Here is a 57,454-nt window from a genome sequence, read left to right as displayed (position 1 = left end):
TGAATTTCAGTTGGAATACCACGGCCGTCATCGCGTACCGATACTGAATTGTCTTCATGGATAGTAACAATGATGTCATTACAGTGACCAGCAAGCGCTTCATCAATAGAGTTATCTACTACCTCGAAGACCATGTGGTGCAGACCGGTACCATCATCCGTGTCGCCAATGTACATTCCAGGACGCTTACGAACCGCATCCAGACCCTTCAGTACCTTAATACTCGATGAATCGTAATTATCTGACATAGTTACTCTCTGACTAATTATCCTTGCTCTATTTTGCCATGTTCCACATGAAACATCCTGCTATTTTCATCATGCATATCTGCAATCTGATCAGCGGTAATAGAGCTTACAAAAACTTGAGCCTCGGTCGCCTTTAAACACTCAGCAAGACGTGCGCGGCGTTGGCTATCTAATTCGGAAGCGAAATCATCTATTAAATAGATGCACTGCTTACCTGTCATTTGAGTGAGGTGTTGCCCTTGTGCTACTCGCAACGCACACACCATCAACTTCAATTGACCTCGTGACAAGACATCTTCCACTGGAGTGCCGTTCACTTTTATCTTCAGGTCCGCTTTGTTTGGTCCACTAAAGGTGTAACCAAGCTGCTGATCCCTTTCAAAATTCTTCTCTAATATCTCAGCGTATGGGGTGTCTTTGTCCCAGCCGCGATAATAGTTAATCTTTATCTCAAACTCTGGTAGGAAGGTCGCGCAGATCTCTTCGGCGACTTCTTTGAGCTGATTGACGTAGGTGGCACGCCACTCACTGATGCTTTCCGCTAAACGGGCCAGTTCTTGGTCCCAGTAGCTCAGCTCTCGATAATGCGTTGCCGTTTTCAATAAGGCGTTTCGCTGCTTATTGAGGCGCTTTACCCTGCCCCATGCATCATAGAAACCCGACTCACTGTGGAAGACTCCCCAATCAATGAATGCGCGGCGATGCTTAGGTCCATCTGTCAGTAAATCAAACCCTTCCGGGTGAATCAACTGCAAAGGTAAGACTTGCGCTAACTGAGCGAGTTTTTGCCCTGTTTGACCGCTTATTTTAACCTCTGTTGTGCCATCGCGCTGCTTATTAATGCCAACTGGCAGCTCAAATTGATCCGAGGTCATAAAACGGCCGTGCACAAACAGTTCGCTACACTCATTTTGTATGATGCGTCCCGTTAGGGAACTCTTAAATGAGCGACCGTGGCCGAGCAGATATACCGCTTCAAGGACACTGGTTTTACCGCTTCCGTTAGGCCCTATAAGAAAGTTAAAGCCTGATGACGGTTGAATGTCACAGGCTTCAATATTTCTAAACTGCTTAACGATTAGACGAGAGAGTGGCATAGCATCATCATATTAATCATTAACGATGGCACCAACTCTATAGACGGATTGGCATAACAACGTACATTGCGCTGTCATCTTGTGCATTTTCAATCAAGGCACTCGCGTTCGCGTCTGACATTGAGATACGAACCTGTTCACAACGCAGTGTATTCAATACATCAAGTACATAGCTTACGTTGAAGCCGATCTCTAGCGCGTCACCATCATAAGTCACGTCTAGCATCTCTTCGGCTTCTTCTTGTTCTGGGTTGTTAGCAGTAATGCGCATCTCGCTATCTGCAAGGTTCACGCGAACACCACGGAATTTTTCATTCGATAAAATCGCTGCACGAGAGAACGCTGAACGCAATTCATCACAGCCCGCTTCTAGTGTCTTGGTGGTGTTTTGCGGCATTACGCGGCGATAATCAGGGAAACGACCATCAACTAGCTTCGAAGTAAAGACATAGTTGTTCACTTCAGCACGCACGTTTGAGTTACCAATTTGCAGCGTTACTGGTTGTTCAGGTGCATCCAATAGCTTCACTAGCTCTTGCACACCTTTACGAGGAACAATGATCTGCTTTTGAGCAAAATCAGCACCAAGCTGCGCTTGAGATACCGCCATACGGTGACCATCGGTCGCCACACTGCGTAGAATCGAGCCTTCAATCTCAAACAACATACCGTTGAGGTAGTAACGAACGTCTTGGTTTGCCATTGAGAATTGAGTTTTTTCGATAAGACCACGCAGTTCAGCTTGTGTCACAGACACTTCAACTTCACTGCTCCAGTCTTCAATATTAGGGAAATCGGCCGCTGGCAAGGTTGCCAATGAGAAGCGGCTACGCCCAGAGCGTACTTGAACGCGGTCGCCATCCAACACCACAGTGATCACTGAGCTGTCTGGTAAACCACGGCAGATATCTAGGAATTTACGAGAAGGCACTGTGATGCTGCCCGCTTCGAAATCACCTTCAAGCGTTACACGGCTGATCAGTTCAACTTCTAGGTCCGTTGCTGTCATCGACAACACGTTATCTTCTACCCTAATCAGTAGGTTTCCTAGAATTGGAAGTGTTGGCCTGCCACCTAGCGCACCAGACACTTGTTGTAACGGCTTAATCAGATGACTACGTTCAATGGTAAATTTCATATCTTGCTCTTACGGTCTAAATGGCACGCAACATAGGTGCGTGACCAAGATTCTGCTTATTAAGGTTAAGAATACTGTGTATTAAGAAGAAAGGGTACGAATCAAGTTAGAATAATCTTCTTTAATGTCGTGGCTCTCTTCACGCAGCTGAGCAATCTTACGGCAAGCGTGCAATACCGTTGTGTGGTCACGACCACCAAATGCGTCGCCAATCTCAGGTAAGCTGTGGTTAGTCAGCTCTTTCGCCAGTGCCATCGCCAGTTGACGTGGGCGAGCAACAGAACGAGAACGACGCTTAGACAGCAGATCAGCTACTTTGATTTTGTAGTACTCCGCCACAGTCTTCTGAATATTATCGATAGTAACCAGCTTCTCTTGCAGTGCCAGAAGATCACGTAGCGCTTCGCGTACGAAATCGATAGTGATTGGACGACCAGTGAAGTTCGCATTCGCGATAACACGGTTCAGTGCGCCTTCGAGCTCACGAACGTTAGAACGCAGACGCTTAGCAATAAAGAATGCCACTTCATCTGCAAGGTGGATTTGATGGTCTTCAGCTTTCTTCATTAAGATCGCAACACGCGTCTCAAGCTCTGGTGGCTCGATCGCAACCGTCAAACCCCAACCGAAACGAGATTTAAGACGATCTTCTACACCGTTGATCTCTTTTGGATAACGGTCAGAAGTTAGGATGATCTGTTGGTTGCCTTCAAGCAGCGCATTAAAGGTATGGAAGAACTCTTCTTGAGAGCGCTCTTTATTAGCGAAGAATTGGATATCATCGATAAGCAATGCATCAACACTACGATAGTAACGTTTGAATTCTTCAATCGCGTTGTTTTGTAGCGCTTTAACCATATCCTGAACAAAACGCTCAGAGTGCATGTACACCACTTTTGCATTCGGCTTACCATCAACAATAGCATTACCTACCGCATGCAATAAGTGAGTTTTACCTAGGCCGGTGCCACCGTAAAGAAATAGTGGGTTGTACGCCGCACCTGGATTATCCGCCACCTGGCGTGCTGCTGCCAAGCCAAGTTGGTTCGACTTACCCTCAACAAAATTATTGAACTTGTGCTTAGGGTTGACGTTTGAACGGTGGTTAATGTCCACATCAACAGGCTCTTCATCGCGCCATGTGTTATGAACAGGCTTACGAGCTTGCAGCTGTGCAGGCGCCGACGACTCTGCCGCTACATCTGCAGCAGTACGAGCTGGCGCAGGAGCCGATGCCGGCGCTGCTGGCTTTGGTGCCGACACACGCTTGCTGCCTACTTCAAAATGCAGATGCGGGATATCGTTGCCGCAATACTCTTGCAGCAGACGGTTAATGCTATTTAAGTACTTATCACGAACCCAATCGAGTACGAAACGGTTCGGTGCAAATAGAGTTAGAGTATTGTCATTGAGCTCCGCTTGTAACGGACGAACCCACATACTGAATTCTGTAGCTGGTAACTCTTCTTGAAGCTGTTGCAAACACTGCAACCAAAGCGAAGATGACACGGTGCCCCCACTCTATTTAAGTAATATGAAATGACTGCTAATTTTACCTGTTGATAAGTCAGATCACCAGCAATTGATCACAGATCCAGTGAATAAGATCCAAGTTATTCACAATAAATTTGTAATTAACCGGCAGATCCGCACATCTTGCCCCTAATTTACTCACACAACGATCCACTTATGCCCGGATCCTTGCTAGTTATCCCCAAAACGAGAATGCGATATAGTTATGGTTAATAACATCTGGTTATTTATTCTATCGAGCAATTTACCAGTAACATCCAATCCCATAAATATGAGGAGTTACCAAATGAATAACTGGATTAAGGCTGCAATTGCGGCTATCGCACTCTCTGCAGCTACTGTTCAAGCTGCGACTGAAGTTAAAGTCGGCATGTCTGGTCGCTACTTCCCATTTACTTTTGTTAAACAAGACCAGCTACAAGGTTTTGAAGTGGATTTATGGGATGAGATCGGTAAACGTAACGACTACAAAGTTGAGTACGTGACAGCGAACTTCTCTGGTCTGTTTGGTCTTCTTGAAACGGGTCGAATCGATACCATTTCTAACCAAATTACAATGACGGATGCACGTAAAGCGAAGTATCTATTCGCAGACCCATACGTAGTAGACGGCGCACAAATTACCGTTCGTAAGAATAATGACAGCATTAAAGGTATCGAAGACCTTGCAGGCAAAACTGTTGCGGTAAACCTAGGCTCAAACTTCGAACAACTGCTACGCAGCTACGATAAAGGTGGCAAGATCAACGTAAAAACCTACGACACAGGTATTGAACACGATGTCGCTCTTGGCCGTGCCGATGCATTTGTTATGGATCGCTTATCTGCGCTGGAGCTTATCAAGAAGACTGGTCTACCATTACAGCTAGCAGGTCAGCCATTCGAAACGATTGAAAATGCTTGGCCTTTCGTAGACAACGATAACGGTAAGAAACTACAAGCCGAAGTAAACGAAGCATTAGCAGCAATGCGCGCAGATGGTACGCTAGAAAGTATCTCTCAGAAATGGTTTGGTGCGGACATTACTCAGAAGTAATCACTCACTCTCCATTCAAGGCCCACTGCTTTATACAGCGGTGGGCTTTTACTTTTATATCACTGATAAAAACGCTTGATATCACGCGGCTTCCAATAAAAATACGAGATAGGTTATGGGATTTGATTTTAACTACATGCTAGAGCTGCTACCGATACTGTTGAAGTATCTCGGCACCACCATGGAGATGGCGATTTGGGGCTTGTTCTTTGCTCTGATCCTGTCTGTGATACTGGCAAACATTCGTGTGTTCAAAATCCCAGTACTTGACCAACTCAGCCAGCTTTATATTAGCTTCTTCCGTGGCACCCCACTTCTGGTTCAGCTGTTCCTCCTTTATTACGGCTTACCTCAGGTGTTCCCGTGGATGGTTGGTTTAGATGCATTCAGTGCTGCAGTCATTGGTTTAACCCTGCACTTTGCCGCTTACATGGCAGAGAGTATTCGCGCCGCGATTATCGGCATTGATCGCAGCCAGATGGAAGCGAGCCTTTCGGTAGGCATGACGACGAGCCAAGCGATGCGTCGAGTGATCTTGCCGCAAGCGACCCGTGTCGCTCTGCCTTCTTTGATGAACTACTTCATCGATATGATCAAATCGACCTCACTTGCCTTTACGCTAGGTGTAGCTGAGATTATGGCTAAGGCTCAAATGGAGGCATCTTCAAGCTTCCGCTTCTTCGAGGCTTTCTTGGCAGTAGCACTGATTTACTGGGGCGTGGTGGTTATCCTAACTCGTATTCAAATCTGGGCCGAAGTGAAACTGAATAAGGCGTACGTACGATGATCAAATTACAAAATATCCACAAGCACTTTGGTGACACCGAAGTTCTCAAAGGGATCGACCTAGAAATCAAGCAAGGTGAGATCATTGTTATCATAGGTTCGAGTGGTACAGGTAAGTCGACGCTACTGCGTTGTGTGAACTTTCTTGAGCAAGCCGACCAAGGCACGATCTCGATTGATGACATCAAAGTCGATGCCCAAAAGCACACCAAAGCAGAGATATTAGCACTGCGACGTAAGACTGGCTTTGTTTTCCAAAACTATGCCCTATTTGCTCACCAAACCGCCAAGCAGAACATTGCTGAAGGTTTGATTACAGTGCGTGGTTGGAAGAAGCAGCAAGCCTATGAAAAAGCAAAACAAATACTTGATGATATCGGCCTAGGTGACAAAGCAGACAGCTACCCAGCTGCGCTTTCTGGTGGTCAGCAGCAACGTGTCGGTATTGGCCGTGCTATGGCAATCCAACCAGAGCTTTTACTGTTTGATGAGCCAACTTCTGCGCTGGATCCTGAGTGGGTTGGCGAAGTACTTAACCTAATGAAAAAATTGGCAAACCAACATCAAACTATGCTGGTGATTACCCATGAAATGCAGTTCGCTAGAGAGGTCGCAGACCGAGTGATCTTCATGGCTGACGGTCATATTGTCGAGCAGGGATCTCCACAGGATATTTTTGGTAATCCACAAGATCCTAAATTAAAAAAATTCCTAAATAAGGTTGGGATCGACTAAGGATCCTTGTGATTTTAGTTATTCTACGTATAATCCCCCGACCGGAATTTTAGTTAACCCAATCATTGACACTTTTTGTGACAGTGATTACAATTCCGCCTCTTTGTTGAGAGGCGTCGGTTTTCCTTTCTTATATAAAGAAGAGAAAAAATGCCCACGCCGGGTTTAACAAAAACCTAAAACTACTGATCAGTAAGGTAATTACAATGAAACGCACTTTTCAACCTACAGTTCTAAAGCGTAAGCGTACTCACGGTTTCCGTGCTCGCATGGCTACTAAGAACGGTCGCGCAACAATCAATGCACGTCGTGCAAAAGGCCGTAAGCGTCTTTCTAAGTAATCTTTGATTATTTTGAATAAGCTAGCCTTCGGTCGGGAGTTACGCTTGTTAACTCCCGAACATTATCAAAATGTCTTCAAGCAAGCTCATCGAGCTGGCTCTCCTCATTTCACCATCATTGCTCGAAATAACTCTCTTTCAAATCCTCGTCTTGGATTAGCTGTTCCGAAAAAACAGATTAAAACCGCCGTGGGTCGTAATCGATTCAAGCGTCTTACTCGTGAAAGCTTTCGTAACACTCAGCACAAACTTCCTAACAAAGATTTTGTTGTAATCGCTAAGAAGAGCGCGCAAGATTTAAGCAATGAAGAAATGTTCAAGCTACTCGATAAATTATGGCTTCGCCTGTCTCGCCCTTCGCGTGGATAGCGCTAATACCCATCTATTTTTATAGATGGTTTATTAGTCCACTCATCGGCCCACGCTGCCGATTTACTCCAACCTGCTCTTTATATGCGATAGAAGCGTTGAAAGCTCACGGTTTTGTAAAAGGGTGTTGGTTATCAGGCAAACGTCTATTAAAATGCCATCCTTTGAACGATGGGGGCTTTGACCCCGTTCCACCAGTCCAAAAACAAGACAGAGATAAATAACGATGGATTCTCAACGTAATATCCTGTTGATCGCATTGGCTTTGGTTTCTTTCCTACTTTTCCAACAATGGAATGTAGCTAAGAACCCAGCTCCACAAGCGGTTGAGCAGGCACAATCTGGCAGCACCCTACCAGCGCCATCTTATGCAGATGATCTAGACCCGGCTCCTGGTCAAGTTGCTTCTTCTGCAAAAACTATCACAGTGACCACTGATGTACTGACTCTGTCAATTGATACGGTTGGTGGTGATGTTGTGAAAGCAGACCTAAATGATTATTCAGCTGAGTACGATTCTAAAGAGAGCTTTGTTCTTCTTAAGAATGAAGCAGGCCACCAATTTATCGCTCAAAGCGGTCTAGTTGGTCCTCAAGGTATCGACCTTAGCAGCACAAACCGCCCTAGCTACACGGTTTCAGCAGACAGCTTTACGCTGGCTGACGGTCAGGATGAACTACGCATCCCAATGACTTACCAAGCGAACGGTCTAGATTACACAAAAACATTCATCCTTAAGCGCGGCAGCTACGCGATTGACGTTGAATACGATGTAGTCAACAACTCTGGCAACAACGCGACATTCGGTATGTACGCTCACCTACGTCAAAACGTTATGGATGACGGCGGTAGCCTAACAATGCCAACTTACCGTGGTGGTGCTTACTCTACGGAAGATACGCGTTACAAGAAATACAGCTTCGACGACATGCAAGATCGCAACCTGTCTCTTAACCTAGCAGACGGTCAAGGTTGGGCAGCAATGATTCAACACTACTTTGCAAGTGCTTGGATCCCACGCGACGAAGCAGGCAGCAACCTTTACACTCGTGTAATCGGTAACCTAGGCGATATCGGTGTTCGTATGCCGAACAAAACCATCGCTAACGGTGACGAAGCAAGCTTTAAAGCAACGCTTTGGGTTGGCCCTAAACTTCAAGACCAAATGGCAGCAACTGCACCAAACCTAGACTTAGTAGTTGATTACGGCTGGCTATGGTTCATTGCTAAACCACTTCATACTCTGCTTTCGTTCATTCAAGGCTTCGTATCGAACTGGGGTGTGGCAATCATCATCCTAACTTTCATCGTTCGTGGTGCTATGTACCCACTAACGAAAGCTCAGTACACGTCTATGGCGAAAATGCGTATGCTTCAGCCTAAGCTGACTGCAATGCGTGAGCGTATCGGCGACGACCGTCAACGCATGAGCCAAGAAATGATGGAGCTTTACAAGAAAGAGAAAGTAAACCCACTAGGTGGCTGTTTACCTATCCTTCTGCAAATGCCTATCTTCATTTCGCTATACTGGGCACTAATGGAGTCTGTTGAACTGCGTCACTCACCATTCTTCGGTTGGATTACTGACCTTTCAGCGCAAGACCCATACTACATCTTGCCACTTCTGATGGGTGCTTCAATGTTCCTAATCCAGAAGATGAGCCCGACAACTGTAACGGATCCAATGCAGCAGAAGATCATGACCTTTATGCCGGTTATGTTCACATTCTTCTTCCTATTCTTCCCTTCGGGTCTGGTTCTTTACTGGCTAGTATCGAACATCGTAACTCTGATTCAGCAAACGCTTATCTACCGCGCGCTGGAGAAGAAAGGCTTACATTCTAAATAAGTTCGATAATAGAAAGAGCTAAAGAAAGGCGACCAAAAGGTCGCCTTTTTGTTTTTAGCTGATTACAATTCAGCTAATTGATTAATCGTGAATGCCCTTTTTGGCGTTCACATGCTAGCAGGCACAACTATGACTACAGATACGATTGTTGCTCAAGCGACCGCGCCCGGCCGTGGTGGCGTCGGTATTATCCGCGTTTCCGGCCCATTAGCGACTCAGGTTGCCCTAGAAGTAACGGGAAAAACACTTAAGCCTCGCTACGCTGAGTACCTACCTTTTAAATCTGCCGATGGCATCGAGCTCGATCAAGGTATCGCGCTCTACTTTCCTAACCCGCACTCTTTTACCGGTGAAGATGTCCTAGAGCTGCAAGGTCACGGTGGCCCAGTGGTTATGGATATGCTCATCAAACGCATCCTGGGGATCTCTGGTGTGCGTGCAGCTCGTCCTGGTGAGTTCTCTGAGCGTGCGTTCTTGAACGACAAGATGGACTTGACCCAAGCTGAGGCGATTGCTGATTTGATTGATGCAAGCTCAGAAGAAGCGGCTAAATCCGCACTGCAATCTCTTCAAGGTGAGTTCTCAAAACGCATTAACACCCTAGTCGATTCACTGATTCACCTGCGTATCTATGTTGAAGCAGCTATCGACTTCCCAGAAGAAGAAATCGACTTTCTGGCAGACGGTAAAGTAAGTGCTGACTTACAGGCTATCATCGACAACCTAGAGGCAGTACGCCAAGAAGCCAATCAAGGTGCCATCATGCGTGAAGGCATGAAAGTGGTGATCGCTGGTCGACCAAATGCCGGTAAATCTAGCCTACTAAACGCGCTGTCAGGCAAAGAGTCGGCAATCGTGACTGATATTGCTGGTACCACACGTGATGTACTGCGAGAACACATCCATATTGATGGTATGCCACTGCATATTATCGATACCGCGGGCCTGCGTGATGCGTCTGATGAAGTCGAAAAAATCGGTATTGAGCGCGCTTGGGAAGAAATAGCTCAAGCAGACCGAGTCCTGTTTATGGTGGATGGCACCACAACCGATGCCACTGACCCGAAAGATATCTGGCCAGATTTCGTTGATCGTTTACCAGATAACATTGGTATGACCGTCATTCGTAACAAAGCGGATCAAACCAATGAAGAGCTCGGGATTTGTCACGTAAACGATCCAACTCTGATTCGCTTGTCCGCAAAAACAGGTCAAGGCGTGGATGCCCTGCGCAGTCATCTAAAAGAGTGTATGGGCTTTGCTGGTGGTCATGAGGGTGGCTTTATGGCCCGCCGTCGTCACTTAGATGCGCTTGAACGTGCCTCTGAGCACCTCGATATTGGCCAGCAGCAACTTGAAGGCTACATGGCGGGGGAAATCTTAGCGGAAGAGCTTCGTATCACTCAGCAACACCTTAATGAGATCACAGGCGAGTTCAGCTCAGACGATCTCTTGGGCCGTATCTTCTCTTCATTCTGTATTGGTAAATAACCCAAGAAGGCTGGCTGATGCCGGTCTTTTTCTTAGTAAGGACAGCTTAATGATCCACATTATTACAGGTAGCACCTTAGGTGGCGCTGAATACGTTGGCGATCACCTTAATGATCTTCTAGAAGAACAAGGCCATGAGATAACGCTACACAACCAGCCTGAATACAATGATATTCCTCAGCAAGGCTTCTGGTTAGTGGTGACCTCGACCCATGGCGCTGGTGAATTCCCGGACAATATCAAGCCATTCGTTACCGAGCTGACAGAACACGCACCTCAACTCGATAAGGTTCGTTTTGCAGTCATTGCCATTGGTGATTCAAGCTACGACACCTTCTGCGCAGCAGGCCAAACCGCTCATGAGTTATTAACAAAATTTGGCGGACAGGCGATTTCTGACTGTTTTACCATCGATGTTTTGGAGACTCCGGTCCCTGAAGACGCCGCTGAAGAGTGGTTTAACGATCATCGTGGCCAATTTTAACGCTCTCTTCTCTTAAAAAAGCGGCTTTTGCCGCTTTTTTTGTGCCTGAATATCGAGATTGTGAATAACTTTTTTGGGTAAAAGCCAAAAATTAGCCATTTATTTTCAAGATCTGTTGTGGATAAGATCATACATATTCGGTGATTAACCTATAGTTATCCAAATAACAAGTTTTACACCTATTTCCCCCTGTGAATAAGTAGCCATTTTGATCCCAGCTAATCCTCATCCTGATCAAAGTTAGATCACACCATTTGATCCAAAAAAGATCCATGATCTCATTGATCATTTTCGACTTATCCACAGACTGCTTCGATCCTAATAATAGATCCAATAAAAGATCTCTTTAAAGATCTTATCTATATTAATTAAAAACAGCTTAATCGAAAAATTCCAAAAACGTTTTCTCAAGCTATGAAAACAGGTAGAATATCGCTCCTTTTTATCAGTCTAGAAAACGTTTGAATACCTGAGGTCGGTTCATGCTTTATCACGAAAAATTTGACGTCATCGTTGTTGGTGGCGGCCATGCAGGAACGGAAGCCGCACTCGCATCTGCACGTACTGGTCAAAGTACGTTATTACTTACTCATAATATCGATACCTTGGGACAAATGTCTTGTAACCCAGCTATCGGTGGTATCGGTAAGGGCCACTTGGTGAAAGAGGTCGATGCAATGGGTGGTTTGATGGCACAAGCCATTGATCATGCAGGTATTCAGTTCAGAACACTAAACGCGTCAAAAGGTCCTGCGGTTCGTGCAACTCGCGCTCAAGCAGACCGAGCGCTTTACAAAGCCTTTGTCCGTAATGTTCTTGAAAACACACCAAACCTAACCTTGTTCCAACAATCGGTTGATGACCTGATCGTTGAACAGGATCAAGTAGTCGGTGTGGTAACCCAAATGGGCCTTAAGTTCCGTGCTGATGCTGTGGTTTTGACGGTGGGTACATTCCTGGGCGGTAAGATCCATATTGGTATGGAAAGTTCTTCTGGTGGTCGTGCTGGTGATCCACCATCGATCGCTTTAGCTGACCGTCTTCGTGATCTTCCATTTAGAGTTGATCGCCTGAAAACCGGCACGCCTCCTCGTATCGATGCGCGTAGTGTTGATTTTTCTGAGCTTGAGGTTCAACACGGTGACAACCCAACACCGGTTTTCTCATTCATGGGCAGTCGAGCACAACAGCCACGCCAAATCCCATGTTACATCACGCACACCAATGAAAATACGCACGATGTGATTCGTGCCAACCTTGACCGTAGCCCGATGTACGCTGGCGTGATTGAGGGGATTGGTCCTCGCTACTGTCCTTCGATTGAAGACAAAGTGATGCGTTTTGCTGATAAAAACAGCCACCAAATTTTTATTGAGCCTGAAGGCCTTACGACACATGAGTTATACCCGAATGGTATCTCTACTAGTCTACCGTTTGACGTACAGGTTCAAATTGTTCGCTCAATGAAGGGCTTCGAAAATGCTCACATCGTGCGCCCTGGCTACGCGATTGAGTATGATTTCTTCGATCCACGCGACCTAAAACTGACTTACGAAACGAAGTTTATTAAAGGTCTGTTCTTTGCTGGTCAAATTAACGGTACAACCGGTTATGAAGAAGCAGCTGCGCAAGGCCTGATGGCTGGTTTGAACGCAAGCTTGTTTACTCAAGGCAAAGAAGGCTGGAGCCCACGTCGTGACCAAGCTTACATGGGCGTTCTTATCGATGACCTATCAACCATGGGCACCAAAGAACCGTACCGTATGTTTACGTCTCGTGCGGAATACCGTCTGTTGCTTCGTGAAGACAACGCCGATATCCGTCTGACAGAAAAATCTCGTGAACTTGGTTTGGTTGATGATGCACGTTGGGCTCGATTCAACGAGAAGATGGACAACATGGAGAAAGAACGTCAACGTCTAAAAGAGACTTGGATTAATCCAAAATCTGAAGATATTGGCGCGCTGAACCAGATCCTAAAAACACCAATGTCTCGTGAAGCGAGCGGTGAAGATCTTCTGCGTCGTCCTGAAATGACTTATTCACAGTTGACGGCTCTGGATCGTTTTTCTCCTGCGCTGGAAGATCAACAAGCGGCTGAACAAGTTGAGATCCAAGTGAAGTACGAAGGCTACATTCAGCGTCAACAAGACGAAATTGAAAAATCACTGCGTCATGAAAACACCAAACTGCCTGCTGATATTGATTACAGCCAGGTAAAAGGACTTTCTAACGAAGTGGTTCTAAAACTAACTAACGCTAAACCGGATTCAATTGGTATTGCCTCTCGTATTTCGGGTATTACACCTGCGGCAATTTCAATTCTACTGGTTTACTTGAAAAAACACGGCCTGTTGAAAAAGGGTGAGGAAGCATAATGAGCGTATTACGCGAAAAACTGGATCACCTGATTGGCCAGACAGACCTAGAAGTCTCTGAAAAACAACGTAGCCAGTTGGTTGGCTACGTTGAGTTACTCAACAAATGGAACAAGGCTTACAACCTGACTTCGGTTCGTGACCCATTAGAAATGATGGTGAAACATATCTTAGATAGCATCATTGTTAGCACTCACTTACAGGGTAAGCGCTTTATCGATGTGGGTACTGGACCTGGCTTACCTGGGATACCGCTCTCAATCATGAACCCAGACTGCGAGTTTTACTTGCTAGATAGTTTAGGTAAGCGTATTCGTTTCATTAAGCAGGTGGTTCATGAGTTGGGTATCGACAACGTTGTGCCAGTTCAAAGCCGTGTTGAAGAGTTTCAACCTGAAGAAAAGTTTGATGCAGTGCTCAGTCGCGCATTTGCGTCAATGACAGACATGGTAGAGTGGTGTCACCATTTACCTAAAGAGCAATCCGGTGTATTTTTGGCTCTTAAGGGACAACACCCTAGAGACGAAATTGACCTGTTACCTGAATGGTGTTCAGTGACAGACATTAAAGCTTTGCGAGTGCCAGAGCTTGACGGAGAGCGTCATCTAGTAACTTTATCGCGTCAGGGATAATCAGCGAGGCCATAGTGGGTAGAATCGTAGCAATTGCCAACCAGAAGGGCGGTGTAGGAAAAACAACAACTTGCATTAACTTAGCAGCATCAATGGCGGCAACTAAACGCAAGATATTGGTTGTTGACCTCGATCCTCAAGGTAATGCTACTATGGCGAGCGGTGTCGACAAATATCAGGTTGAAGCAACTGCTTACGATTTGTTGGTTGAAGATACCCCATTTGATGAGGTAGTTTGCCGGAGTACATCTGGCAATTATGACCTCATCGCCGCAAACGGTGATGTTACTGCGGCAGAAATCAAGCTAATGGAAGTGTTTGCGCGCGAAGTTCGTCTTAAAAATGCACTCGCACCCATTCGAGATGATTATGATTTCATCTTTATTGATTGCCCACCCTCATTAAACCTTCTTACAATTAATGCCATGGCAGCTGCCGATTCCGTATTAGTTCCAATGCAATGTGAATACTTTGCTCTTGAAGGTTTGACTGCGTTGATGGATACCATAAGCAAGCTTGCGGCGGTGGTTAACGAGAACCTGAAGATAGAAGGTCTTCTGCGTACTATGTATGATCCTCGCAACCGCTTATCAAACGAAGTATCAGATCAACTCAAAAAACACTTCGGTAGCAAAGTCTACCGAACCGTGATCCCTAGAAATGTACGTCTTGCTGAAGCGCCGAGTCACGGCAAACCAGCAATGTACTACGACAAATATTCCGCAGGTGCTAAGGCATATCTTGCTCTTGCAGGCGAAATGTTGCGTCGTGAAGAAGTCCCAGTATAGGTCTAACCAAAGGAATTCGCTCAATGTCTAAGCGTGGTTTAGGAAAAGGGCTAGATGCATTACTTGCAACTAGCTCATTGGCTCGTGAAAAACAGCAGGTAGCTTCTCATAGTCAGGCGTTATCGGCTGATGGAGAGCTAACAGAATTAGCTGTTGGTAGCTTGAAGTCAGGTGTTTATCAACCGCGTAAAGATATCGCGTCTGAAGCGCTAGAAGAGCTAGCGGCTTCCATTCAATCTCAAGGCATCATCCAGCCAATCGTTGTACGTCCATTAGCACAAGATCAGTATGAGATTATTGCGGGTGAGCGTCGTTGGAGAGCGGCTCGTCAAGCGGGCCTCAAGCAAGTCCCGTGTCTGGTAAAGCGAGTGGAAGATAAAGCCGCGATTGCGATGGCATTAATCGAGAATATTCAACGTGAAGACCTGAATGTTATTGAAGAAGCACAAGCGCTAGAGCGCTTACAGAATGAATTTGAACTGACACATCAGCAAGTCGCTGATGTGATTGGCAAATCGAGAGCAACGGTTAGTAACTTATTACGTCTAAATCAGCTTGAAAATAAAGTAAAAGGTTTAGTTTCCAATAAACAACTGGAAATGGGACATGCTCGAGCACTGCTTGCGCTCGAGGGGGATACCCAGATTGAAGCAGCGAACACTGCAGCGACCAAAAATATGACCGTGCGCCAAACTGAACAACTCGTTAAAAAGTGTTTAAAACCAGACGTTGAGCCTGAATCTAAGCCTAAAGACACAGAAGCTATCGAACTTTCGCGAAGACTCACGGAAAAATTGCAAGCAAACGTTTCAGTTACTCGCTCTGTTAGCGGTAAGTCAAAAGTGATAATTACTCTTGATGAGCCTCACAAATTAGATCAACTTATTGCTAAATTAGAGTACTAAATGAGATAATTGATTTAGGTCAATTATGTAATAAACAAGTCATTTCGTACAAAAGTTGTCGGTTTGTATGCAAAAATGTAAATGATTGCAGCGTTCTTATTGCAATCGATTTGGCTGAACGTATAATTTTCGCCAATTTCTCAGCACGCTTTTTAGCGAGTGGTAAAGTGGGCTTAAAGAGGAACGAATACATGGTAGCGGCGTTAGCAAGACCAGGACGAGTGCTTGCAAAGCAAATGTTATTGATCGAGCTTAGCGCGGTTATATTAGTGGCGATAGGGTTAGGTTTAGCTGTTAATCCTGACTGGGGTTTTGCTGCATTAATCGGTGGCGGCATTTTTGTCATCGCGAATGTGGTTTTTTGTGTGTGTGCTTTCCTTTTTTGTGGAGCTCGCGCGACTAAGTTAGTTGCGGCGTCGTTCTATGCTGGCGAAGCGCTAAAAATCCTAATCACAGTTCTACTATTCTCTATTGTCTACATGTATATGCAGGTGGAGTTAATTCCCCTCAAACTGACCTATTTACTGGTTCTTGGTATTAATATCTTTGCGCCAGTGCTTTTCATTAACAATAAGAAATAGGACGAGTTATGGCTGCGGCAACAGCATCCGGATACATTGAACACCACTTACAGAATCTATCTTTAGCTAAGTTAGGTTTTGTAGAGGAGACAAGTTTCTGGAACGTACATATAGACAGTCTGTTTTTTTCGGTGTTGACAGGGATGTTATTCCTTTGGGTTTTTCGCTCAGTCGCTAAGAAAGCAACAGTAGGTGTACCTGGTAAGCTTCAGTGTTTTGTAGAAATGGTAGTGGAATTCGTTGGCGACAACGTTAAAGAAACTTTCCATGGCCGCAACCCGCTGATTGCCCCATTAGCACTGACTATATTCTGCTGGATTATTTTAATGAACTTGATGGACTTAGTGCCAATCGATTTCTTACCATATCCTGCAGAGCATTGGTTAGGCATCCCTTACTTGAAAGTGGTTCCTACAGCTGATGTAAATATAACCATGGCAATGGCTCTAGGTGTTTTTGCTCTGATGATCTACTACAGCATCAAAGTAAAAGGCTTGGGCGGATTTGCTAAAGAATTGGCACTGCATCCATTTAATCACCCAATCATGATTCCATTTAACTTGGTACTTGAGGTAATTTCGCTTCTGGCGAAGCCACTATCTCTAGGTATGCGTTTATTTGGTAATATGTTTGCGGGTGAGGTGGTGTTTATTCTTATCGCGGCAATGCTACCGTGGTACTTACAATGGGTAGGTGCACTACCTTGGGCTATCTTCCATATCTTGGTTATTTTGATTCAAGCATTTGTTTTCATGATGTTGACAATTGTTTACTTATCAATGGCTCACGAAGATAGTGATCACTAAAAAAATTTTTAAGCTTTATTCTAACTATTAATGTTAATCGGAGAACGTAAATGGAAACTGTACTAAGTTTTTCAGCAATCGCTGTTGCTATTATTGTTGGTCTTTGTGCCGTAGGTACTGCAATTGGTTTTGCTATTCTTGGTGGTAAATTCCTAGAAGGCGCTGCGCGTCAACCTGAAATGGCTCCTATGCTACAAGTTAAGATGTTCATCATCGCTGGTCTATTGGATGCTGTTCCAATGATCGGTATCGTAATCGCACTACTATTCACGTTTGCTAACCCATTTGTTGGTCAACTAGCAGGCTAATTAACTCTTTAATAGGTTAATTAAATTTTTGTAGTTGATTCTTAACGAGGGGTAGCTGTTGTGAATATGAACGCAACTCTGCTAGGTCAAGCAATTGCTTTTTCACTGTTTGTTTGGTTCTGCATGAAATATGTATGGCCACCAATCATGCAAGCAATTGAAGAGCGTCAGAAGAAAATTGCTGACGGTCTAGTAGCCGCTGAGCGCGCTGCTAAAGACTTGAACCTGGCACAAGCCAACGCTTCTGAGCAAATGAAAGAAGCAAAGCGCACTGCAACTGAGGTTATTGAACAGGCAAACAAACGTAAAGCTCAAATTATTGATGAAGCTCGCGAAGAAGCTCAGGCAGAACGCCAGAAAATCTTAGCGCAAGCTGAAGCTGAACTTGAAGCTGAGCGCACACGTGCCCGTGATGACCTGCGCAAACAAGTCGCAACTCTGGCTATAGCTGGTGCTGAGAAGATCCTTGAGCGTACGATCGATAAAGACGTACACAAAGACCTTCTTGACAACATTACTGCAAAACTTTAAAGCAAGGGGCTGTATATGTCTGATTTGACAACAATCGCACGCCCCTATGCTAAAGCAGCTTTTGACTTTGCGGTAGAAAAAGGTGAGCTTGACCAATGGAGTCAAATGCTCTCTTTTGCTGCCGAAGTGGCACAAAACAATGATATCCACAATCTACTAAGCAGTTCTCTAACTGCTGAAAAATTAGCGGAAGTATTCATTGCAGTTTGTGGTGAACAATTTGATGAATTCGGCCAGAACTTGATAAAAGTGATGGCAGAGAATGGCCGATTAATGGCTTTTCCTGATGTTTGCAAAGAGTTCTTATTGCTCAAACAAGAGCACGAGAAAGAGATCGATGTTGAAGTGACTTCAGCGGTCGAACTTTCTGAAGAACAACGCGCAGATATCAGCAGCAAATTGCAACAGCGCCTAGCGCGCAAAGTACAGCTGAATTGCAGTATAGATGAGACTCTGCTTAGCGGAGTTATTATTCGAGCCGGAGACCTAGTCATCGATAACTCAGCGCGTGGTCGACTAGACCGCCTGAGCGATGCATTGCAGTCTTAATGGGGATTGGAGCATGCAACTTAATTCCACTGAAATTAGCGATCTAATTAAACAACGTATTGAATCTTTCGACGTTGTTAGTGAAGCTCGCAATGAAGGTACTATCGTTTCGGTAAGCGATGGCATCCTTAGCATTCACGGCCTAGCGGACGTGATGCAAGGTGAAATGATTGAACTACCGGGTGGCCGTTACGCGCTAGCACTTAACTTGAACCGTGATTCGGTTGGTGCTGTTGTAATGGGCCCATATGCTGACCTACAGGAAGGCATGAAAGTTACAGGTACTGGCCGCATTCTTGAAGTGCCAGTAGGTCCAGAACTACTTGGTCGTGTTGTAAACACACTAGGTGAGCCAATTGATGGTAAAGGTCCTATCGAAGCGAAACTAACTTCGCCTGTAGAAGTAATTGCACCAGGTGTAATCGACCGTAAATCGGTAGATCAACCTGTACAAACTGGTTACAAGTCTGTTGACTCAATGATCCCAATCGGTCGTGGTCAGCGTGAACTAGTAATCGGTGACCGTCAAACTGGTAAAACAGCGATGGCGATCGATGCGATTATTAACCAAAAAGATTCTGGTATTTTCTCTATCTACGTAGCAATCGGTCAGAAAGCATCGACTATCGCTAACGTAGTTCGCAAACTAGAAGAGCACGGCGCGCTAGCTAACACTATCGTTGTTGTTGCATCTGCTTCTGAATCTGCAGCGCTACAATACCTAGCGCCATACGCAGGTTGTGCGATGGGTGAATACTTCCGTGATCGCGGTGAAGATGCACTGATTGTTTATGATGATCTATCTAAGCAAGCGGTAGCTTACCGTCAGATCTCGCTACTACTTAAGCGTCCACCAGGTCGTGAAGCATTCCCAGGTGATGTTTTCTACCTTCACTCTCGTCTACTAGAGCGTGCTGCTCGTGTAAGCGAACACTACGTAGAAGCATTCACTAAAGGTGAAGTGAAAGGCAAGACTGGTTCTTTAACTGCTCTTCCTATCATTGAAACGCAAGCTGGTGACGTATCTGCATTCGTACCGACGAACGTAATCTCGATTACCGATGGTCAGATCTTCCTACAAACTGAGCTATTCAACGCGGGCGTACGTCCAGCTGTTGACCCAGGTATCTCAGTATCTCGTGTAGGTGGTTCAGCGCAGACTAAAATCATCAAGAAGCTATCTGGCGGTATCCGTACAGCTCTAGCACAGTACCGTGAACTAGCGGCATTCGCACAGTTCTCGTCTGATCTTGATGAAGCGACTAAGAAGCAGCTAGACCATGGTCAAAAAGTTACAGAGCTAATGAAGCAGAAGCAATACGCTCCTATGTCTGTATTTGACCAAGCACTTGTAATCTTCGCTGCAGAGCGTGGTTACCTTCAAGATGTAGCGCTTGATAAGCTGCTAGATTTTGAAGCTGCTTTACTATCGTTTGCTCGCGGTCAATATGGCGATCTAGCTACACAGATCGACACAACGGGTGCTTACAACAATGATATCGAAGCTGAGCTGAAGAAGCTTGTTGACGATTTCAAAGCAACCCAGACCTGGTAATTGGTGGGTGGCCTTCGGGTCACCTCATACCATTAACGGAGAGTAACGATGGCCGGCGCAAAAGAGATACGTAATAAAATCGGTAGTGTTAAAAGCACACAGAAGATTACGAAAGCAATGGAAATGGTAGCAGCTTCAAAAATGCGTCGTTCTCAAGACGCAATGGAAGCTACTCGTCCATATGCAGAAACAATGCGTAAAGTGATCGGTCATTTGGCTAACGGTAGCCTTGAGTATAAGCATCCTTATCTTGAGGAACGTGAAGCCAAACGTGTTGGTTACATCATCGTTTCTACAGACCGTGGTCTATGTGGCGGCTTGAACATTAACTTGTTCAAAAAAGCTATGTTAGACATGAAAGACTGGTCTGAGAAAGGTGCTGAAGTTGAACTGGCAATTATCGGTTCAAAAGCAACAGCATTTTTCAACAACAGCGGCGCGAAAGTAGCAGCTCAAGTTTCTGGCCTAGGCGATAGCCCAAGCCTTGAAGACTTAATCGGCTCTGTAAGCGTCATGCTGAAGAAATATGATGAAGGTGAATTGGATCGCCTGTTCGTAGTGTTTAACAAATTTGAAAACACTATGGTACAAGAACCAACGATCGATCAATTACTTCCTTTGCCTAAATCAGATAGCGAAGACATGCAGCGCGATCATGCTTGGGACTACATTTATGAGCCTGAGCCAAAACCACTACTAGATGCACTATTGGTTCGTTACGTCGAATCTCAAGTGTACCAAGGTGTGGTAGAGAACCTTGCTTGTGAGCAAGCGGCTCGAATGATTGCAATGAAAGCTGCAACCGACAATGCTAGCGACCTTATCGATGATTTAGAGCTTGTGTACAACAAGGCGCGTCAAGCGGCTATTACACAAGAACTTTCTGAAATCGTTTCAGGCGCAGCAGCGGTTTAATCGCTTATTCGTTTTAAGCTTAGGTAAAACTAAATAGTTAGAGGATTAACGATGGCTACAGGTAAGATCGTACAGATCATCGGTGCGGTAGTCGACGTAGAGTTCCCACAGGGCGAAGTACCTCGTGTATACGATGCTCTGAATGTTAATGAAGTGAAAGAGCGTCTAGTTCTTGAGGTTCAGCAACAACTTGGCGGTGGCGTAGTTCGCGCAATCGTAATGGGTAGCTCTGATGGTTTACGTCGTGGTTTGACAGTAGAAAATACTGGCGCTCCAATCTCAGTACCAGTAGGTACTAAGACCTTAGGTCGTATCATGAACGTTCTAGGTGACGCGATTGATGAGTGTGGTGAAATCGGTGCAGAAGAGCACTACGCAATTCACCGTGCAGCTCCAAGCTACGAAGAACAGTCTAACGAGACAGCTCTTCTAGAGACGGGTGTTAAGGTAATCGACTTGGTTTGTCCATTCGCTAAGGGTGGTAAAATCGGTCTATTCGGTGGTGCAGGTGTAGGTAAGACCGTTAACATGATGGAACTTATCAACAACATCGCACTTCAACACTCTGGCCTATCTGTATTTGCAGGTGTAGGTGAGCGTACTCGTGAAGGTAACGATTTCTACTTTGAGATGCAGGAAGCAGGCGTTGTAAACGTTGAAAAACCTGAAGAATCAAAAGTAGCGATGGTTTATGGTCAGATGAACGAGCCACCAGGTAACCGTCTACGTGTTGCACTGACTGGTCTAACAATGGCTGAGCGTTTCCGTGACGAAGGTCGTGACGTTCTACTATTCGTAGATAACATCTACCGTTACACGCTTGCAGGTACTGAGGTATCAGCACTTCTAGGCCGTATGCCTTCTGCGGTAGGTTACCAACCTACTCTTGCGGAAGAAATGGGTGTTCTACAAGAGCGTATCACGTCAACTAAGCAAGGTTCTATCACGTCTGTACAGGCGGTATACGTACCTGCGGATGACTTGACTGACCCGTCTCCAGCAACAACGTTCGCGCACTTGGATGCAACGGTTGTACTTAACCGTAACATCGCAGCTATGGGTCTATACCCAGCGATCGACCCGCTAGATTCTACATCTCGCCAACTGGATCCATTGGTAGTTGGACAAGAGCACTACGACATCGCTCGTGGCGTTCAGTCTACACTTCAGCGCTATAAAGAGCTGAAAGATATCATTGCTATCCTAGGTATGGACGAGCTATCTGAAGAAGATAAGCAAGTAGTATCTCGTGCTCGTAAGATTGAGAAGTTCCTTACTCAACCTTACCACGTAGCGGAAGTATTTACTGGTGACCCTGGTGTTTACGTACCTCTAAAAGAGACTCTACGTGGCTTCCAAGGTCTACTATCTGGTGAATACGATGACATTCCAGAGCAAGCGTTCATGTACTGCGGTACTATCGACGAAGCTATTGAGAATGCTAAGAAGCTATAAGGCTAACTAGGAGGCGATATGGCAGCAATAACCTTTCACCTAGACGTAGTAAGTGCAGAGAAACAGCTTTTCTCTGGTCTTGTTGAGACGTTTCAGGTGACCGGTAGTGAGGGTGAGCTTGGTATTTTCCATGGTCATACTCCACTGCTGACCGCTATCAAGCCTGGTATGGTGCGTATTGTTAAGCAGCACGGTCACGAAGAAATCATTTATGTTTCTGGTGGTATGGTAGAAGTTCAGCCTGGTACAGCGACTGTACTGGCTGATACAGCTATCCGTGGTGAAGAGCTAGACGCAGCAAAGGCGGAAGAAGCTAAACGCAAGGCTGTGGAGAATATCCAAAATCAGCATGGCGACATAGACTTCGCACAAGCGGCCGGTGAACTGGCTAAAGCCATTGCTCAGTTACGAGTTATCGAACTGACAAAACAGCGCCGCTAATCTTTTATAAGATTATTGGTTCTGAGCTAAAGGCGACCTAAGGGTCGCCTTTTTGTTTTTTTGCATTCTCATAATTGCTTGTTTACGTATTGCAACCGATTAAATGGTTATTCCGATTTAAGTTTTTGCCTCAAAACGGTTACAATATCAGCTTAATAAAAATTACGTCGGATAGGTTTACAATGAAGTTTAGCGCGGTAATTCTTGCAGCGGGCAAAGGTACTCGCATGTACTCAAACACACCAAAGGTTCTGCATACTCTTGCGGGCAAACCAATGGTGAAGCATGTGATTGATACCTGTAATGGTCTAGGCGCTCAAAATATCCACTTGGTTTACGGCCATGGTGGTGACCAGATGAAGGCTACTTTGGCTGAGGAATCGGTAAATTGGGCACTGCAAGCAGAACAGTTAGGTACAGGCCACGCGGTTGATCAGGCATCAGCGCACTTTGCTGACGATGAGAAAGTACTGGTACTGTATGGTGACGTTCCCCTCATCTCGCCTGAAACTATTGAAAACCTATTAGACGCTCAACCAAACGGTGGTATCGCACTACTTACCGTTGTACTGGATAACCCAATGGGTTACGGCCGTATTATTCGTCGCAATGGTCCAGTTGTGGCGATTGTTGAACAAAAAGATGCAACGGATGAGCAGAAGCTTATCAAAGAGATCAACACCGGCGTTATGGTTGCGACAGGTGGTGATCTTAAGCGTTGGTTGTCAGGCCTAAGCAATGACAACGCGCAAGGTGAATACTACCTGACTGACGTTATTGCTGCAGCTCATGATGAAGGTCGTGCGGTAGAAGCGGTACATCCAGTTAGCCCAATTGAAGTTGAAGGTGTGAACGATCGCTCTCAACTGGCTCGTCTAGAGCGTGCTTACCAAGCTGAACAAGCAGACAAACTGTTGAAGCAGGGTGTTATGTTACGCGACCCTAGCCGCTTTGATCTTCGTGGCGAACTGCAGTGTGGTATGGATGTTGAAATCGACACTAACGTTATTATTGAAGGCAGCGTAAGTATTGGTGATAACGTGATTATCGGCACCGGCTGTGTTTTAAAGGACTGTGAAATTGATGACAACACGGTTATTCGTCCATACAGCGTCATTGAAGGTGCAACTGTTGGTGAAGACTGTACCGTTGGTCCATTTACTCGCCTACGTCCTGGTGCTGACATGCGTAATGATTCGCACGTTGGTAACTTTGTGGAAGTGAAGAACACTCGTCTTGGTGAGGGTTCTAAAGCGAACCACCTAACATATTTAGGCGATGCTGAGATTGGTCAGCGTGTTAACGTTGGTGCTGGTGCTATTACTTGTAACTACGATGGTGCGAACAAGTTTAAGACCGTCATCGGCGATGACGTATTCGTTGGTTCTGATAGCCAATTAATCGCCCCTGTTACTATCGGCAATGGCGCGACAGTAGGAGCGGGTTCAACGGTAACACGTGATGTTTCTGAAAATGAATTGGTAATCAGTCGTGCTAAAGAGCGCAAGATTGCGGATTGGCAGCGCCCAATGAAGAAATAAGCTTCAACTCCTATCTGAGACTCTTATCAAAGCCAGTAGCGGTCAACGCTACTGGCTTTTCTATAAAGCTAGAAGCTAGTCTTGCTTCTCTTCTGCTACAACACGAGAGTTATCTGGTGCTGCAAAGTGTTCTGAAAGCTCTTTGTTCGACACAATGTAGCCAATCCACAGGGCGCCTAAACAAATTACAACTGCAATACCTGTTGCACTTAGTGCTTGGCTTGCCATTGCTGCTACCAATGCGCTTGATAGGCCGCTGATGCTGATTTGCAAGCTATTCTGTAGACCAGCTGCTGTTGCTGGGCTTTGTTTCGCACTTGATAGAGCACGGTTTACCACGATTGGGTAAAGTGCGCCATTTGCTACTGCAATCAGACAGAAGGGTGCAAGTAGAGGCCAGATTGATGTCAGTTCCCACTGTGATGCGATAAAGATAAGCATTGCAGCAACGCTGAATAAACCAATCAGGTTTCTTAGTACCACGCCATCGCCATATTTCTTCACTGCTTGCTTACCGAAGTAACCACCCGCCATGAATGCGATCGTCTGTGGGATGAAACTCAGACCGATGTCTTTTGCTTCGTAGCCTAACTGAGCCATGATCTCAGGCATACCCGTTAAGTAAGCGAAGAACGCTGCAGAAGCCGATGCAAACATCAATACGTTGCCCACGTAAGGCTTCGATTTAAGCAGCATCTTGATATCAGTCTTAACTGATGTTTGTTTTACTTCTGGCGCTTCTTTTGGTTGAGCCATAGTGGTTGCCACTAGCAGCGCACCCATCAGTGTTAACGTCACGAAGATACTGTGCCAGCCAAAGTTATCTGCCAGTAGTACACCAAGTTGAGGTGCCAGAGCTGGGGACAACGCCACTAAAGGCATGATGGTTGCAAAAATTTGTTGGCTGCTGCTCTCAGAGTAGCGCTTGATAACCATAGCTTGCCAGATTACCGCTGGTGCACATACGCCAATGGCTTGAATGAAGCGCAGCGTCAGTAGATGCCATACCTCAGTACAGAATGCCAAACCGAACGAAGCGGCAGTGAAAATAAAAAGACCAACCGCCAGCGTATTGCGGTGACCATATTTATCACTCGCTAATCCCCAAAGCAGTTGACCCATTGCCATACCGCCAAGGAAAACAGTAAGAGATAGTGCGATCTGCTCAGGGCCGGTTGCGAAATCAATCTCCATCGCCTTAAATGCAGGAAGGTACATATCGGTCGCGATAAAACCTAGCATTGAAAGTACTGCAAGGTAGACCAATTGAAATTTAGAAATATTCATAAGATGCCATTACGCTAATAGTAGTGATGTTTTTAACATCAAAAAAATTGTTTGATATACAGAGCTTAAAGTCCCTGTTTATTATTGTTGACATTCTATTTTTCGGATCTGATAAAATAAAACGCTAAAATATGTGGTTATCAATCAAAAAATTTGAAGGCTTATGTTCTCTAAATCCTCTCTAGAAATGCTCGATACTGTGGCGCGCTTGGGTAGCTTTACGGCGGCGGCTGAGCAGTTGCACAAAGTGCCCTCGGCGATCAGTTACGGTGTTAGGCAGGTCGAGCAAGAATTGGATGTTTTACTTTTCAGGCGTTTACCGAGAAAAGTCGAGCTCACTCCGGCAGGTGAACTCTTCATTGAAGAGGCGCGTGCACTACTGAGGCAAATGGAAGAAGTCAGTGCCCAGACTCGTCGAGCAGCTCGTGGTTGGAAGAAGACCTTGCGTCTGACGCTCGATAATGTGGTGAAGCTCGATAAGATGAAGCCGATGATTGAAGAGTTTTATCAAACCTTTGAGTTTGCCGAGCTACAGATCAACATGGAAGTGTTTAACGGCTCTTGGGAAGCAATAGCACAAGGTCGAGCCGATATCGTGATTGGCGCTACCTCTGCGGTACCTGTGGGCGGCGATTTTGAGGTCAAAGACATGGGGCAATTAGATTGGGCGTTTGTAACGTCGCCAAGTCACCCGTGTGTGCGCGAACAGAATCTCAATGAAGAGTTCGTGAGCCAATATCCAGCCATCTGCTTGGATGACACCTCAAGCGTGCTGCCTAAGCGTCACACTGGCCACTACGCCAATCAAAGGCGTTTGCTGTTACCTAATTGGTATAGCGCTATTGAATGCTTGAAGAACGGTGTTGGAGTAGGGTACATGCCAAGGCACATTGCCATGCCGATTATCGAACAAGGTTTGCTGGTGGAGAAAGTCCTGCCAGAGCCGAGCCCGTTGAGCCAGTGCTGCTTGGTGTGGCGAAAAGACGATAACCACAAGTTGATCGAGTGGATGGTCAACTATTTAGGATCCAGTGAACAACTTCATCGAGATTGGTTGGATCATCGTAAAGCGATCTAGTTGAAGGATCATTGTCGGTAAGATCAAAAAGAGCGAGTGAAAACTCGCTCTTTTGTTTTGGTAACTCGCGCTTATGACAAGAAGAACTTGTAAGAGGGGTTATCGGTTTCATCTTTACACTGGTAACCAAGCTCTCTGAGGTGAGTCGAGAACTGAGCTAAATCATCATCATCCAGTTCGAAGCCACATAATACACGGCCGTAATCAGCGCCGTGGTTACGGTAGTTGAACAAGCTGATATTCCAGTGAGTACCTAAGGTATCAAGGAACTTAATCAATGCACCTGGGTATTCTGGAAACTCAAAGCTGTACAGGCGCTCCTTCAATGGTCTTGATGGCTTGCCACCAATCATGTAGCGAATGTGCAGTTTTGCCATCTCATCATCAGACAGATCGACAACCGGATAGCCACCTTCACGCAGGTCGTCGATGATATGATCAAGTTCTTCCTGTCCACCATTGAGACGCACACCAACGAAGATGTTCGCAAGGCTGTCATCGTTATGACGGTAGTTAAACTCAGTCACAGCACGGCCGCCAATGATATTACAGAACTCGAGGAAGGCACCTTGTCGCTCAGGAATCGTAACCGCAAGTAGACCTTCGCGCTTTTCACCCAATTCACAACGTTCAGACACATAGCGCAGACCATGGAAGTTGGTGTTAGCACCAGATAATACCGTTGCTAGTTGTTTGCCTTGCAATTGGTTCTGCTCAGCAAACTTCTTCAAACCTGCCAGAGCAAGCGCTCCTGAAGGTTCAGCAATCGCACGAGTGTCTTCAAAGATGTCTTTCACCGCAGAGCAGATCTCATCGCTAGACACAGCAATGTGACCATCGATGTAATGCTGACACAGACGGAAGGTCTCTTCACCAATGCGCTTAACTGCAACGCCATCGGCAAACATGCTGACTTGATCCAATACTACTGGTTCACCTGCATCTAGTGCTGCTTTCAAGCAAGATGAGTCTTCGGGTTCAACCGCGATGACTTTTATTTCTGGCATCAACTGCTTAACCAACACAGCAACACCAGCAGCTAAACCACCACCACCGACTGGCACAAAGATGTAATCCATGTGACCATTTTGTTGAAGCATCTCCATACCCATGGTGCCTTGCCCCGCGATCACTAATGGGTGATCGAAAGGAGGTACAAAGGTGTAGCCATGTTCAGCGGAAAGGCGTTCTGCTTCAGCCTTCGCTTCATCAAAATTACTGCCGTGTAGAACTACGTTACCGCCAAAGCCACGTACAGCATCAACCTTGATGTCTGGTGTAGTTTTTGGCATCACAATCGTGGTTTGAATACCAAGCTTAGAACCGGACAGCGCCATACCTTGAGCATGGTTACCCGCCGATGCTGCAATCACACCTGCGGCCTTCTGCTGCTCTGAAAGGCTTGATACCATGTTGTAGGCACCACGTAGCTTGAACGAGTGGACCGGCTGACGGTCCTCACGCTTTAGCTGAACCTGATTACCAATACGAGCACTTAAGCGAGGCATCTCTTGCAGAGGTGTCACGATTGCAGCTTCGTAAACTGGTGCTCTCAGGATCTGACGCAGGTAATCTGCACCAGTTTGTTTTTGGGAACTGACCGTGTCATCATTCATAGGTTAGCCCTCAAGCTTCGACTTATCACGCACCGCGCCTTTATCAGCACTGGTTGCCATGCTTGCGTAAGCTTTTAGCGCGAATGAGACTTCACGCTGACGATCCGCTGGTTTCCAGCCCAGTGCATCCTGCTTAACGCGACGTGCTTCTAGTTCTGCTTCAGGCACATCAAGTGTGATCGAACGGCTAGGGATGTCTATAGTGATGATGTCGCCATCTTGAACCAGGCCGATAGTACCGCCACTTGCTGCCTCTGGAGAAGCGTGACCGATAGATAGGCCCGATGTACCACCAGAGAAACGGCCATCCGTTAGTAGTGCACAAGACTTACCTAAGCCCATCGATTTTAGGTAAGTCGTTGGGTAAAGCATCTCTTGCATGCCCGGACCACCTTTAGGACCTTCGTAACGGATAACAACGACTTCCCCCGCTTTTACTTTACCGCCTAAGATGCCTTCTACGGCTGTGTCTTGGCTTTCAAATACGATAGCTGGACCTTGGAATTTCAGGTTCTCTTCATCAACGCCTGCTGTCTTAACGATACAACCGTCAACGGCGATGTTACCTGAAAGTACCGCTAGGCCACCTTCTTGGCTGAATGCATTCTCTTTAGTACGGATACAACCTTCTTTGCGGTCGTCATCAAGGCGATCCCAACGACAATCTTGCGAGAAGGCTTTAGTTGTACGAATACCTGCTGGGCCCGCGCGGAAGAACTTAAGTACCGCTTCGTCTTCTGTCTGCATGATGTCGTATTGAGCAAGCTGCTCTTGCATACTCAGGCCAAGCACGGTGCGAGTTTGGTTATTCAATAGGCCTGCACGGTCTAGTTCACCTAGGATAGCCATTACACCACCAGCGCGGTGAACATCTTCCATGTGGTATTTCGGTGTTGAAGGAGCCACTTTACATAGGTGTGGAACACGGCGAGACATCTCGTCGATATCACCCATATCAAAGTCGACTTCACCCTCTTGAGCCGCTGCCAATAGGTGAAGAACAGTGTTACTCGAACCACCCATCGCGATATCTAGAGCCATCGCATTTTCAAAGGCTGCGCGGTTCGCGATATTACGAGGCAGTGCTGATGCGTCATCTTGCTCGTAGTAACGCTTAGTCAGGTCAACGATACGTTTACCGGCATTGATGAATAGCTCTTCACGGTCTGCGTGAGTTGCTAGCATAGAACCGTTACCTGGCTGAGACAGGCCAAGCGCTTCGGTTAGACAGTTCATTGAGTTAGCCGTGAACATACCTGAACATGAACCACATGTTGGACATGCAGAGCGTTCTACTTGCTCACTTTGCTCATCTGAAATTGTTGGATCGGCACCTTGGATCATCGCATCAACAAGGTCTAGCTTGATGATTTGATCGGAAAGCTTGGTTTTACCTGCTTCCATTGGGCCGCCTGATACAAAGATCACTGGGATGTTTAGGCGCATAGCTGCCATCATCATTCCCGGAGTGATTTTGTCACAGTTAGAGATACATACCATCGCATCCGCACAGTGAGCGTTAACCATGTACTCTACTGAGTCTGCGATAAGTTCACGTGATGGCAGTGAGTACAGCATGCCGCCGTGGCCCATTGCGATACCATCATCAACTGCGATGGTGTTGAATTCTTTAGCGATACCGCCCGCTTTCTCGATTTCACCTGCAACTAATTGGCCCATATCTTTAAGGTGAACGTGGCCTGGTACGAATTGAGTGAAAGAGTTTACAACTGCGATGATTGGCTTACCGAAGTCATCATCTTTAACGCCAGTTGCACGCCATAAAGCGCGCGCACCAGCCATGTTGCGTCCGTGGGTAGTCGTTGCTGAACGATAGATTGGCATTGCTTAAATCCTTATAAAATATTTGGCTGTTGCTTACTGATTGTCTGAAGTTTTGTTTTCTGGGTAAACATAGTCTAGCCAGCCCCACTTATCTTCAGTGGTACCATTGAAAAGACCAAAGTAAGCCGCTTGAACTTTTTCAGTGATAGGACCGCGTTTGCCTTCACCTACTGTAATTTTGTCTACACTGCGAACTGGAACGATTTCCGCTGCTGTGCCTGTCATGAAGACTTCGTCGGCAAGGTATAGCGCTTCGCGAGCAATGTTCTCTTCACGGATCTCATAACCCATGTCTTTTGCTAGCGTCATGATTGAATCACGCGTGATACCCGGCAGAATTGCACTGGTCGCTGGTGGTGTGGATAGCACGCCATTACGTACTACAAAGATGTTTTCACCTGCACCTTCAGAAAGATAACCATCGACACTGAGAGCGATACCTTCATCGTAACCATGACGACGTGCTTCACCACCAACCAGTAGTGACGAGAGGTAGTTACCACCCGCTTTCGCAGCCGTTGGGATGGTGTTTGGAGCTGCACGGTTCCAGCTTGAGATCATCGCATCTACGCCATTTTCTAGCGCTTCTTCACCTAGGTAAGAGCCCCAAGGGAAAGCGGCGATGATTAGGTCCATCTCCGTGTTTTCTGGAGGGCATACACCCAAACCAACGTTACCAACAAAGCCTAAAGGGCGGATGTACGCAGACTCTAGCTTGTTTTGACGTAGTGTTTCACGAGTCGCTTCCATAATTTCTTCCTCTGTATAAGGAATCGGGAAGCGGTATATTTTAGCTGAGTCTTTCAGGCGCTTTGCGTGCTCTGGGTGACGGAAGATCACCGGACCTTTTGGCGTGTCGTAGCAACGTACACCTTCAAACACTGAAGTACCGTAGTGCATTGCGTGGGTTAAGACGTGAACGTTCGCTTCTGCCCAAGGAACCATTTCACCGTTAAACCAAATATAGTCTGCCGTTTTTGCTGTCATGTTTGCGGTTCCTTATGCACTTATCTTTTGTTGTAAGTTGTTGTTTGGCAATTCATTACGACTGATAGAGATAACGTCAACGGTACGTACATCCCACAGTTTTTCGATTTGATTGACCAAGAAGGAAATCGGACGCTCACTGTCGACAATGATTTCAACGCTGGCGATTTTGCTTTCATGGTTCTGAGTGCCGGCTACTTGCTTGACGATGAAACCACGGTGACGAATAACACGAAGAACACGCTCTAGTAGTACTGGCTTATCATCGGCTTTGATGTCTAATAGGTATCTTTTCATGTTATGTGTTCTCCAACATATCACTGTTTGAAGCACCTGGCGGTACTAGTGGCCATACGTTCTCTTCTTCATCGATAAGAACATGAAGTAGGTAAGCCGTCTTGCTCTCAAGCATCTCTTTTAGAGCGGGTTCTACTTCTTCTTTGCGAGTGATGGTCTTACCTGGGATATCGAAGGCTTTCGCTAACATCACGAAGTCAGGATTGTCATCTAAGATGGTTTCACTGTGGCGACCATCAAAGAACAGCGATTGCCATTGGCGAACCATACCTAAGCGAGAGTTGTTTAGCAGAACCATCTTCACTGGGATTTGGCGGCGTTTTAGCGTACCAAGCTCTTGCACGTTCATCATGAACGAGCCATCACCAGAGATAAGGATAGATTGGTCGTCAGGACGGCCAACCGAAGCACCCATCGCGGCTGGTAAACCAAAGCCCATGGTGCCTAAACCGGCAGAGGTGATGAAGTTCTGTGGATCGCGAGGCTGAATATGCTGTGCAGCCCACATTTGGTGTTGGCCCACGTCCGTTGAAACGATAGAGCTTGCTGGCATCATGTCTGACAGCTGTTTCAACAGCAGTGGAGCAAAGATCAGATCGCCAGGGTGGTCATAGCGCCACTTGAATGAGCTACGTAGGCCTTCTGAGTGGTGAACCCAAGAAGAGATATCCTGAGTAAGCTCTAGTTGAGGCATGATCTTGTTGATGTCACCACGAATTGGCGCATTAGCCAGACGTAGTTTGCTGAATTCAGCTGCATCGATATCGATATGGATAACCTTAGCGTGAGGTGCAAAGGTATCGAGCTTGCCAGTTACTCGGTCATCAAAACGAGCCCCAACAACAATTAATAAATCACTCTCTTGAACCACTAGGTTAGCGGCTTTGGTGCCGTGCATACCTAACATGCCTAAGTAGTGTGGGTCGTCACGCTCAATGGTACCTAAACCTTTCAATGTGCTTACTGCTGGCATTGGGTTTAGACGTAAAAACTCACGAACTGCGCCGGTAGCTTTTGCCAGTTGTACACCACCACCTACGTATAAAACAGGGCGGGTTGCTTGAGATAAGAAGTATTGTGCCTGTTCAATCGCATCGGTTGTCGCAACCGGAATTGCAGGAGGAGTAAATTCCGGAAGGGAGTTAACAGGAGCTTCAGCCAGTTGAACATCCTTGGCGATATCAACGATAACGGGGCCAGGTCGGCCAGATTTTGCTACCACAAACGCTTCGGCTAGTGTTGGAGCTAGCTCTTCGATGTCGGTGACTAGGTAGCTGTGTTTAGTACATGATAGAGACATACCAATCACATCCATCTCTTGGAATGCATCGGTACCAATGTGGGAGCTTGCAACTTGACCTGTGATTGCAACCAGTGGGATAGAGTCCATAAAGGCATCGGCTAGGCCTGTGACTAGGTTAGTAGCACCTGGGCCTGAGGTTGCCATACACACTGCCACATCTTGTGTTGCACGAGCCATACCGATCGCTGCCATTGCTGCGCCTTGCTCATGGCGACATAAGATATGTTCAACTCCACCGTCATAAAGTGCATCGTAGATTGGCATGATGGCACCACCTGGATAGCCGAATACGGTTTCTATTCCTTGCTGCTTTAGTGCGGATACGACTAATTCTGCGCCTTTCATCGGAATTCTCCCGTATTACCTTTATTTTGGTAACTTTTTCCTTTGTCTCTGCACATCTTATGCTCCCATTCTTCCTGTAAATCGGCAAAGCCGAAAATGTTCAAAAATATAAAATTCGAATCTATAAATTAGAAAAAACCCCCGGACTTGTCAGTGCGGGGGTTTTTTCTAATTCGTGGTTACTTTTTTCCCACTCGCCCCCGCGCAGTCTCAATAATGACTACGATAATCAGGTTAATCAGTGCGTAAATGCGAGCGTTGAAGTTCATATAATTCGAGTTTTCTTGTTTATTCTGTTCAGTAAATGACTACATCTCTAGTGTTATCACACAAATCTGTCGCATGACAAGGAAAATGTCATTCTTTTTTCACATTAAAACACCATTCCACCAAGCTATATAACAATCTTATTGCTTTGGTGCACAACGAATATCCAGAGCGAATACTTTTAAATCAAAGACAAAGGAAAGTTATGGGACTCGCGATAATTCATAGCCGTGCTAGTGTGGGGGTAGAAGCGCCAGAAGTGACGGTTGAGGTGCATATCAGCAATGGAATGCCGGGGTTCACGCTGGTGGGGTTGCCTGAAACGACAGTCAAAGAGTCCAAGGATAGAGTCAGAAGTGCCATCATCAATTCTCGCTTTGAGTTTCCATCGAAAAGAATCACGGTCAACCTTGCTCCAGCGGATTTGCCAAAAGAGGGCGGCCGTTTTGATTTACCGATTGCGCTTGGAATCTTAGTCGCCTCTGAGCAACTACCTAACTTTAAGATCGCGCAACATGAGTTTATTGGTGAATTGGCATTATCGGGAGAACTGCGCTCAGTGAAAGGGGTACTGCCAGCGACACTGGCTGCTGATAGTGTCGAGCGCTGCTTAGTTGTGCCGCATCACAATGGTGATCAGGCGGCCCTAGTGGGTAAGGGGGCCCATAAGTCGGCTCAAACCCTATTGGAAGTTTGCGCAGATATGTGTGGTCAGGCTCAACTGGGTTTGTATCGTACTGAGCAACATCAAGTCGATGTGTCTGAGCTTCGCGACTTGCAGGACATCATCGGCCAACAGCAGGGTAAGCGAGCATTAGAGATCGCAGCAGCGGGTAACCATAACTTACTTTTTCTCGGGCCTCCCGGAACGGGCAAGACTATGTTGGCGTCTCGTCTACGTGATTTATTACCTGACATGAGTGATGACGAGGCGATGGAAACTGCATCGGTGGCTTCGTTAACTCAGCAAGAGATTAATCAGTACAACTGGAAGCAACGTCCGTTTCGCGCACCACATCATTCGAGCTCAATGGCTGCGCTGGTTGGTGGTGGCTCTGTACCTCGACCCGGAGAGATATCTTTGGCGCACAATGGCCTTTTGTTTCTTGATGAAATGCCCGAGTTTGAGCGCAAGGTGCTCGATTCATTGCGTGAGCCTCTGGAATCAGGTGAAATCATTATCTCGCGTGCGGCGGGTAAAACTCGTTTTCCTGCTCGTTTTCAGTTGGTTGGTGCACTGAATCCTAGCCCGACAGGCTACTATGAGGGGAATCAAGCACGCGCTAACCCACAGATCATTTTGCGCTACCTCAACCGACTATCAGGGCCGTTGCTTGATCGATTTGATATGTCTCTTGAAATTCCACTTTTACCTAAAGGAATGCTCGCCGAAGGTGGTGATCGCGGCGAAACCACCCAAGTAGTAAAGCAAAGAGTTAAGCAGGCTCGTCAAACCATGCTGTCTAGGAACCATAAATCGAATGCACTGCTCGGTAGTCGAGAAATTGAAAAGTACTGCCCATTGAGACGCGAAGATGCGGAGTTTCTCGAAACAGCACTGCATCGTTTAGGGTTATCGATTCGCGCCTATCACCGAATCATTAAGGTCGCACGAACTATTGCTGATCTGGATGGTAACGAGCAGATAGAAAAGAAACACTTATCGGAAGCTCTCGGTTATCGCGCGATGGATAGATTATTGAAGCAACTTACGGCACAAGCTGTGTAGTGAAAAGCAGAAAAAAGCCTGCATAGATACAGGCTTTAGTTTGATAGTGCATCCGTATCGGTTGGGGTTAGAACTTGTAGTTCAAGCCAACCGAAACGATGTATTGAGACTCATCATAGAAGGTAATGTTCGAGTCGCGCGTACCGTAACCTGCAAGAGAAATGAACGACCAGTTTTCCCAACCCATGAATTGATCATATTCATATGCGGCGAATAGGTTGATGTTGTCATCACTGCGCTTCTTTTGGAAAGTCATGCTGCTTGCATCGTAAGAGCGCTGATTGTAACCCGCTGTTAGTGCGTATTGGTGACGGCCCATACCACCAAACAAGCTAACCTCACCACCGAACTGTTCGAACGATGCCGCATCGCCGTCTGCATCACTGGATTGATAAATCAAAGACGGTATCAGCATCATGGTGCGGCTAATTGGTTGGCGATACTGACCTTTCAGGTAAAAGGTATCGGCGTCTCGCTTTAGTGCATCTTCAACTAAGTCGTTTTTTACCTCCTTAGTTGCGTAAGCCATATCCAGTGAGAACGCAGAGCCAGCGATGTTTTCAAGTGTGAGACGGAACGCATTACCGGTTTCATCGGTTTTAGTGCGTGCTGAGCTCGTGTTGTATGGATCAGCCCAAGTTTCACCAGACATGATGGTTGGCAATAGTGAAGCTTCAATGACCATGCCTGACTCAAGTTGGTATTTGTAACCAACCTCAAGAACTACCTTACCCGTTGCCACGTCATCACGTGCAGTACCTGTGTAAACTTGATGGTTTAGTTTTTCACCAAAGGTGTACGCAATGCTGCCTAGAGGCACAACTATAAACGAGCTCTCGGATGAGGCTTTTTGATTGATTGATGAAATTGTGCTTTCTGCATCGGTATTAAAGTTTGAGGTTGAAGAGGTGACACCTGTGTTGATCGATATCTCACCACTGAAGCCTTGCTCATCAGCAAGCTTGGCGAACGCGGGCGCAGCGGCAACACTAAGCGCTAATAACGTATATTTGATTTTCATTCAGAGGCTCCTTGCCCCAGTGATTGGTAGCAATAAATCGCTATTGACAAAAAGCTGTAGAAAACAATAACGCCTAAAAGTTCACTTTATCGTGTGTCTTATAAGTGTTGACTGAAACGTGTCCCCAAACAATGTTTTTGTGAGAGATAACTAAAAAGTGCCTGGTGCAAAAAAGGAAGCCAAAGCTTCCTTAATTTGGATTTTGATTTTTTACTTTTTCAGTAAGAAGTTAACCAACTCGAAGTATTCATCTAGGCCGTTGATGCCTTGTGCTTCTACTAGGTAACGATTATTTACTATAACGGCAGGAACACCAGAAAGGCCGCTATCTTTGAATGCTTTATCAAAGCGACGAACCATGGAATCTACTGCAAAGCCGTTGTAAGCCGCATCAAACTTCTTTGCATCAATCCCTTCATCTATAAAGATTTGACGCAGTTCTGTTTCATCGCGTGGTGGCTTGCGCATATTGTGAATGCGGTTAAACATCACTGGTACCATTTTGTCTTCGACTTTTAGTGCAATCATAGTCGCGTAAGCTTTGCTCATTGGCAGGCCCATTTTGCCACCCATGAATGAAACATGGTTTTTCTGCAGCGTAGCGTCTTTCGGTAACTGCTGTTTTAGCTGCTGGATGATAGGTTCAAAGCTATTACAGTGTGGGCAGTAGAACGAGAAGAATTCAGTTACCATAGGTTTCTTTGATGCTTTTAGATCAAGAACTTTATAGTGCTCACCTTCGTTAAATTTCGCAGCGTGAGCTGATAGGCTCAACATGATCAATGAGAAAAATGCGAATAGCTTTTTCATTTATTCAATCTCCATTATGTTTGAATTTTTATCTAGTTGTATGTTGCGATTGCGGTTACCACTGAGGCATTAACGAAAGTGGTGGCTCTTGCAGGGTAGCAATTTGCTCTTTACAGGCAAGTACTTGTTGCTCCCAATATTTAGGATCATTGAACCATGGGAAGGCCAACGGAAACGCTGGATCGTCCCATCGCTTAGCTAACCAAGCCATATAATGCACCATACGTAGACCGCGCAGGGGCTCAATTAGTTTCAGTTGTGAGCTATTAAAATCGCAAAACTCTTGGTAATTCTCTAGCAGAATATCCAGTTGCATCAGCTTATCTTGGCGTTCACCATTGAGCAGCATCCATAGGTCTTGGACCGCTGGGCCGTTACGTGCATCATCGAGATCGACGAACATTGGCCCATCGCGCCATAAGATATTACCTGGGTGGCAATCACCATGCAGGCGGATGTTCTCAATGTTGTTCGGCCATTGACTCTCTAACTCTTTGATCAGCATGTCGATGTCGTTAAAGAATGCGTTCTCTAGATGCATCGGGATAAACTGAGAGTTTTCTAGGATCTTACGTGGTTGATGCAGATATTCATCTAGGCTGATCGTCGGACGATGCAGAAAGGTTTTCGCTGCACTCGCCTTATGAATTCTGCCAAGGAAACGGCCAACGCCTTCTAATTGATCCAGATTATCTACTTCATACTGTCTGCCACCGACGCTCTCAAATAGCGCGAACAGGTAGCCTTGATACTCATGCAAGGTAGCACCATTGATACGCATTGGAGGCGCGACGGGAATTTCTTGGTCGATGAGCTCTAATGCAAAGTCATGCTCTTCTTGGATCTGTGCTTTGTTCCAGCGCTGAGGGCGATAAAACTTAACGACGTAGCGTTTACGGTCTTCATCGGTAAATTGATAGACCCGGTTTTCGTAGCTGTTCAGAGCAAGGAGCCCAGATTCAGCTCGTACCCCAATGCTCTCCAGTGCGTACCACATGAAGTCGGGGGTTAGATTATCAAAGTTAAAGGCTTGCATCGTCATATAATAAAAAAGGCTCATTACTGAGCCTTTTTCCATTGATTAGGTGTTATACCAATCGTGTGTGATTAGTATCAGAGCTTCTTGATAAAGCGGCTTTCTACTTCCATCGTAAACTCTTCATTATCCGAGAGTATAAACTGAATTGTCGAAACAGGTGAGCTCAGTTTCTCAGGATCGGCACCTAAACTGATAGGTAGGTTCAAAACCTCGCCCGGAGCAACCTTCACGGTCTGCTTGCCGTACCAAATTGAACCTGGTAATCCGTTGACTTCGAGCTTGTACTCTTGTTCTTGTTGAGTCTTATTGATCACTTTGAGGGTATAGGTGTTTTCAACTAGCCCTTGAGTGTTGACTCTGAACAGTTGGTTTCTATCACGCAGAACGCTTAATCCTGCTGGGTCGACGCTAGCGATTTGTACAAAGAACAAGCCAAGCATAAGAACAAGTATTGCACCGTAGCCTAATAACTTAGGACGCATTACTTTAGTTGATCGTCCTTCAAGTCTATGCTCCGTAGTGTAGTTAATCAGACCTTTGTCATAGCCCATACGCTCCATGGTTTTGTCACAAGCATCAATACACGCACCACAGTTAATACATTCGTATTGCAGGCCGTCACGGATATCAATGCCCGTCGGACACACTTGCACACACAGGTTACAGTCAATACAGTCACCAAGACCAAGCGCTTTTGGATCAGCCTTGCGAGAACGAGGGCCCCGGCTCTCACCACGCTTGTTATCGTAGCCTACGATAAAAGTATCTTTATCAAACATCGCAGATTGGAAGCGAGCATAAGGACACATATGCAGACACACAATTGAACGCATCCAACCAGCGTTAGCATAAGTACAGCCAGCGAAGAACAGTACCCAGAACACAGGCCAGAATGGAGAGTGAAATGTAAAGAAACCAACCACTAGTTCTTTGATTGGAATGAAGTAACCAACAAAGGTTAAACCGGTCGCAATCGCAATCGCCCACCACGCAATGTGCTTGATGGTTTTTCTGATCATCAGGTTGGTAGTCAACTTGCCGGAATCTTGTTTTCTTCGCTTATTGGCAGCACCTTCGAGTTTCTCTTCGAACCAGATATACATGAAGGTCCATACGGTTTGCGGGCATAGGTAACCACACCAAACACGGCCTAAAAAGGTGGTGATAAAGAACAGGCCAAAGGCGGCAATCATGAATAAGATCGCAAGTAAGGTTAGATCTTGCGGGTATAACGTGGTGCCGAAGAAGTTGAACTGCTGGCTACCGATATCGAGCAAGATTGCTTGTCGCTCTCCAAATGGAATCCATGGGGTCAGCGCAAAAAGTAAAAGTAAGAACCAACCACCGTAGCGGCGTAATTGTTGGAATTTACCTTTGCTCTCTCGAACATAGATTCGGTTATTGGGGTTAAATCGATCTCCATTACCTTTATGTGTCTTAGGGTTAAAGGTTTTAGGAGTCACATCTTTGATATCGATTTTATCCTGACTCATGGACTATCCTTTTGGTGGCTATACTCTTCTTCGAGAGTATTGACGACATTGCTTTAAAAATATGATGTTAGAGGATCTAAGCTTAAGTTTGTTGCAAGGCTGAAAGTGCACTTACTCTTATTATTTTAGAAGACCCTTATGGGTGGCGATTATAGCGACAATTTTGTTGTCATTTCTTTAACGCAATCAACCTTTAACAACAAAAGTCATAACAGTTGTGACGAAAAAATAGCGAACAGAAACAAAAAAGCGACCGAGTGGTCGCTTTTTTAAATTGAGCTATTTATAACGCAATGGTGTTTTAACACATAGAGATGATTAAAGTAGGCCACGTGCTTTTAGGATTGCGGTTTTGAAATCGTCTTCTTGGTCTTTTTTAAGGCCAGGAATCATTTCATCTTTCTCGCTGTTGCGCATTTTCAGATGGTAGATAAGAACATCGTCAGTCAGGTCTTCAAGCTTGCCATCGTAGCCTGCTTCTTTTGACAGCTTTATGATGAACTCCAATAAGTTAAGCTCTTGATCTTTTTGCCACTCAGGCTCCATCAATTCAAGCAGTTCTTCGATGCGGTGACACTTCATACTTTATTCTCCACAAATTTTATAATGATTTGTGGGTAAGGTATCAAATAGGTTAAGGAATACCAATGTGTAAACGTATTTCCAGAGTATGTCGGGCAAGAAAAAAGCGCAGTAAAAACTGCGCTTTTTGTTAAGCGGCTTTAATTACTTTTGTTGTAGTCGGTGCTAATAAAGCAGTCTTCTCAACTAAAGTCATTGTCGGAGCCAATTTTTTTGCCGTTGGAGCAGCAACAAAGCCACTACGACGACGCATCGCACTACGGTTGGTGTGCGAGAACCTGACAGCTGTTGGGCGCATTAATTTACCAAACGGTCAGGCATATCCATTGCCAATCTAATGGCCTGATTCACTATGAGATCCGCCTCAATTGCTTGAAGAGTCACTCGTCTGGCTTCCGCCAATCCGAATAGTAAATCAGGATAATGATATGCATGCATATCGAGTATCAGATTATCACTATCTTAGTTATCGATCGACGCTTGAGTGATAAATAGACGATATTAGAGCTAAAATTGTGTGAGCAGTATATTTGAGTTTGAACCTCTTTCAGGCTTAAGATGATGCTTTAAAGGAGGTGCATATGTCGTTCTTAAAGAAAACGTTAGCAAGTTTTGGTATTGGGTCGGCCAAGGTCGATTCTGTATTGCAACAGGAAGCGCTGTACCCAGGGCAGAAGGCGAGCATTATTGTGCATGTGTATGGTGGCGCCCAGCCGCAGGAGATCGACAATATCGATCTTAATCTGTGCTGTCGTTACGTCAAAGAAGTTACCATGAACTCGCAAAGGCAAGAGGGCGGCCAAACGCGCCGCATGCAGCAGACACACTCACTAGCAAAATGGAGCCTGCCATACGCGTTTATTATTCAGCCGGGTGAAACTCGCGACTTTGAGTGTGAGTTTGATGTTCCGTTGAACACACCGGTGACGATTGGCGATTCCAAGGTGTGGCTGGAAACAGGTTTAGACATCGCGATGGCGATTGACCCTTCGGATAAAGATATCTTAACGGTTCGCCCTGATGCACTCCTTGATGGCATTTTTAACGAGCTGGAAGCTCAAGGGCTACGTATTCGTCAGGTTGAGTGTGAAGCGGTTGATGGCTTTGAACTACCATTTGTTCAAGAATTTGAATTTGTTCCAACCACTGGGCCTTATCATGGCCGCTGGCGCGAGCTGGAAGTAGTTGCTCATCGTGATGACAAAGAACTTAAGCTATGGTTTGAAATAGACCGCAATCGCGATGGGGCAAAAGGTATGTTGGCAAGCTTGCTGGGCATTGGCCAATTGCATCGACAGTTGAGCGTTCCACTCGATACCTCCCCAGAAGAGGCGGGTAAGATGGTCATTGAGTACCTAGAAAAAGCGTCTTAGTGTTTTCTAAATAAATGATGTTTAAGGGATCGGTTGTCTCTGATCTTCCGAGATTCTACATGTTATAAAAATTTAAGCTTACACGTGTAAGCTTAATGTGTAATACTAGCGTTATCGAACATTTACTCTAGTAGGATAATCATGTCTGCATCATCGGCGAGCGAATACAGTGACATCGAAGAACGCGCCAATGCGATAACCCATGGCTTGGGCGTTGTACTTGGCGTGGTTGGTCTAATCCTGCTACTGATCCGTGCGTTTGACCATCAAGCCGACACACTGACGATTACCAGTATGGCGGTGTATGGCAGCAGTATTATCCTGTTGTTTCTTGCTTCTACGCTTTACCACTCTATCACCACCGAGAAAACCAAACGTCTGCTGAAAACTCTCGATCACTGCGCGATTTACCTACTGATCGCAGGCAGCTACACACCATTTTTACTGGTTAGCTTAAGAACGCCATTAGCGATAGGCTTGATGGCGGTGATTTGGGGAATTGCACTGGTCGGTATTATTATGAAGATAGCCTTCGTCTACCGATTTAAGCGCTTGTCATTGGTAACTTATTTAGCGATGGGCTGGCTGTCACTGATCGTGGTGTATCAACTGGCGATGAATATTGATATAGGCGGCTTGGTGCTGTTAGCACTCGGTGGCGTGATTTACTCGTTAGGTGTGATTCTCTATGTAGCTAAGCGCATCCCTTACAATCATGCCATCTGGCACTTGTTTGTGTTGGCGGGCTGCGCTTGCCACTTCTTCGCGATCTATCTGTACGTGACTCCGGTTTAGCGAGTCAGTACTTCAACGATTTCTGCTTTAATTTGGTACTCAGGATGTTTCTCAACCTCTAGCTTGATCGAGGTGCCTTCAGCATCCGTTTTTGGCCGAAGGTAGGTATCTGCCATACGCTTGATTGATTTCCAAACGGAGACCGTCTTCTCTTCTAAAAGCTCACCGCTGGCAGAATAAAGGTCGAGCTTTACCGATACCAAGATCACAGCTTGTGTGCTTTGATTGGTAATCGCCGTTGGGATAATCAGCTCACCATCTTTATAGTGGCTAGCACCGAGTACCACATCAACCCCTGATTGTGACAACTGTAGGCTCGGCTTCTTGCTATCAACAACAATCGTCGTACCTCGCACATTCGTTGCAATCGGAACGGCGACAACAGGTGCGGCAGCAACAGGCATCGTACTTTCTGACGTTACTGCTTCTTTGGTTTTCTGTTGTGGTGCCACGTATTGCCACGTAAAATCATCTTTCAGCAATATCTTTTTGCCATCTTGCAGAGTCACCATCTGATCGGCTAATGCTGAACTGCTCAGCAGTGCGCTTGCGATAAGTAGGTATGATCTCATCTCTGTATCCTTAAATATTTGTGTAACTAGCGTCGCCAGAAGGCTGGGAAGAATAGAACGATAAGCGTCAGGATCTCGAGCCTTCCCATCAACATGCCGAAGCTTAGTAACCATTTAGCACCGTCTGGCAGTGGAGCAAAGTTACCTGTTGGACCAATAACACTACCCACTCCCGGACCCACGTTAGCAACTGCAGTCACAGCACCAGAGATACTGGTAATTGGGTCCAATCCCATCGCACTTAAACCGCCTGCGATTAAGATAATCGTAATAAAGAACATCAAGCCAAATGCTACCAATGAGCGCACGATATCGTCGCTCACAGGACGTTGATTGTAGCGCTGAACAAATACGCCTGATGGGTGAATCAACTTCATCATCTGTTTGTGAAGCATCGTCATCGCTATCTGGAAGCGGAATATCTTGATACCACCCGAGGTTGAGCCTGAACATGCGCCAGCCATCATCAAGAAGGCAAACAAGGTGGTGGGTAGTGCGCCCCATGCAGTGAAGTCTTCCAAACCAAAACCGGTAGTGGTGACCACGGATACGATGTTGAACATAGAAACACGCAGTGCATTCAAAACGGTATAGCCATCTCTCACCACTAGCCATGCTGAAATGACCACACTGGTGAACAAGAATAGGTAAGTGAAGCCTTTCACTTGAGCATCTTTGTAGAGGATAGACAGTTTTCTACCGCGCAATGCGCTAACAAAAAGTAGGAACGGTAAGCCACCGAGGAACATGAACAGAGTGCCCACCCAGTGAGCGCTATTTGAGAAGTGGTTCATCGAGCCATCTGAAGTCGAGTAACCGCCAGTCGATAGTGTGGTAAACGAGTGGTTGATGGCATCAAACACGCTCATGCCTGCAAACAGGTAGCTCACTAGGCATAAGCCCGTTAATACCAGATAAACCGCTACGATGTTCTTGGCGACTGTTTTTGCTCGAGGGCTGCTTTTATCGGACCAATCGGAAGATTCAGTTTGGAATAGGCGCATACCACCGACGTTGAGCATCGGCAGTACTGCCACCGCCATTACGATGAAACCAATGCCACCAAGCCATTGCAGTATTGAGCGCCACAGCAGAATACTTGGTGCCATGCTGTCTAAGCCACTCAGTACTGTTGAACCGGTTGTGGTAATCCCCGACATGGTTTCAAAGTAAGCGTCAGTAAAGCTGATGTGATTGATGAATACGAACGGCAGCGCGGCGAAGGCACTGGCTATTGTCCATACCAAAGAGGTGATCAGGAACATATCCCGCACCCCAAGTCTGAACATAGCAGAGCGGCCTAAACTCAAGCAGATGAACGCCACGATGTGCGTGATCACCACTGATTGACCGAATTCGAGAAAACCACCGGTGCCAGTAAAGAAGGCCACTAGTGTTGGGATGTACATGAAAAGGGCCAGTTTTGATAACACTAACCCTATCACTAATAATATAGGACGAAAATTGACCATAGCTTAATGCCTAAGCGCGTTGTTACGTGAAGACTTATGAGAACAAGGCTACAAGAAGAACGGACTCGGTTGGAAAAGAGACTCAACATCTGGCACGTATTTCTTGTCTACTAGGAACATTACTACGTGGTCATCTTGTTCGATCACGGTTCTATCGTGCGCGATAAGCACCTCTTCTCCGCGAACAATGGCACCAATGGTGGTACCCGGTGGTAGTTTGATATCGCCAATTGCTCGGCCAACGACTTTAGATGTGGTCTCGTCACCGTGGGCAATCGCTTCGATAGCCTCAGCAGCACCGCGACGTAGAGAAGATACGTTAACAATATCAGCACGACGAACGTGAGTAAGTAGTGCAGAAATGGTCGCTTGTTGTGGGGAGATTGCAATGTCAATCACACCGCCTTGCACAAGGTCTACATAGGCACCGCGCTGAATGAGTACCATTACTTTTTTGGCACCCATGCGCTTGGCCAGCATTGCCGACATGATGTTGGTTTCATCTTCATTGGTTAGGGCAATGAATACATCAACCTGATCGATGTTCTCTTCGGTGAGTAGCTCTTGGTCTGCTGCATCACCACAGAATACTATAGTGTTTTCTAATTCTTCTGATAGCTTCTCTGCACGTGTGTAGCTACGCTCGATAAGCTTGATGCTGTAGCTTTGCTCAAGGCGTTTCGCTAGGCTTGCACCGATATTACCACCACCAACAATCATGATGCGGCGATATGGTTTTTCTAGGCGCTGTAGCTCACTCATAACTGAGCGGATATGGTTACTTGCCGCTACAAAGAACACTTCATCATCGGCTTCAATAATAGTGGTGCCTTGTGGGCGAATAGGGCGACCTTGACGGAAGATAGCCGCCACACGTGTATCGATGTGTGGCATGTGCTCACGCAAAGCAGACAGGGCATTACCAACCAGTGGACCACCGTAGTAGGCTTTTACCGCCACTAGGCTGACTTTCTGTTCTGCGAAGCTCACCACTTGTAGTGCGCCTGGGTATTGAATCAAACGCTCAATGTAACTGGTGACCAGTTCTTCTGGTGCGATTAGGTGATCGACAGGGATTGCACCTGATTTGAACAGCGCTTCTTTCTCTTCTAGATATTCTGGAGAACGAATACGTGCAATTCGGTTTGGCGTATTAAAAAGAGAGAAGGCAACCTGACATGCGGCCATGTTGGTTTCATCCATGTTGGTTACTGCAACTAACATGTCGGCATCTTGCGCACCCGCTTCACGTAATGTGTTTGGGTGGCTGGCATAGCCGTTTACAACCCTAAGGTCATATTTATCTTGAAGTTCACGCAGTCGGTCGGCATTACGGTCGACGATCGTGATGTCATTGTTTTCACCCACTAGGTTTTCAGCAAGGGTACCGCCTACTTGTCCAGCACCTAGGATAATGATCTTCATAGCCTTTCTCTTATTTTTGCCGTTGTAATTCTAGTGTTCTCATTCTGCTTTGATAGTGCACTAGAAAGAAACAGCGGCTAAGAAATAAAATCCTTAGCCGCTGTTAATTGTTAAGCCTGTTTTACTAGAACTGCGTAGTAGAAGCCATCCATATCTTCTTCACCAGGCAGTATTTGACGACCCGGATTTTTGATATCAGACCCAACTAGTGTTGCGTTCTCAGTACGTTCTAGGAATGCTTTCACCTGCAGAACGTTCTCTTGTGGTGTGATAGAACATGTTGCGTAAACCATGGTTCCGCCTTCTTTCAACTGGCGCCACATTGCATCCATTATCTCACTTTGCAGTTCAGCAAGCGCTTCAATATCAGATGCACGACGCAGCCATTTGATGTCTGGATGACGACGGATTACGCCAGTCGCCGAACAAGGTGCATCAAGTAGGATACGATCGAACTTATCGCCCATCCACCACTCTTCAGGGTAACGAGCATCGCCACAAATTACGTCGGCACGCAGTTGTAGACGTTCAAGGTTATCGTAAACGCGGTCTAAGCGTTTAACATCACAGTCAATCGCAACAACCTCTGTGTCGTTAGTGTGCTCAAGAATGTGCGCGGTTTTGCCGCCTGGTGCTGCACAACAGTCTAGGATTAGCTCACCGTCTTTTGGTGTTAGGTAATCAACCGAAAGCTGAGCCGCTGCGTCCTGTACTGAAACCCAACCTTTGTCGAAGCCTGGCAATAAAGTTACATCACAAGGTGAAGCCAATTTTATTGCATCTGCTGCTTCTGAGTGCAGGGTGTATTCAATGTTTTCGTTTTTAAGCAGTTCAACATACTCGTCACGAGTGTGGTGTTGGCGGTTTACGCGCAGCCACATTGGTGCCTTGCTGTTGTTGGCTTCAATCAGTTGTTCCCATTGATCTGGGTAGCTTTCTTGAAGCATTTTTAGAATCCAGCTTGGGTGGCCGTATTTGCCCGCGTTGTGGCTAACCGCTTTTTCATCCAGATCTTCTTGGTCACGTAGATAGCTACGCAATACAGCGTTGATCAAACCACTTAGGCTTGGGCCACGCAGTGTTTTGGTGCCCTCAACCGTTTCAGCAACAGCTGCATGCGAAGGGATGCGCATGAAGCTCAGTTGGTAAATGCCCACCAGAATCAGGTGGTGGAATACACGCTTTTTACCTTTAAGCGGGTTTTCCATCAGTTCGTTAGCGATTGACTCTAGGCGAGGCAGGTAACGAAGTGCGCCGTAGCAAATCTCTTGCAATAGAGCATGGTCTCGCGGGCGGATCGTTTTTTGAGCCGCAGGGAGAGCGTGTGAAAGAGAGTGGCCTTTATCGACAACTTGAAATAGGACATTTGCAGCAGCAGCGCGAACATTCATGAGGGGTACCGAATATTTATTTAAATACATGAGGGCATCTCTGCCCTCGTAAAGGTTTTCATAACTGCGTTATGGCAGCTTTAAAGCGGTTAAGAAAGTTGAGTTCCGACTTCAAACCAGCTTGCACGAGAGTTCAAGATATCCTGAACTGACATGGCTTTTTTGCCTGGAACTTGTAGCTGTTCAAGAACAAGTACACCTTGCCCCGTTGCTACATAGATACCCGTTTTATCGGATTGCAGAATAGTACCTGCAGGCTTATCAGAGGTTTGCTCTGCTACACGGCTTTGCCATACTTTGATGCTGTTTTCCGCAGCTTCAAAGTGGCTCATTGGCCATGGGTTAAAAGCGCGAACGCAGCGCTCAATATGAGCCGCGTCATCACTCCAGCTAATACGTGCTTCTTCTTTGCTTAGCTTCTTCGCGTAGTTCGCAAGTTCGTCGTCTTGCTTTTCAGCGACCGCTTTGCCAGAAGCGATGTCAGCTAAACACTCAACAAGAGCGTCAGGGCCAAGGCCCGCTAACTTCTCGTACATAGATGCGCTAGTATCTGTTGCTTCGATTGGTAACGTAGCGATACTCAGCATGTCACCTGTGTCTAGGCCGATATCCATCTGCATGATCGTCACGCCAGTCTCTTTATCACCCGCCCAGATAGAGCGTTGAATTGGAGCAGCACCACGCCAGCGCGGTAGGATAGAGCCATGTACATTGATACAACCTAAGCGAGGCGTATCTAAAACCACTTGTGGAAGCAATAAGCCGTAAGCAACCACTACCATGATATCAGCATTCAAATCTGCTAATTCTTGCTTAGCTTCATCTGACTTGAAGTTTTCTGGTTGGTAAACCGGAATGTTATTTTCAAGTGCGATGTTTTTTACTGGGCTCGCAGTCAGTTTCTTACCGCGGCCTGCTGGACGATCTGGCTGTGTGTAAACAGCAATAACTTCATGCTCCGAAGACAACAACGCCGCCAAGTGACGGGCGGCGAAATCCGGAGTACCTGCGAAGACAATTCTTAAAGACTGACTCAAGGTAAGGCTTCCTTCTTAATTTAGTAATAGCTGCGATTATTTGCCTTGCTTCTCATTGAAGCGTTTGATTTTCGCTAGCTTATCTTGAATACGTTTACGCTTAAGTGGCGATAGGTAATCAACAAATAACTTGCCTTCTAGGTGGTCAAGCTCATGCTGAACACAGATAGCCAGAAGGTCATCAGCATCGAAGGTGAATTCGTTGCCGTCACGGTCTAGTGCTTTAACCGTTACTTCTGCAGCGCGAGGTACTAGAGCTCGAGCGCCAGGTACAGATAGACAACCTTCTTCGATACCATCTTCGCCGCGCTTCTCGATAATCTCAGGGTTGATAAGAACCATTGGTTCATCACGCGTTTCTGAGATATCAATTACTACGATACGCTGGTGGAAATCTACCTGCGTTGCCGCAAGGCCGATACCTTCTTCGTCGTACATGGTTTCAATCATGTCATCAACGAACTTTTGAATCTCTGGGGTAACTTCTTTTACCGGTTTCGCCACGGTACGTAGACGATCATCTGGTAATGTTAATACTTGTAATACAGACATATACACTCGAAATATTGAACTGTGCCGAAACAGCTTTAACCTTGTTGGCTCAATTCTAGACATTTTAGAGGTCAAATGACAGCATCCTGATGGTAATTCTCCAAATATACAGACCAAGGAAGCTAGGTCATGCGTCATATTTACCCCACTTTATCGCTTGTTTTTTCCTCTATTTCTTTTGTCGTAGTGGCAGAGAATAGAGAGCAACCTTTAGCCATTAAGCGAGGTGCACCTGAAGCTTATGTAGTGGTTAAGGGCGACACGTTGTGGGACATCTCAGCAATGTATCTCGATAGCCCTTGGTTGTGGCCAAGGCTATGGCAGATGAATCCCGAAATAGAAGATCCTCACCTTATTTATCCCGGAGACAAACTGTCGTTGGTTCGGATTAATGGTGAACCTGTGTTGAGCCTCAAGCCTGTTATAAAACTCAGCCCTAAGATCCGTGTCTCGGAGAAGAAAGCAGTACCTACCGTTAATGAGGGATTGGTTTTGCCTTATTTGCAGTCTGCTCGCTTGGTTGAGCAGCAAGATCTTGAATCAACGAAACGAGTGTTGGGAACAAGCGATGGAAAACGCTTCTTGTCTGGGGAAGAACGATTATTCATATCAGGAAACCAGCAACATCCTAAGTGGGGTATCTACCGCGCCGTTGAAACTTATCAAAGGCAGCATCCTCAAGCGAGTATCACTTCTTTGCGCTTGGTTGCCACTGCGCGCCTACAAGAAGTCGATGATGAGTTCAGTAGCCTACAGATAGACACTCAGCTGCAAGAAGTTCTACTTAACGATCTAGTACTGCCAGAGCTGGGGGTCGACCAAGTGAATCTTTCTACTACGTTTTATCCTACCCCCAGTTCTGCGGGACAGTTTGCCAATCTTTTAGGTTCTCTCGAGGGTAATCAATACAGTGCAAAAAATCAGGTGGTGGTGATCAACAAGGGCTCGCATGACAACCTTCGCCAAGGCTCTATGTTTACTCTCAGAGAAAGTGGTGCTGTTGTATTCGGCAAACAAGGTGAATACAGCTATAAAGCGTCTGCAGCGAGTAATAAGGTGCAGCTACCAAGTATCTCGGTGGGCAGCCTTATGGTCATTCGACCTTATGAGTATTTTAGCCTCGCCTTGATCACTCAAAGTTTAAAGCCAGTGAGTAATCACATTTTGGCGGTATCGCCTTTGGATCTAGCTGTGACGCAAGAGGGAAGCGAGTGAATGAACAGCAACTGATCGCTTGGTTAACGTTAAGCTTTATTCCGCAACTGGGTGGAAAGCGTCTTGCTCGCCTACTGAGTGTTGATTCTCCTTTAAAGATTATTGGTTACTCACGGCAACAGCTACAAGCATTGGGCTTATCAACTAAACAAATCACCTATCTACGAGAGCAAGCCCCAAGAGAGGTAGAAGCTTGTCTCGCTTGGCAGGCTAAACAACCTAACCATCACATCCTGACTCCGACTTGCCCACATTATCCTAAATTGTTGAGTGAGATTGCCTCGGCGCCCACTGTTCTTTTCGTTAAGGGCAACGTTGAAAAACTGATAGAGCCTCAAATCGCCATGGTCGGCAGCCGTAATGCCAGTATCGAAGGGCTACAAACTGCGAAATCATTTGCTAAAGAGTTTGTACAAAATGGCTTGATTGTGACCAGTGGCTTAGCCTTAGGCATCGATGGCTATGCTCATGATGGTGCGCTACAAAAAGGAGGTGAAACCTTTGCTGTGTTGGGGGCTGGTTTGGATGCTATTTATCCTGCGCGACACAGAAATCTCGCGGCTAGGATATGTGAAAGTGGGGCGCTAATCTCAGAGTTTCGTCCAAGTGCTAAACCTCGACCTGAACATTTCCCGCGTCGCAATCGTATTATTAGCGGTTTATCGTTAGGAACCCTGGTAATCGAGGCTGCAGAGAAGAGTGGTTCACTAATTACCGCTCGCTACGCTTTGGAGCAGGGACGTGAAGTGTTTGCGCTTCCAGGCTCTATCCATAGCCCAACGAGCCGTGGAGGCAATAGCTTAATTAAAGCCGGTGCTTGCTTGGTACAGAGTGCTCAAGATGTCTTGGTTGAGATAAAGAGTCTGTTAGACTGGTCTATAGATCAACAGCCTAATTTATTCGAACCTGCGCCAAGCTTGGAGGAAAATGAACAATTGCTATTTCCACATCTGTTAGCTAACGTAGGATTAGAGACGACACCCGTTGATATTTTGGCACAGAGAACCCATATACCTGTGCATGAAGTCATGATGCAGCTTTTAGAGCTTGAGCTCTCAGGGCATGTTGTTGCAGTTTCCGGTGGCTATATTCGAAAGGGGAGAGGCTAGCTATGATGATGGACATACTGATGTACTTGTTTGAAACCTACATCCATAGCGATTCTGAATTGCAGGTGGATCAAGACGAACTTGAGGATGAACTTCTTCGAGCGGGGTTCCGCCAAGATGATATTTATAAAGCTCTCCATTGGTTAGAAGACCTTGCTGCATTGCAAGATACCGATAACCAAGCGGCGATTACTATGTGCTCTAATACCTCGATGCGTGTTTACACAAGTAAAGAGATATCACGTATTAATATGGAGTGTCGTGGTTTCTTGTTGTTCCTCGAGCAGATCAACGTCCTCACGACAGAGATTCGTGAAATGGTGATTGATCGTGTGATGGGGTTAGAGACCAATGAATTTGAGTTGGATGATCTGAAGTGGATTATCTTAATGGTGCTGTTTAACGTACCGGGTAATGAAAGTGCTTACACGCAAATGGAAGAGCTGTTGTACACCAAAGAGCAAGGTATCTTGCATTAATACAGGCTTATCATGAGTAGTAAGATTGATAATCAGCTTTTCTCAGCACATGAACATGCACTAGAGTACGAACCGTGTCCAAAGTGTGGCGGAGAGCTTCAGCTTCGACACGGTAAGCACGGCCCATTTTTAGGCTGTAAGCAATATCCGAGTTGCGACTACATCAAGCCTTTGCACCAAAACGATGGCCATGTAGTGAAAGATCTGGGTGTACCGTGCCCTAAATGCCAAAATGAGTTGGTGTTGAGGCAAGGTCGCTACGGCATGTTTATCGGTTGTAGCAGCTACCCTGCGTGTAATCACATTGAATCTTTAGACCAGCCCAAAGAACAACCTGAAGAGCGGCAGTTGGTTGGCTGTCCTGAATGTGGCAAAGGCCATTTGGTCGAGCGTAAATCTCGCTACGGCAAAACTTTCTACGCGTGTGATAACTATCCCAAGTGTAAGTTTGCAGTAAACCAGCCGCCTATTATCGGTCGTTGTGAAGAGTGTCAGTTCCCGCTGTTACTTGAGAAAAAAACAGCTCACGGAATGAAAAAGCAATGTGCCGACCGCAAGTGTCATCATATTCAATCTGAATAGCCTCAGGTTATAGAAATAAAAATGGCGCTCACTGAGCGCCATTTTTTGTATCTAAACTAACAAAGCTATGCTGGCTTATTTCATCTGCTCAGCAAATTCATGAATAGCTGGATAAGCTTTTTTGTCGAGGATATCTGCCAGAGAACATAATGTTCTTTGCAGTTCGGCGCTGTAGTCTGCGCTCACGTTAATGTGACCCATCTTACGGCCTGCTCGTTTCTCTTTACCATACCAATGCACATGACAACCGCCTTGAGCCAAAATAGCATCAGGTAGAGTATCTTCACCAAGGATGTTGATCATTGCAGTTGGACGAATCAACTTGGTGCTACCAAGTGGCATTCCACAAACTGCACGAAGGTGATTCTCAAACTGACAAGTCTCTGCACCTTGCTGTGTCCAGTGGCCTGAGTTATGAACACGTGGTGCAATCTCGTTAACCAACAGTGAACCTTGAACGTCAAAGAACTCAAGTGCTAGCACGCCAACATAATCTAAGCGCTCAGCAACCGCGGTAAACATGGCTTTCGCTTGTTCTTGCAGCTCAATATCATCAATTGCGGTCGATAGGCTTAATACGCCATAGGTGTGAACGTTTTCTGCCAATGGGTAAACTTGAACCTCTCCATTCGTTCCACGAGCACCAACTAGTGATACTTCACGGTCGAACGGAACAAACTCTTCTGCCACAATTGCCTGATTGTCGGTTGCAGCAATGCACTCGACCATTTCTGTCCAAGTTGCTTCAACCTTGTCTAATGTTTTTAAGCGCCACTGGCCTTTGCCATCGTAGCCGCCAAGTGTGCTCTTCAACACCATCGGTAGGCCAACATGAGAAATTGCAGTGTCAAAGTCTTCACGAGAATTAATCACGAAGTACTTTGCGTTTTTCACGTTCGCTTCGTCTAACAGCGCTTTTTCAAGGCGACGGTCACCGCCAGCTTTGATCGCTTCTGTGGTCGGTAAAAACTTACCGCTGCGCTCACATACTTCAAGGACATCATGAGGGATGTGTTCGAACTCAGCAGTAATGACGTCCGCGCGCTCAATCGCATTTTCTAAGCCGTTGCCTAGAATTGCTTGCGTTAATGGATGAACAATATTTTTGCTGCCAACATCAAAAGCAGAAATTTCAATATTCAGCGGTGCCCCAGCTAGGGACATCATACGAGCAAGTTGGCCCGCGCCTAACACAAGAACATGCATGGGAATTAGTCCTCTGCAGGGTTTGGATTAGCAAGTACCGTTTCTGTTTGCTCAGAGCGGAATGCTTCTACTTTTGCCATTACTTCTTCATTGTGTGTACCAATGATTTGAGCAGCTAGGATGCCAGCGTTCGCTGCTCCCGCTTCACCGATAGCCAGAGTACCTACCGCGATGCCTTTTGGCATTTGCACGATAGAAAGTAGAGAATCCATACCTTTCAGCGCTTTAGACTGAACTGGAACACCAAGTACAGGTACGCTTGTGAAAGCCGCCGCCATGCCTGGTAGGTGGGCAGCACCGCCAGCACCAGCAATAATGACTTTAATACCGCGCTCTTTCGCACTGGTTGCGTAGTCTGCAAGCAACTGAGGTGTGCGGTGAGCTGAAACCACTTTTGTTTCGTACGCTACGCCAAACTGATCCAACATCTCCGCAGCGAGCTTCATTGTTGGCCAATCAGATTTAGAACCCATGATAATACCGACATTCATCTCAAACTCCTTCAGGTACGATTTAATTAGTGATTAGATATTTTTCGCGCATTATACGGGTAAAACTGCTTTAGGAAAACGTTTGCGTCAGTCTAAATTGCCAATTGATACATTTTATAAATAAATAGCTTTAGTAACAGTGAGTGATAATTTGTACACTTAGCGAGTTCGATAACTGACTTAACGAGGCAACCCGTGGATAACTTTCAACATACATTGCAGGCATTACAACAGGGCGAAGTCATTGCTTACCCGACCGAAGGCGTTTTTGGGGTTGGTTGTGATCCTGATAATCCACATGCCATCAAGAAATTACTCGAGTTAAAACAGCGTCCAGTTGAAAAGGGCTTGATCTTGATTGCTGCAAGTTACGAGCAGCTGCTTCCTTACATTGATGAAAGCCAACTGACCGATGAGCAACTAGCGACGGTTAAAGCAACATGGCCGGGGCCGGTCACTTGGATCATGCCAACCAGTGCTAAAGTGACAGATTGGGTGAGTGGTCAGTTTGATTCAATCGCTGTGCGAGTGACGGATCACCCTTTGGTTCAAAGAATGTGTAATGAATTCGGTAAGCCGTTAACCTCTACCAGTGCTAACCTGACGGGGGAACCACCGTGTATGACAACTGAAGAAGTACAACAGCAACTTGGTCAACACTTGGTTGCGATTCTTGAAGGAAAAACGGGTGGTCGTGACAAGCCAAGCGAAATCAGAGATGCAAAAACGTCGAAAATATTAAGACAGGGTTAAGCCCTGCAAAGGAAAGTAAAATGTCAGCAATTGATAAAGATGCAGTAAAGCAGTTTTTACTGAGCCTACAAGATTCGATTTGCCAACAGCTTGAACAAGCTGATGGTAGCGCACTATTTAAAGAAGATGCATGGGAACGCGAACCTGGCGATCGCCTTGGTGGCGGTGGTCGTACTCGTGTGATGACTGACGGTGCAGTCTTTGAACAAGGTGGTGTAAACTTTTCTCACGTTGCAGGTAAGGCAATGCCCGCTTCAGCAACGGCTCATCGCCCTGAATTAGCCGGACGTAAGTTTGAGGCAATGGGTGTATCGTTAGTTATCCACCCTAAAAACCCTTATATCCCAACCTCTCATGCTAACGTTCGATTCTTTATTGCTGAAAAAGAAGGCGAAGACCCTATCTGGTGGTTCGGTGGTGGGTTTGATTTAACGCCATTCTATCCTTTCGATGAAGATTGCCAGTCTTGGCATCAAACCGCTAAAGATCTGTGTGCGCCATTTGGTGATAACGTGTATCAAGAACACAAAGAGTGGTGCGATAAGTACTTCTATCTGCCTCATCGCGATGAAACGCGTGGTGTTGGTGGTCTGTTCTTTGATGATTTAAATGAGTGGGGCTTTGAAAAGAGTTTTGCTTATATGCAGGCTGTTGGTGAAGGCTATGCTACGGCGTACCTACCTATTGTTGAGCGTCGTAAAGAGACACCTTATGGTGAACGTGAGCGTGACTTCCAGCTATACCGTCGCGGTCGCTACGTTGAATTCAACCTAGTCTATGACCGTGGTACCTTGTTTGGCCTACAAAGTGGCGGGCGCACAGAGTCTATCTTGATGTCTATGCCGCCGTTGGCTCGTTGGGAATACCGTTACGAACCTCATGCTGGGTCACCAGAAGCGTTGCTTTATAGCGACTACCTAAAACCTCGAGCTTGGTAGTTCTTCCTTCCTTATAGGGATAGTGATAGGGTCATCTATATAGATGACCCTTTTTATTATTTCTGTTAGGTAAGGATATGACACAGCAAGTAGATCGTTATGCCGTTTTCGGTAACCCTATTGGGCAAAGCAAATCGCCATTCATCCATACGTTATTTGCTCGCCAAACTAACCAACAACTTACCTATACAGCACTACAGCCAGAACATGGCCAGTTCATTACCTCGGCTAAAGCCTTTTTTAGTGAAGGTGGAAGAGGGTGTAATGTCACTGCACCATTTAAAGAAGATGCTTATCAGTTTGCTAATAGATTGACTGAAAGAGCTCAACTAGCCGGTGCTGTTAATACATTGAAGAAGTTAGATGACGGAGAAATCATTGGTGATAACACTGATGGTGAAGGCCTTGTTCAAGACTTACTTCAACATCAAGTGGCATTAGAAGGGGCTCGAGTTCTCTTGCTGGGTGCTGGTGGCGCAGCAAGAGGGGTGATTCAACCTTTGCTTGATCAAAAGCCGCAGCAATTAGTGGTGGCTAACCGCACCAGTTCAAAGGCTGAGCTGTTAGCTGATATGTTTGCTTCGCATGGAAACATTAAAGGGATGGGGCTAAGTGATGTGAACGAAGGCTTTGATGTCATTATTAACTCAACGTCATCAGGCCTAAGTGGTCAACTACCAGAAGTTTCTCCAACTATCTTCAACAGTAATAGTGTCGTATACGACATGGTTTATGGTTCGGGCAACACGGTATTCAACCAATGGGCACTAGATAATGGTGTTCATGCTGCTTATGACGGCTTGGGGATGTTAGTAGGACAAGCGGCTGAGAGTTTTATGTTGTGGCGTGGCCTTCGCCCGGGAACAAAACAGATTCTAAGAGAATTACGTAAGAACCTAGAGATATAACAAGGTATTTATAACAATGAATCAATCAATCCTATTTCCAGATATCCAAGATTGGGATGAAGAGAGTCAATCTATCATTTTCCCAGCTCAGCAGTCAGGCGCGCTGATTGAGTGCGTAGTTTCGATTGAAGAATTGTCACGATTATCAGGCAAAGGCGTTGAAGAAAGTGGTCAAGCGTTGGCTATCTTTGCAGAGCTTCGTTTTGATATTGAAGAGTTAGCAGAAGAGTTAATAGAAGAAGAGGAGTATGACTCCTCTAATAGAATTCAGATCAAAGCGCTTTAAACGGGAAGCACAGAGTCTAGGTAGTCGTTTTTATTCTGAACATAGTTGTCAGCTGATTTCTGTAAGAAAGCACGTTCCTTATCATTCAATGGACGTGCTTGTTTAACTGGGCTTCCTACATATAGATAGCCACTTTCAAGCACCTTGTTAGGTGGAACCAAACTTCCTGCACCAATCATCACGTCTTGTTCGACGACCACACCATCTAATACGATAGCGCCCATACCTACGAGTACACGATCTTTAATCGTGCAGCCATGCAGCATCACTTTATGGCCGATGGTGACATCATTACCTATTAATAGAGGGTAACCTTCAGGGTTCTCAGCATTCTTATGGGTAACATGGAGAACACTGCCGTCCTGGATATTAGTTCTATCGCCAATATGGATATGGTTCACATCTCCCCTAATTGCGACTAAAGGCCATATACTAGAGTCATCACCGATTTTAATATCACCAACAAGTACTGAGCTTGTATCTATATAGACACCTTGTCCGATCTGAGGTGATATACTTTTGTAACTACGTATTGAACTCATAAATCCTCCTTTATATAAGCACCTTAAGCCTTTAATTGTGGAGAATACTAGTGAAAATGGCACGTTTTGAACAAAAAACGCTCGAACAATCAAAAAAGTAAGAAAAACTTAAAAAAGGCCTTGCCAACGTGAAGCTG

60 protein-coding genes (1 of these 60 cut by a window edge) are annotated in these 57,454 nt (G+C 45.9%); 35 read left to right on the top strand and 25 right to left on the bottom strand.

Features of this window, described 5'->3' with window-relative positions; translation table 11 throughout:
- The 4 genes from gyrB to dnaA all read right to left on the bottom strand — a co-directional run.
- Window positions 1-248 carry the 5' portion of a DNA topoisomerase (ATP-hydrolyzing) subunit B gene (gene gyrB / locus ACTRWI_RS05045; RefSeq protein WP_499129726.1) on the bottom strand. The gene continues 2,170 nt to the left of window position 1, outside the view, so the window shows 248 of its 2,418 coding nt (coding positions 1-248); the start codon lies at window positions 246-248; its stop codon lies off the left edge, out of view.
- A 17-nt stretch (window positions 249-265) separates the two neighbouring features.
- On the bottom strand, window positions 266-1,345 hold the full coding sequence (recF, locus tag ACTRWI_RS05040) for a DNA replication/repair protein RecF (protein ID WP_499129725.1): 1,080 nt from the start codon (window positions 1,343-1,345) through the stop codon (window positions 266-268).
- 37 nt (window positions 1,346-1,382) lie between these two features.
- Complete coding sequence (gene dnaN, locus ACTRWI_RS05035; protein ID WP_499129724.1) at window positions 1,383-2,483, bottom strand: DNA polymerase III subunit beta; 1,101 nt, start codon at window positions 2,481-2,483, stop codon at window positions 1,383-1,385.
- Window positions 2,484-2,564: 81 nt separating this feature from the next.
- A complete protein-coding gene (gene dnaA / locus ACTRWI_RS05030; RefSeq protein WP_499129723.1) occupies window positions 2,565-3,992 on the bottom strand; it encodes a chromosomal replication initiator protein DnaA in 1,428 nt (475 codons plus the stop codon).
- A 310-nt stretch (window positions 3,993-4,302) separates the two neighbouring features.
- On the opposite strand from dnaA, the gene ACTRWI_RS05025 reads away from it, so the two are divergent.
- The 23 genes from ACTRWI_RS05025 (at window position 4,303) to glmU (ending at window position 24,492) form a co-directional block, all read left to right on the top strand.
- Window positions 4,303-5,052: an amino acid ABC transporter substrate-binding protein gene (locus ACTRWI_RS05025; RefSeq protein WP_499129722.1), complete on the top strand. Its 750-nt coding sequence runs from the start codon at window positions 4,303-4,305 to the stop codon at window positions 5,050-5,052.
- Window positions 5,053-5,167: 115 nt separating this feature from the next.
- Entirely contained in the window at window positions 5,168-5,839 is a 672-nt protein-coding gene (locus ACTRWI_RS05020) for an amino acid ABC transporter permease (protein WP_004739268.1), read from the top strand.
- Window positions 5,836-6,573, top strand: a complete 738-nt coding sequence (locus ACTRWI_RS05015) for an amino acid ABC transporter ATP-binding protein (RefSeq protein WP_499129721.1) — start codon at window positions 5,836-5,838, stop codon at window positions 6,571-6,573. Before ACTRWI_RS05020 ends, ACTRWI_RS05015 begins: the two co-directional genes overlap by 4 nt.
- Before the next feature lie 206 nt (window positions 6,574-6,779).
- The gene (gene rpmH / locus ACTRWI_RS05010; protein WP_004735800.1) at window positions 6,780-6,914 is read left to right on the top strand and encodes a 50S ribosomal protein L34; all 135 of its coding nucleotides are present in this window, start codon (window positions 6,780-6,782) and stop codon (window positions 6,912-6,914) included.
- A 45-nt stretch (window positions 6,915-6,959) separates the two neighbouring features.
- On the top strand, window positions 6,960-7,283 hold the full coding sequence (gene rnpA / locus ACTRWI_RS05005) for a ribonuclease P protein component (protein ID WP_017055478.1): 324 nt from the start codon (window positions 6,960-6,962) through the stop codon (window positions 7,281-7,283).
- Entirely contained in the window at window positions 7,250-7,507 is a 258-nt protein-coding gene (gene yidD, locus ACTRWI_RS05000) for a membrane protein insertion efficiency factor YidD (protein ID WP_102426369.1), read from the top strand. The genes rnpA and yidD overlap by 34 nt, the downstream gene beginning before the upstream one ends.
- Before the next feature lie 2 nt (window positions 7,508-7,509).
- Window positions 7,510-9,132: a membrane protein insertase YidC gene (yidC, locus tag ACTRWI_RS04995; protein ID WP_499129720.1), complete on the top strand. Its 1,623-nt coding sequence runs from the start codon at window positions 7,510-7,512 to the stop codon at window positions 9,130-9,132.
- Window positions 9,133-9,261: 129 nt separating this feature from the next.
- Window positions 9,262-10,623: a tRNA uridine-5-carboxymethylaminomethyl(34) synthesis GTPase MnmE gene (mnmE, locus tag ACTRWI_RS04990; RefSeq protein WP_004739277.1), complete on the top strand. Its 1,362-nt coding sequence runs from the start codon at window positions 9,262-9,264 to the stop codon at window positions 10,621-10,623.
- Between the two features lie 49 nt (window positions 10,624-10,672).
- Window positions 10,673-11,107, top strand: a complete 435-nt coding sequence (mioC, locus tag ACTRWI_RS04985) for an FMN-binding protein MioC (protein ID WP_499129719.1) — start codon at window positions 10,673-10,675, stop codon at window positions 11,105-11,107.
- 482 nt (window positions 11,108-11,589) lie between these two features.
- Complete coding sequence (mnmG, locus tag ACTRWI_RS04980) at window positions 11,590-13,485, top strand: tRNA uridine-5-carboxymethylaminomethyl(34) synthesis enzyme MnmG (RefSeq protein WP_171731208.1); 1,896 nt, start codon at window positions 11,590-11,592, stop codon at window positions 13,483-13,485.
- Window positions 13,485-14,117: a 16S rRNA (guanine(527)-N(7))-methyltransferase RsmG gene (gene rsmG, locus ACTRWI_RS04975; protein WP_004739283.1), complete on the top strand. Its 633-nt coding sequence runs from the start codon at window positions 13,485-13,487 to the stop codon at window positions 14,115-14,117. The genes mnmG and rsmG overlap by 1 nt, the downstream gene beginning before the upstream one ends.
- 14 nt (window positions 14,118-14,131) lie before the next feature.
- A complete protein-coding gene (locus tag ACTRWI_RS04970; protein WP_499129718.1) occupies window positions 14,132-14,905 on the top strand; it encodes a ParA family protein in 774 nt (257 codons plus the stop codon).
- A gap of 23 nt (window positions 14,906-14,928) precedes the next feature.
- On the top strand, window positions 14,929-15,810 hold the full coding sequence (locus ACTRWI_RS04965) for a ParB/RepB/Spo0J family partition protein (protein ID WP_499129717.1): 882 nt from the start codon (window positions 14,929-14,931) through the stop codon (window positions 15,808-15,810).
- Window positions 15,811-15,920: 110 nt separating this feature from the next.
- Entirely contained in the window at window positions 15,921-16,391 is a 471-nt protein-coding gene (locus ACTRWI_RS04960; RefSeq protein ID WP_499129716.1) for a F0F1 ATP synthase subunit I, read from the top strand.
- A gap of 8 nt (window positions 16,392-16,399) precedes the next feature.
- The gene (gene atpB / locus ACTRWI_RS04955) at window positions 16,400-17,197 is read left to right on the top strand and encodes a F0F1 ATP synthase subunit A (RefSeq protein WP_004739289.1); all 798 of its coding nucleotides are present in this window, start codon (window positions 16,400-16,402) and stop codon (window positions 17,195-17,197) included.
- A 50-nt stretch (window positions 17,198-17,247) separates the two neighbouring features.
- Window positions 17,248-17,505: a F0F1 ATP synthase subunit C gene (gene atpE, locus ACTRWI_RS04950; protein WP_004411110.1), complete on the top strand. Its 258-nt coding sequence runs from the start codon at window positions 17,248-17,250 to the stop codon at window positions 17,503-17,505.
- A gap of 60 nt (window positions 17,506-17,565) precedes the next feature.
- Entirely contained in the window at window positions 17,566-18,036 is a 471-nt protein-coding gene (atpF, locus tag ACTRWI_RS04945; RefSeq protein WP_032498590.1) for a F0F1 ATP synthase subunit B, read from the top strand.
- Window positions 18,037-18,051: 15 nt separating this feature from the next.
- Window positions 18,052-18,585, top strand: coding sequence for a F0F1 ATP synthase subunit delta (gene atpH, locus ACTRWI_RS04940; protein WP_499129715.1), 534 nt, complete (start codon window positions 18,052-18,054; stop codon window positions 18,583-18,585).
- A 13-nt stretch (window positions 18,586-18,598) separates the two neighbouring features.
- Window positions 18,599-20,140 carry a F0F1 ATP synthase subunit alpha gene (gene atpA, locus ACTRWI_RS04935; protein WP_499129714.1) on the top strand — a complete coding sequence of 514 codons (1,542 nt, stop codon included), beginning with the start codon at window positions 18,599-18,601 and terminating at the stop codon, window positions 20,138-20,140.
- 48 nt (window positions 20,141-20,188) lie between these two features.
- Entirely contained in the window at window positions 20,189-21,055 is an 867-nt protein-coding gene (gene atpG, locus ACTRWI_RS04930) for a F0F1 ATP synthase subunit gamma (RefSeq protein ID WP_004739293.1), read from the top strand.
- Between the two features lie 51 nt (window positions 21,056-21,106).
- Window positions 21,107-22,510, top strand: a complete 1,404-nt coding sequence (gene atpD / locus ACTRWI_RS04925; RefSeq protein ID WP_171368720.1) for a F0F1 ATP synthase subunit beta — start codon at window positions 21,107-21,109, stop codon at window positions 22,508-22,510.
- Between the two features lie 18 nt (window positions 22,511-22,528).
- Window positions 22,529-22,951, top strand: coding sequence for a F0F1 ATP synthase subunit epsilon (locus ACTRWI_RS04920; protein WP_017107532.1), 423 nt, complete (start codon window positions 22,529-22,531; stop codon window positions 22,949-22,951).
- Between the two features lie 182 nt (window positions 22,952-23,133).
- Complete coding sequence (gene glmU / locus ACTRWI_RS04915; protein ID WP_499129713.1) at window positions 23,134-24,492, top strand: bifunctional UDP-N-acetylglucosamine diphosphorylase/glucosamine-1-phosphate N-acetyltransferase GlmU; 1,359 nt, start codon at window positions 23,134-23,136, stop codon at window positions 24,490-24,492.
- Between the two features lie 75 nt (window positions 24,493-24,567).
- Here the strand turns inward: glmU and punC are convergent, their stop codons facing one another.
- Window positions 24,568-25,779 (bottom strand): purine nucleoside transporter PunC, encoded by a 1,212-nt coding sequence (gene punC / locus ACTRWI_RS04910; protein ID WP_499129712.1) that lies wholly within the window; start codon window positions 25,777-25,779, stop codon window positions 24,568-24,570.
- A 163-nt stretch (window positions 25,780-25,942) separates the two neighbouring features.
- Between punC and punR the strand changes: the two genes are divergently transcribed.
- Window positions 25,943-26,857 (top strand): DNA-binding transcriptional activator PunR, encoded by a 915-nt coding sequence (punR, locus tag ACTRWI_RS04905; RefSeq protein ID WP_499129711.1) that lies wholly within the window; start codon window positions 25,943-25,945, stop codon window positions 26,855-26,857.
- Between the two features lie 71 nt (window positions 26,858-26,928).
- On the opposite strand, the gene ilvA is transcribed toward punR, so the two are convergent.
- The 5 genes from ilvA to ilvG are packed head-to-tail and all read right to left on the bottom strand — an operon-like array spanning window position 26,929 to window position 33,250.
- Window positions 26,929-28,473 (bottom strand): threonine ammonia-lyase, biosynthetic, encoded by a 1,545-nt coding sequence (ilvA, locus tag ACTRWI_RS04900; protein ID WP_499129710.1) that lies wholly within the window; start codon window positions 28,471-28,473, stop codon window positions 26,929-26,931.
- Window positions 28,474-28,476: 3 nt separating this feature from the next.
- A complete protein-coding gene (ilvD, locus tag ACTRWI_RS04895; protein ID WP_105025643.1) occupies window positions 28,477-30,318 on the bottom strand; it encodes a dihydroxy-acid dehydratase in 1,842 nt (613 codons plus the stop codon).
- Between the two features lie 33 nt (window positions 30,319-30,351).
- Entirely contained in the window at window positions 30,352-31,305 is a 954-nt protein-coding gene (locus ACTRWI_RS04890; RefSeq protein WP_499129709.1) for a branched-chain amino acid transaminase, read from the bottom strand.
- A gap of 12 nt (window positions 31,306-31,317) precedes the next feature.
- Complete coding sequence (ilvM, locus tag ACTRWI_RS04885) at window positions 31,318-31,602, bottom strand: acetolactate synthase 2 small subunit (protein WP_004739310.1); 285 nt, start codon at window positions 31,600-31,602, stop codon at window positions 31,318-31,320.
- Between the two features lies 1 nt (window position 31,603).
- Window positions 31,604-33,250, bottom strand: a complete 1,647-nt coding sequence (gene ilvG / locus ACTRWI_RS04880; protein WP_128162535.1) for an acetolactate synthase 2 catalytic subunit — start codon at window positions 33,248-33,250, stop codon at window positions 31,604-31,606.
- Window positions 33,251-33,722: 472 nt separating this feature from the next.
- On the opposite strand from ilvG, the gene ACTRWI_RS04875 reads away from it, so the two are divergent.
- A complete protein-coding gene (locus tag ACTRWI_RS04875; protein WP_499129708.1) occupies window positions 33,723-35,246 on the top strand; it encodes a YifB family Mg chelatase-like AAA ATPase in 1,524 nt (507 codons plus the stop codon).
- A 67-nt stretch (window positions 35,247-35,313) separates the two neighbouring features.
- Here ACTRWI_RS04875 and ACTRWI_RS04870 read toward each other — a convergent pair whose 3' ends face one another.
- From ACTRWI_RS04870 to ACTRWI_RS04845, 6 genes are all read right to left on the bottom strand, one after another.
- Complete coding sequence (locus tag ACTRWI_RS04870) at window positions 35,314-36,267, bottom strand: DUF2860 domain-containing protein (RefSeq protein ID WP_499129707.1); 954 nt, start codon at window positions 36,265-36,267, stop codon at window positions 35,314-35,316.
- A 210-nt stretch (window positions 36,268-36,477) separates the two neighbouring features.
- Window positions 36,478-37,077: a thiol:disulfide interchange protein DsbA/DsbL gene (locus ACTRWI_RS04865; RefSeq protein WP_499129706.1), complete on the bottom strand. Its 600-nt coding sequence runs from the start codon at window positions 37,075-37,077 to the stop codon at window positions 36,478-36,480.
- Window positions 37,078-37,132: 55 nt separating this feature from the next.
- Window positions 37,133-38,113, bottom strand: coding sequence for a serine/threonine protein kinase (locus tag ACTRWI_RS04860; protein WP_499129740.1), 981 nt, complete (start codon window positions 38,111-38,113; stop codon window positions 37,133-37,135).
- 77 nt (window positions 38,114-38,190) lie between these two features.
- Window positions 38,191-39,609: a cytochrome c oxidase accessory protein CcoG gene (gene ccoG / locus ACTRWI_RS04855; protein WP_499129705.1), complete on the bottom strand. Its 1,419-nt coding sequence runs from the start codon at window positions 39,607-39,609 to the stop codon at window positions 38,191-38,193.
- Between the two features lie 318 nt (window positions 39,610-39,927).
- Window positions 39,928-40,191: a YihD family protein gene (locus ACTRWI_RS04850; protein WP_171368730.1), complete on the bottom strand. Its 264-nt coding sequence runs from the start codon at window positions 40,189-40,191 to the stop codon at window positions 39,928-39,930.
- 130 nt (window positions 40,192-40,321) lie between these two features.
- On the bottom strand, window positions 40,322-40,489 hold the full coding sequence (locus ACTRWI_RS04845; protein WP_004739323.1) for a hypothetical protein: 168 nt from the start codon (window positions 40,487-40,489) through the stop codon (window positions 40,322-40,324).
- A gap of 283 nt (window positions 40,490-40,772) precedes the next feature.
- Here ACTRWI_RS04845 and ACTRWI_RS04840 point away from each other — a divergent pair, with 283 nt between their 5' ends.
- Both ACTRWI_RS04840 and trhA read left to right on the top strand, forming a co-directional pair.
- Entirely contained in the window at window positions 40,773-41,564 is a 792-nt protein-coding gene (locus ACTRWI_RS04840) for a sporulation protein (RefSeq protein WP_499129704.1), read from the top strand.
- 141 nt (window positions 41,565-41,705) lie between these two features.
- Window positions 41,706-42,359, top strand: coding sequence for a PAQR family membrane homeostasis protein TrhA (gene trhA / locus ACTRWI_RS04835; protein WP_499129703.1), 654 nt, complete (start codon window positions 41,706-41,708; stop codon window positions 42,357-42,359).
- Here the strand turns inward: trhA and ACTRWI_RS04830 are convergent.
- The 6 genes from ACTRWI_RS04830 to def form a co-directional block, all read right to left on the bottom strand.
- Window positions 42,356-42,931: a DUF3157 family protein gene (locus ACTRWI_RS04830; RefSeq protein WP_499129702.1), complete on the bottom strand. Its 576-nt coding sequence runs from the start codon at window positions 42,929-42,931 to the stop codon at window positions 42,356-42,358. The two genes, trhA and ACTRWI_RS04830, sit on opposite strands and share 4 nt — an antisense overlap.
- Window positions 42,932-42,957: 26 nt before the next feature.
- Complete coding sequence (locus ACTRWI_RS04825) at window positions 42,958-44,403, bottom strand: TrkH family potassium uptake protein (RefSeq protein WP_499129701.1); 1,446 nt, start codon at window positions 44,401-44,403, stop codon at window positions 42,958-42,960.
- A 48-nt stretch (window positions 44,404-44,451) separates the two neighbouring features.
- A complete protein-coding gene (gene trkA, locus ACTRWI_RS04820; RefSeq protein ID WP_004739332.1) occupies window positions 44,452-45,828 on the bottom strand; it encodes a Trk system potassium transporter TrkA in 1,377 nt (458 codons plus the stop codon).
- Between the two features lie 110 nt (window positions 45,829-45,938).
- Complete coding sequence (gene rsmB / locus ACTRWI_RS04815) at window positions 45,939-47,219, bottom strand: 16S rRNA (cytosine(967)-C(5))-methyltransferase RsmB (RefSeq protein WP_499129700.1); 1,281 nt, start codon at window positions 47,217-47,219, stop codon at window positions 45,939-45,941.
- An 89-nt stretch (window positions 47,220-47,308) separates the two neighbouring features.
- Complete coding sequence (gene fmt, locus ACTRWI_RS04810; protein ID WP_499129699.1) at window positions 47,309-48,256, bottom strand: methionyl-tRNA formyltransferase; 948 nt, start codon at window positions 48,254-48,256, stop codon at window positions 47,309-47,311.
- A gap of 36 nt (window positions 48,257-48,292) precedes the next feature.
- Window positions 48,293-48,808, bottom strand: coding sequence for a peptide deformylase (gene def / locus ACTRWI_RS04805; protein WP_004739338.1), 516 nt, complete (start codon window positions 48,806-48,808; stop codon window positions 48,293-48,295).
- Window positions 48,809-48,937: 129 nt separating this feature from the next.
- Between def and ACTRWI_RS04800 the strand changes: the two genes are divergently transcribed.
- Genes ACTRWI_RS04800 through ACTRWI_RS04785 form a run of 4 tightly spaced genes read left to right on the top strand, consistent with a single transcriptional unit; the run spans window position 48,938 to window position 52,193 of the window.
- On the top strand, window positions 48,938-50,023 hold the full coding sequence (locus tag ACTRWI_RS04800; RefSeq protein ID WP_499129698.1) for a LysM peptidoglycan-binding domain-containing protein: 1,086 nt from the start codon (window positions 48,938-48,940) through the stop codon (window positions 50,021-50,023).
- Complete coding sequence (gene dprA / locus ACTRWI_RS04795; RefSeq protein WP_499129697.1) at window positions 50,020-51,132, top strand: DNA-processing protein DprA; 1,113 nt, start codon at window positions 50,020-50,022, stop codon at window positions 51,130-51,132. The genes ACTRWI_RS04800 and dprA overlap by 4 nt, the downstream gene beginning before the upstream one ends.
- A 5-nt stretch (window positions 51,133-51,137) precedes the next feature.
- Window positions 51,138-51,611 (top strand): DUF494 family protein, encoded by a 474-nt coding sequence (locus ACTRWI_RS04790; protein ID WP_499129739.1) that lies wholly within the window; start codon window positions 51,138-51,140, stop codon window positions 51,609-51,611.
- Between the two features lie 12 nt (window positions 51,612-51,623).
- Window positions 51,624-52,193, top strand: a complete 570-nt coding sequence (locus ACTRWI_RS04785) for a DNA topoisomerase family protein (protein WP_499129696.1) — start codon at window positions 51,624-51,626, stop codon at window positions 52,191-52,193.
- Between the two features lie 75 nt (window positions 52,194-52,268).
- Here ACTRWI_RS04785 and ACTRWI_RS04780 read toward each other — a convergent pair whose 3' ends face one another.
- Together ACTRWI_RS04780 and purE are read right to left on the bottom strand one after the other, a co-directional pair.
- Complete coding sequence (locus ACTRWI_RS04780) at window positions 52,269-53,399, bottom strand: 5-(carboxyamino)imidazole ribonucleotide synthase (protein WP_499129695.1); 1,131 nt, start codon at window positions 53,397-53,399, stop codon at window positions 52,269-52,271.
- Between the two features lie 5 nt (window positions 53,400-53,404).
- The gene (gene purE, locus ACTRWI_RS04775) at window positions 53,405-53,890 is read right to left on the bottom strand and encodes a 5-(carboxyamino)imidazole ribonucleotide mutase (RefSeq protein ID WP_499129694.1); all 486 of its coding nucleotides are present in this window, start codon (window positions 53,888-53,890) and stop codon (window positions 53,405-53,407) included.
- A gap of 171 nt (window positions 53,891-54,061) precedes the next feature.
- Between purE and tsaC the strand changes: the two genes are divergently transcribed.
- The 4 genes from tsaC (at window position 54,062) to ACTRWI_RS04755 (ending at window position 56,775) form a co-directional block, all read left to right on the top strand.
- Window positions 54,062-54,643 (top strand): L-threonylcarbamoyladenylate synthase type 1 TsaC, encoded by a 582-nt coding sequence (tsaC, locus tag ACTRWI_RS04770; protein ID WP_499129738.1) that lies wholly within the window; start codon window positions 54,062-54,064, stop codon window positions 54,641-54,643.
- Window positions 54,644-54,663: 20 nt separating this feature from the next.
- The gene (gene hemF, locus ACTRWI_RS04765; protein ID WP_499129693.1) at window positions 54,664-55,581 is read left to right on the top strand and encodes an oxygen-dependent coproporphyrinogen oxidase; all 918 of its coding nucleotides are present in this window, start codon (window positions 54,664-54,666) and stop codon (window positions 55,579-55,581) included.
- Window positions 55,582-55,658: 77 nt separating this feature from the next.
- On the top strand, window positions 55,659-56,489 hold the full coding sequence (gene aroE, locus ACTRWI_RS04760; RefSeq protein ID WP_499129692.1) for a shikimate dehydrogenase: 831 nt from the start codon (window positions 55,659-55,661) through the stop codon (window positions 56,487-56,489).
- 16 nt (window positions 56,490-56,505) lie between these two features.
- Window positions 56,506-56,775 carry a DUF1488 family protein gene (locus tag ACTRWI_RS04755; RefSeq protein ID WP_499129691.1) on the top strand — a complete coding sequence of 90 codons (270 nt, stop codon included), beginning with the start codon at window positions 56,506-56,508 and terminating at the stop codon, window positions 56,773-56,775.
- On the opposite strand, the gene ACTRWI_RS04750 is transcribed toward ACTRWI_RS04755, so the two are convergent.
- Window positions 56,772-57,317 carry a gamma carbonic anhydrase family protein gene (locus ACTRWI_RS04750; RefSeq protein WP_499129690.1) on the bottom strand — a complete coding sequence of 182 codons (546 nt, stop codon included), beginning with the start codon at window positions 57,315-57,317 and terminating at the stop codon, window positions 56,772-56,774. The genes ACTRWI_RS04755 and ACTRWI_RS04750 overlap by 4 nt on opposite strands.
- Window positions 57,318-57,454 lie beyond the last annotated feature (137 nt).

The organism is Pseudoalteromonas sp. G5_S1_14_S5, from assembly GCF_054968605.1.
The sequence above is the reverse complement of the archived record's forward strand: the minus strand, read 5'-3'. Positions and strand labels throughout refer to the sequence as shown.

Bases quoted from the DNA above. Each gene is read 5' to 3' on its own strand.
- recF (WP_499129725.1), bottom strand. From the start codon at position 1,345: ATGCCACTCTCTCGTCTAATCGTTAAGCAGTTTAGAAATATTGAAGCC.
- dnaN (WP_499129724.1), bottom strand. From the start codon at position 2,483: ATGAAATTTACCATTGAACGTAGTCATCTGATTAAGCCGTTACAACAA.
- ACTRWI_RS05025 (WP_499129722.1), top strand. From the start codon at position 4,303: ATGAATAACTGGATTAAGGCTGCAATTGCGGCTATCGCACTCTCTGCA.
- ACTRWI_RS05020 (WP_004739268.1), top strand. From the start codon at position 5,168: ATGGGATTTGATTTTAACTACATGCTAGAGCTGCTACCGATACTGTTG.
- ACTRWI_RS05015 (WP_499129721.1), top strand. From the start codon at position 5,836: ATGATCAAATTACAAAATATCCACAAGCACTTTGGTGACACCGAAGTT.
- rpmH (WP_004735800.1), top strand. From the start codon at position 6,780: ATGAAACGCACTTTTCAACCTACAGTTCTAAAGCGTAAGCGTACTCAC.
- yidD (WP_102426369.1), top strand. From the start codon at position 7,250: ATGGCTTCGCCTGTCTCGCCCTTCGCGTGGATAGCGCTAATACCCATC.
- yidC (WP_499129720.1), top strand. From the start codon at position 7,510: ATGGATTCTCAACGTAATATCCTGTTGATCGCATTGGCTTTGGTTTCT.
- mnmE (WP_004739277.1), top strand. From the start codon at position 9,262: ATGACTACAGATACGATTGTTGCTCAAGCGACCGCGCCCGGCCGTGGT.
- mioC (WP_499129719.1), top strand. From the start codon at position 10,673: ATGATCCACATTATTACAGGTAGCACCTTAGGTGGCGCTGAATACGTT.
- mnmG (WP_171731208.1), top strand. From the start codon at position 11,590: ATGCTTTATCACGAAAAATTTGACGTCATCGTTGTTGGTGGCGGCCAT.
- rsmG (WP_004739283.1), top strand. From the start codon at position 13,485: ATGAGCGTATTACGCGAAAAACTGGATCACCTGATTGGCCAGACAGAC.
- ACTRWI_RS04965 (WP_499129717.1), top strand. From the start codon at position 14,929: ATGTCTAAGCGTGGTTTAGGAAAAGGGCTAGATGCATTACTTGCAACT.
- atpB (WP_004739289.1), top strand. From the start codon at position 16,400: ATGGCTGCGGCAACAGCATCCGGATACATTGAACACCACTTACAGAAT.
- atpE (WP_004411110.1), top strand. From the start codon at position 17,248: ATGGAAACTGTACTAAGTTTTTCAGCAATCGCTGTTGCTATTATTGTT.
- atpH (WP_499129715.1), top strand. From the start codon at position 18,052: ATGTCTGATTTGACAACAATCGCACGCCCCTATGCTAAAGCAGCTTTT.
- atpA (WP_499129714.1), top strand. From the start codon at position 18,599: ATGCAACTTAATTCCACTGAAATTAGCGATCTAATTAAACAACGTATT.
- atpG (WP_004739293.1), top strand. From the start codon at position 20,189: ATGGCCGGCGCAAAAGAGATACGTAATAAAATCGGTAGTGTTAAAAGC.
- atpD (WP_171368720.1), top strand. From the start codon at position 21,107: ATGGCTACAGGTAAGATCGTACAGATCATCGGTGCGGTAGTCGACGTA.
- ACTRWI_RS04920 (WP_017107532.1), top strand. From the start codon at position 22,529: ATGGCAGCAATAACCTTTCACCTAGACGTAGTAAGTGCAGAGAAACAG.
- glmU (WP_499129713.1), top strand. From the start codon at position 23,134: ATGAAGTTTAGCGCGGTAATTCTTGCAGCGGGCAAAGGTACTCGCATG.
- punC (WP_499129712.1), bottom strand. From the start codon at position 25,779: ATGAATATTTCTAAATTTCAATTGGTCTACCTTGCAGTACTTTCAATG.
- punR (WP_499129711.1), top strand. From the start codon at position 25,943: ATGTTCTCTAAATCCTCTCTAGAAATGCTCGATACTGTGGCGCGCTTG.
- ilvA (WP_499129710.1), bottom strand. From the start codon at position 28,473: ATGAATGATGACACGGTCAGTTCCCAAAAACAAACTGGTGCAGATTAC.
- ilvD (WP_105025643.1), bottom strand. From the start codon at position 30,318: ATGCCAATCTATCGTTCAGCAACGACTACCCACGGACGCAACATGGCT.
- ACTRWI_RS04890 (WP_499129709.1), bottom strand. From the start codon at position 31,305: ATGACAGCAAAAACGGCAGACTATATTTGGTTTAACGGTGAAATGGTT.
- ilvM (WP_004739310.1), bottom strand. From the start codon at position 31,602: ATGAAAAGATACCTATTAGACATCAAAGCCGATGATAAGCCAGTACTA.
- ilvG (WP_128162535.1), bottom strand. From the start codon at position 33,250: ATGAAAGGCGCAGAATTAGTCGTATCCGCACTAAAGCAGCAAGGAATA.
- ACTRWI_RS04875 (WP_499129708.1), top strand. From the start codon at position 33,723: ATGGGACTCGCGATAATTCATAGCCGTGCTAGTGTGGGGGTAGAAGCG.
- ACTRWI_RS04870 (WP_499129707.1), bottom strand. From the start codon at position 36,267: ATGAAAATCAAATATACGTTATTAGCGCTTAGTGTTGCCGCTGCGCCC.
- ACTRWI_RS04865 (WP_499129706.1), bottom strand. From the start codon at position 37,077: ATGAAAAAGCTATTCGCATTTTTCTCATTGATCATGTTGAGCCTATCA.
- ACTRWI_RS04860 (WP_499129740.1), bottom strand. From the start codon at position 38,113: ATGCAAGCCTTTAACTTTGATAATCTAACCCCCGACTTCATGTGGTAC.
- ccoG (WP_499129705.1), bottom strand. From the start codon at position 39,609: ATGAGTCAGGATAAAATCGATATCAAAGATGTGACTCCTAAAACCTTT.
- ACTRWI_RS04850 (WP_171368730.1), bottom strand. From the start codon at position 40,191: ATGAAGTGTCACCGCATCGAAGAACTGCTTGAATTGATGGAGCCTGAG.
- ACTRWI_RS04845 (WP_004739323.1), bottom strand. From the start codon at position 40,489: ATGCGCCCAACAGCTGTCAGGTTCTCGCACACCAACCGTAGTGCGATG.
- ACTRWI_RS04840 (WP_499129704.1), top strand. From the start codon at position 40,773: ATGTCGTTCTTAAAGAAAACGTTAGCAAGTTTTGGTATTGGGTCGGCC.
- trhA (WP_499129703.1), top strand. From the start codon at position 41,706: ATGTCTGCATCATCGGCGAGCGAATACAGTGACATCGAAGAACGCGCC.
- ACTRWI_RS04830 (WP_499129702.1), bottom strand. From the start codon at position 42,931: ATGAGATCATACCTACTTATCGCAAGCGCACTGCTGAGCAGTTCAGCA.
- ACTRWI_RS04825 (WP_499129701.1), bottom strand. From the start codon at position 44,403: ATGGTCAATTTTCGTCCTATATTATTAGTGATAGGGTTAGTGTTATCA.
- trkA (WP_004739332.1), bottom strand. From the start codon at position 45,828: ATGAAGATCATTATCCTAGGTGCTGGACAAGTAGGCGGTACCCTTGCT.
- rsmB (WP_499129700.1), bottom strand. From the start codon at position 47,219: ATGAATGTTCGCGCTGCTGCTGCAAATGTCCTATTTCAAGTTGTCGAT.
- def (WP_004739338.1), bottom strand. From the start codon at position 48,808: ATGTCTGTATTACAAGTATTAACATTACCAGATGATCGTCTACGTACC.
- ACTRWI_RS04800 (WP_499129698.1), top strand. From the start codon at position 48,938: ATGCGTCATATTTACCCCACTTTATCGCTTGTTTTTTCCTCTATTTCT.
- ACTRWI_RS04790 (WP_499129739.1), top strand. From the start codon at position 51,138: ATGATGGACATACTGATGTACTTGTTTGAAACCTACATCCATAGCGAT.
- ACTRWI_RS04785 (WP_499129696.1), top strand. From the start codon at position 51,624: ATGAGTAGTAAGATTGATAATCAGCTTTTCTCAGCACATGAACATGCA.
- ACTRWI_RS04780 (WP_499129695.1), bottom strand. From the start codon at position 53,399: ATGCATGTTCTTGTGTTAGGCGCGGGCCAACTTGCTCGTATGATGTCC.
- purE (WP_499129694.1), bottom strand. From the start codon at position 53,890: ATGAATGTCGGTATTATCATGGGTTCTAAATCTGATTGGCCAACAATG.
- hemF (WP_499129693.1), top strand. From the start codon at position 54,664: ATGTCAGCAATTGATAAAGATGCAGTAAAGCAGTTTTTACTGAGCCTA.
- aroE (WP_499129692.1), top strand. From the start codon at position 55,659: ATGACACAGCAAGTAGATCGTTATGCCGTTTTCGGTAACCCTATTGGG.
- ACTRWI_RS04755 (WP_499129691.1), top strand. From the start codon at position 56,506: ATGAATCAATCAATCCTATTTCCAGATATCCAAGATTGGGATGAAGAG.
- ACTRWI_RS04750 (WP_499129690.1), bottom strand. From the start codon at position 57,317: ATGAGTTCAATACGTAGTTACAAAAGTATATCACCTCAGATCGGACAA.